The organism is Leisingera sp. ANG-DT (assembly GCF_000813785.1).
Lineage (GTDB): Bacteria > Pseudomonadota > Alphaproteobacteria > Rhodobacterales > Rhodobacteraceae > Leisingera.
Genome location: NZ_JWLE01000045.1, coordinates 1,034 through 57,057, shown reverse-complemented (window position 1 = coordinate 57,057; position 56,024 = coordinate 1,034). Strand labels below are relative to the sequence as shown.

Here is a 56,024-nt window from a genome sequence, read left to right as displayed (position 1 = left end):
ACTATGGCAACCTGTGCCTGCAATTCTTAGGGCACTGCAACTTGACTGGGGAACCCATTGTCTTCGCGAAACTTATTGATCATTACCACGGACCGGAACTTTGCACGCACGTTGCAGGGCTATATGGAGTCCGCCTATCCCGGCATGAAAGTGCTTTTGGCCAACAACCTGATGATGGCTTACAATCAGGCGGAGGCCGCACAGCCGGTGTTTGCCTTCGTTGAGGACGGGTTCACCAAGCTGCCTGAGTTTGAGATGATGATGGCGCTGTTTTCCGCCATGGACACCCGCTGGGTCTCCGTGATGGACACTCAGGGCGCCACGCCGGCCCGCAAGTCCTCACCGCTGCTTGATGTCGGCGCCGGTATCTTCGAGCTGACCAAATCAGACCACCCAAGCCAGTTTGCGCAGTATTTCGATATGATGCTCAACGCGCCGCGCCGCAGCCCCCGGGCTGCCGCAGGTGCCTCGGCCGCCCGGCCGGCCGCTGCTGCTGGCGGCAGCAAGAAACTTATTCTGATCGGATCCTCAACGGGTGGCGTGGAGGCGCTGCGCAGCGTGCTGGTCGGCTTCCCCTTCGACTGCCCTCCGACCCTGATTGTGCAGCACACCGGCAAGAACTTCGGCTCCGGGCTGGTGTCACTGCTGGACCGCATCTGCCCTGCCCGGGTGCGCCCGGCAGAAGACGGCACCACGCTGGAGCCGGGCCATGTTTACATCGCCGCAGGCCAGCGCCGCCACATGGGGATCACCAGCCGCAAACCGCTGCGCCTGCGGATGAAGGAAGGCCCCGATATTTCCGGCCACACACCCTCTGTTGACGCTCTGTTCACCTCTGCCGTGCCATATGGAAAGGACGTTGTAGCCACCATCCTGACCGGCATGGGCCAGGATGGGGCCAGGGGGCTCCTGGAACTGCGCAAGGCCGGCGCCAAGACCTTTGCCCAGGATGAGAAATCCTCAGTGGTCTACGGCATGCCACGGGTGGCCTGGGAAATGGGGGCTGCCCAGCAGCAGGTGCCTCTGGCCCGGATGGCCAATACACTACTACAGGCCAGCAAGGTCTGATCGAACCGCAGGAAGGACCTGACTTTGACTACTGTTTTCGCCAATTCGAAATCCGTTACGGTTCTGCAGGGGGAATACCGGGTGAGCACGGATCAGAAGATCATGTTCTCCACGGTCCTTGGCTCATGCATCGCGGCCTGCATTTACGATCCGGAAAATGGTGTGGGCGGGATGAATCATTTCCTGCTCGCCAACGCCCGCCAGGGCGGGGCGGCCAATGCCCGCTACGGCATCCACGCAATGGAGCTGCTGATCAACGGCATCCTCAAGAAAGGTGCCAGCCGCTCCAACCTGAAAGCCAAGGTGTTCGGCGGCGCCAAAATGTCGGCAAACCTGTCGGATATCGGGGCTGCAAATGCCGATTTCGTGCAGCGGTTCCTGCGCGACGAAGGCATTCCCGTGATTTCTTCCAGCGTCGGAGGCACTTCGGCACGCCGGGTACGGTTCCACGCCTGTTCCGGCGCAGCCCAGCAGACACATGTCAAGGACGACCGCAAACTCGGCGAACTGGAACAGCGCGCCGCCGCACGTCCGGCTCCGGTCCCTGCACCGGCAGCGGCAGGCGCTGGCGCTGGCGTGGTGGATCTGTTCTGACCGGCCGCCACCTTCGGCACGCCGCCTGGCCTGCAAGGCCGCTGAGCACAGTGCGTGAAATACCGTTTGCCCGCACCGGCCGGCACAGGTAGTCCCTTAGGGGTCATGAGCGCATACCTGGCTTCATTCTTGAATTCATTGGCTTCGCCGGTTTTCTGGCGGAGCCTTGCTGCAGCAGGGGCGCTGATCTCCGGCATGGCCGGGCAGCTGCAGGCCGAAGTCACCGTGTTTGCGGCCGCCAGCACCAAAACCGCGCTGGATGAGGCAGCGGCATCCTACCGGGACAGCACCGGTCAAAAACTAACACTCTCATATGCAGGCTCTCCAGCCCTGGCCCGGCAGATCCAGCTGGGCGCACCGGCAGACCTGTTCATCTCAGCCAACCCCAGTTGGATGGACGTGCTGCAGCAAGAAGGCCTGATCGACGAAACCTCACGTCTGGACTTGCTTGCGAACAATCTGGTTTTGATCGCGCATGGACCAGGTGCTCTGCCGCTGGACTTAGAGGCCTCGGATCTGGCAGGCCGGCTTGGAGAAAGCCGCCTGGCCATGGCGCTGGTGGATGCGGTGCCTGCAGGCATCTACGGCAAGGCAGCGCTGATGGCACTGGGGCAATGGAATGAGCTTGCCCCCAAGGTGGCTCAGACCGCCAATGTGCGCTCCGCGCTGGCGCTGGTTGCCTCCGGCGAGGCGTCAATGGGAGTTGTCTATGCCACCGATGCCAAGGCGGAAGATGGAGTCACGGTGATTGCAGCCTTTCCGGCAGACAGCCATCCTCCGGTCATCTACCCGGCTGCTGTCGTCACCGGCGGCAATATGGCTGAGGCAAAGGCGTTTCTGGATTTTCTTAACGGCCCCGCGGCCCGGAGCATCTTTCTGCATCACGGTTTTGGAGAACCCCAAGAGTGAGCGCTGAATCTGCATGGCTGGGTCCCGAGGAATGGCAAGCGGTGATGCTGTCGCTTCAGGTCTCGATCTGGGCAACGCTGGCGGCACTTCCGCCGGCGGTCTTCACCGCCTACGCGCTGGCACGCTGGCAGTTTCCAGGTAAGCAGATCGTCAACAGCCTGGTGCACCTGCCGCTGATCCTGCCTCCGGTGGTCACCGGCTACCTGCTGCTCATGCTGTTCGGCACAAAAGGACCGGTTGGCGGCGCATTGCAGCAGATCGGCATCGTCTTTGCCTTCCGCTGGACCGGGGCAGCGCTGGCCGCCGGTATCATGGCATTTCCGCTGATGGTGCGGGCCATCCGCCTGTCGGTGGAGGCGGTGGACCCCAAGCTGGAACAGGCCGCCGCCACCCTGGGCGCATCGCGCATCATGTGTTTTGCTACCATCACCCTGCCGATGATCCTGCCCGGGCTGATCGCCGGCGTGGTGCTGGGCTTTGCCAAGGCCATGGGCGAGTTCGGCGCCACCATCACCTTTGTCTCCAGCATTCCCGGACAGACCCAGACGCTGCCCTCGGCGATCTACACCTTTCTGCAGGTGCCCGGCGGCGAGACCGCGGCGCTGCGGCTGACCCTGGTGTCGATTGCAATCGCCTTGACCGCGCTGCTGCTGTCGGAACTGCTGGCGCGCCGGGCGGCTGACCGGGCCGGGGGGCGCTGATGCTGACCGTTTCGCTGCAACATGCGCTGCCAGGGTTCGGGTTGGACGTGCAGTTTGAGGCGCCGCCAGGGGTCACCGTGCTGTTTGGCCGCTCCGGCACCGGCAAAACGACGGTGATCCAGGCGGTGGCCGGGCTGCTGCGGCCGGATCAGGGCCGGGTGGCGCTGCAGGGCGAGGTGCTGTGCGACACCAGCCGGGGGCAATGGCTGCCGCCGCACAAGCGCCGGATGGGCTGTGTCTTTCAAGAGGGGCGGCTGTTCCCGCATCTGACGGTGCGCCAGAACCTGGCTTTCGGCCAATGGTTCGCGCCCCGGAATGCAAAGCGAGAAAACCTGGACCGGGTGGTGGAGCTCTTGGGCATCGGCCCGCTTCTGCAGCGCCGGCCCGGACATTTGTCAGGCGGCGAAAAGCAGCGCGTTGCCATTGGCCGGGCGCTGCTATCCGCGCCGCGGATGATCCTGGCGGATGAACCGCTGTCGGCTCTGGATGAGGCCCGCAAGGCAGAGATCCTGCCCTATTTCGAGCGGCTGAGGGACGAGATCGGCATTCCGATGCTCTACGTCAGCCATTCGGCGGCTGAAGTCGCCCGGCTGGCGACCACCGTGGTTGTGCTGCAGGACGGCCAGGTTCAGCGGCAAGGCTCCGCGGCAGAGGTTCTGGGTGATCCCGCGGTTATGCCCGCAGGCGTCCGCGCGGCAGGCGCATTGCTGCAGGCACGGGTGGCGCGGCATCACGGCGACGGGCTGACAGAGCTGGATGCAGGCGGCGTGCCGCTGTACCTGCCGCAGATCGCCAGGGCGCCCGGCAGCATGGTCCGGGTGCGGGTTTCGGCGCATGAGGTGATCCTGTCGCGCCAGCGCCCCGAAGGGCTGTCGGCGCTTAACATCCTGCCGGGCACTGTGGAACATGTCCGCACCGGCGGCGGGCCCGGCGCTATGGTCTCGCTGACCACGCCGGCGGGCCGGGTTCTGGCCCGTGTCACCCGACGCTCCGCCCAGGCCCTGGGATTGGAGCCTGGTGCAGAATGCCATGCAGTGGTCAAAACCGTCTCCATTGCGCCGGAAGATATCGGCGGCGGCGGTGGATAGGGCCGCCAGTCACGTCTTCAAAAATACCAAGACAATCCTTCAGGTATTCTTGATACGGAAATAAGTTCGGTTGCGCCGGACAGGCGGGTATCAATGGAGCAGCACTTCAGCAGGAAAGGCAGCCGATGACCAAACGATCCTATTACGCTCCGGAAGGCGGGCTGCCGCCGCAGACCCAGCTGCTGACCGACCGCGCCATGTTCACCGAGGCTTATGCGGTGATCCCCAAGGGCACCATGAGCGATATCGTGGCCAGCCTGCTGCCGTTCTGGGACAAGGCGCGCTTCTGGGTGCTGTCGCGGCCCCTGTCCGGATTTGCCGAGACCTTTTCGCAGTATATCGCCGAGGTGCAGCCCGGCGGCGGCAGCGACCGTCCGGAAACGGAAGCAGGCACCGAGGCGGTGCTGTTCGTGGTGCAAGGATCAATGACCCTGACCATCGACGGAACCGCGCATGAAATGGAGGAGGGCGGCTATGCCTTCCTGCCGCCGCAAGCGGTCTGGAGCCTGCGCAATAACGGTGACGCACCGGTCCGCTTCCACTGGATCCGCAAGGCCTATCAGCCGGTTGCAGGGCTGGACGCGCCGGAGGCCTTTGTCACCAGCGACAAACACGTCGACCCGACCCCGATGCCGGAAACCGAGGGCAAGTGGGCGACCACCCGTTTCGTGGACCCCAACGACCTGCGCCACGACATGCATGTGACCATCGTCACCTTCGAGCCCGGCGCGGTGATCCCCTTTGCCGAGACCCATGTGATGGAGCATGGCCTTTATGTGCTGGAGGGCAAGGCGGTCTACCGGCTGAACCAGGACTGGGTCGAGGTCGAGGCCGGCGATTACATGTGGCTGCGCGCCTTCTGCCCGCAAGCCTGTTATGCAGGCGGCCCGGGCAAGTTCCGCTACCTGCTCTACAAGGACGTGAACCGTCACATGCCGCTGGCGCCGCTGCGCTGACGGGCAGGTCAGGGGAACACAAGCCGTTTTCCGGCATCGGGCTGCTCATACTCAGGCTGGCTGACTCTCAGGTCAGCTGGCCTGTTCGCTGTTATGAAGCACCCACCATTTATGCATTGCATGGAACATATCCGTTAGCGCCATAGCCTTGGCGGTTGCCGTATACTCCACCCTCGGCGGAACCTCGGGAAAGATCTCCCGGCTGACAAGGCCGTCTTTCTCCAGCGCCCTCAGCTGGCTGGTGAGCATGGTCTGGGTGATGCCTTCAACGTCACGCCTCAGCTCGCCAAACCGTTTGGTTCCCTGAAAAATCAGCACTTGAAGGATGATCAGCTTCCACTTGCCGCCAATGAGCTGAGCGATGTCCGGCATCGGACAGCGCGTGCCAAATGCCGGGCCAGATTGCGGGGTCTGGAAATTTTCTGGCGGTTCGGCATTCATCGCAAATCTCTCTTGGTACAAAAATCATACTAACATGAATTCACGAAGTTTCGCGGAAATCCTGAGTTTAGGATGCCATTCAGCAGGAACTTGTTATTGGAAGCAGCTCGGCAACAGCCGGGCAATAGTATCATTTACCTGACTAAGTAAGAAAATTCTGCCTACTTTTCAATTAATTACCAACCTCTATCCTCCTCAGAGACACCTGAAGGAGGTTCAGCATGACACTCACTATTCACACAATCAGCGGCGCACCCCGCGCCTGGCGTGTTCTCGCGGGCCTGGCACTCAAGGGGCTGAGCTGGGAGCAGAAGGTGCTGTCAGCGTCAGACGGCGAGCACAAGAAGGAACCCTTCCTTTCGCTCAATCCGCGCGGCACGGTCCCGGTGCTGGAAGCAGGCGGCTGCGTCATACGGGATTCCATCGCGGCTCTTGCCTGGCTCGACAGGGCCTTTCCGAAGCATCCGCTGTTTGGCGCAACCCCGGAAGAAGCCGCAGAAATCTGGCAGATCACGATGGAGGCCAGCAGCTATCTGCGAGATGCCTGCTATGATGTGCTGGCGCCTGTGCTGGTTAAGCGTATCTCTCCGGCCCCCGGCAGTCCTGAAGAAACAGCGCTGAAGACCGCGTCAGAGGCCCTGCACAGAGAGTGCCGCTGGCTGGAAGGGCTTCTGGACAGCAGGCCGTATCTGGCCGGGTATACCCCCAGCGCCGCTGACGCAGTAGTATTTCCGGAAATCCGCCTGATCCAAAGGGCCGCCGAAACCCGCCACGAGGTGATGGAGAAGCTCGGGTTCGGCTTCCCTCCGGATCTCTACCCCCGTCTGGCAGACTGGAAGGACCGGATGAGCGTGCTGCCCGGCATGGCCGAAACCCTTCCGCTGCACTGGGACGAGCATACCAGACGCCCAGCTGCACGGAATTACAAGCGCAGCATCTCTACCGCAGCCACACCGGACCAGGCATTTCACGCTCTAACCCAAGGGTTCGGGGATTGGTGGACGGAGCCGGATAATCCCATTCTGCAGCCCGGCGACCGCGCCAAATTCACCTTCCCTCCGGGACGCTCCTTCTGGATCTTTGAGGCCAAGCGCCTTGTTCCCGGCGAACTTGTCGAGCTGGAATGCGTCGAGGCGCTGCATCTGCACGAAGGGCAGCCCAGCGAAATCGAAACCGAATGGCTCGGCACGCGCGCTATTTGGCGGATTTCTCCGGATCCGCAGGGCTGCCGCATCCGGTTTGAGCATGAAGGCCTCAGGCCCAGCCTGCTCTGCTATGATGTTTGCGAGGCTGGCTGGGACCATTTCTTCGCTTCCAGCCTGAAGGCCTATCTCGACACCGGTCAGGGCAGGCCGCACCGCACCGCGGAGGAATTGCAGCACTAGGCGCAGGGGGGCGTCAGGCGGCCGGCGCCCCCATTCCTTGCGACAGTTTCTGCGCGGCGTCCTTGACCAGGGTGCCGATGCCATAGATGCCGCCGTCCGGCATCCGTGCGGTGGGGCCGGAGATCGAAATCCCAGCCAGGACCTCGCCCTGCATGCCAAAAACGGGCGCCGCGACGCAACGCATGCCCGGCGCCTTTTCCTCATCGTCGAATGACCAGCCGCGGTTGCGGATTTGCGCCAAGTCTGCGCGCAAAGTCTCTGCCGAGGTCAGGGTTTTCTCCGTAAACCGCTCCAGCGTGCGCCCGCGCAGGAAACGGGCCAGCTGATCCTCACCGAAACAGCTGAGCAGCGCCTTGCCGATGCCGGAAGCATGCATGGGAGAAGTGGTTCCAGGCGGAAAGAAAGCCCGGATCGATTCATGGGTTTCCACCTGGCTCACGAACATCACATCGCCGCCGCGTTCGATGCCGAGGTTGGAGGTCTCGCCGGTAGCCTCCATCAGCTCCCGCATCACCGGCCGCGCCCGTTCGATCACACTGGAGCGGCGCAGGAAGGCGGAGCCGAGACGGAACGCCATCGCGCCGATGTGCCAGGTCTGCGACTGCGGCTCCATCTCGACAATCCGGCGCGCCTCCAGCGTTGCCAGCACCCGGTACATAGTGGCCGCCGACTGATCGAGCGCGGAGGAAAGCTCCGTCAGCGTCATGCCACTGGCGCCAGCTAGCGCGTCCAGCACATCCAGCGCCCGGTCAAGCGATTGGATCGTGGCCGGCTGACTGGCGGAATCAAAGCTTTTGGGGCGGCCCTTGCGGCGCGGCGGCTGGGACATTTTCAGGTCTTTCTTGGCAATTCAAGCAGCTGCTTATCGATAAAACTGAAAATACCTTCTGTACAGTGAAAAAACTAAACCCATTGAAAATATGGATAAATAACTCGTTTCTCCCATTTTTGAAATCTTTTTTCAAAAAAGTATCCCTGCGGGCAGCTGCCCCTTACATTGGAGGAAATCGCCACAGGAGGGCACGACATGAGCTTTCAAAATCCGGTTTTCATTCCCGGTCCGACCAATATGCCCGAAGCACTGCGCAAGGCAGTGGACATGCCGACGCTGGACCACCGCTCGCCGCTGTTCGGCCAGATCCTGCACCCGGCACTGGCCGGTGTGAAGAAGGTTCTGAAAAGCGAAACCGCCGAGATATTCGTCTTCCCGTCGACCGGCACCGGCGGCTGGGAAACCGCGATCACCAACACGTTGAATTCGGGCGACAAGATCCTGGCGGCGCGCAACGGCATGTTCAGCCACCGCTGGATCGACATGTGCCAGCGTCACGGTCTGGACGTCCAGGTTGTTGAAACCCCCTGGGGCGAGGGCCTGCCCGCGGACCGGTATGAGGAAATCCTGACCGCTGACACTTCCCACCAGATCAAGGCGGTTCTGGCGACCCATAACGAGACCGCAACTGGCGTCAAATCCGACATCGCCGCCGTCCGCCGCGCGCTGGACGCCGCAGGCCACCCGGCGCTGCTGTTTGTCGATGGCGTTTCCTCCATCGCCTCGATGGACTTCCGGATGGACGAATGGGGCGTCGATATTGCCGTCACCGGCTCGCAAAAGGGTTTCATGCTGCCGCCGGGCCTGGCCATCGTTGGCTTCTCGCCCAAGGCCATGAAAGCTGCCGAGACCGCGACCCTGCCGCGCACCTTCTTTGATATCAAGGACATGGCCAACGGCTATGCCAACAGCGCCTATCCCTACACGCCTTCTGTCGGCCTTCTGAACGGTCTGAACATGGCCTGTGGTATGCTGCTGGACGAAGGGCTGGAGAATGTCTTTGCCCGCCACCACCGGATTGCCGAGGGCGTCCGCGCCGCGGTCCGCGCCTGGGGGCTGGAGCTGTGCGCTGTGTCGCCGGACGTCTACTCTGACAGCGTCAGCGCCATCCGCACGCCGGACGGCTTTGACGCCAACAAGTTCGTGAGCCTGGCGGCCGAGAAATACGGCGTCGCCTTTGGCACCGGCCTGGGCGAAGTCGCGGGCAAGGTGTTCCGCATCGGCCACCTGGGCAGCCTGACCGATGTGATGGCTCTGTCCGGCATTGCCACCGCCGAAATGGTCATGGCCGACCTGGGCCTCAACATCCAGCTGGGCTCCGGCGTTGCTGCTGCGCAGGACTACTACCGCGGCAACACCGCCTCCAGCACCAAGGCTGCCGCCTGATGAAGGATACCGCTATGTATATCCCGACTTATGAGGACATGCTGGCTGCGCATGAGCGCATCCAGCCCCATATCCGCCGCACCCCGGTGCGCACCTCTGCTTATCTGAATGAACTGACCGGGGCAGAGCTGTTCTTCAAATGCGAGAACTTCCAGGAGCCGGGCGCCTTCAAGGTGCGCGGCGCCACCAACGCGGTGTTCGGGCTGGATGAGGCGCAGGCCGCCAAGGGCGTCGCCACGCACTCCTCAGGCAACCATGCCTCCTGCCTGTCTTATGCGGCAATGCTGCGCGGCATCCCGTGCAACGTGGTCATGCCGCGCACCGCGCCGCAGGCCAAGAAGGACACCGTGCGCCGCTACGGCGGCCGGATCACTGAATGCGAGCCCTCGACCTCCTCGCGCGAGGAGACCTTTGCCAAGGTGCAGGCCGAAACTGGCGGCGATTTCGTGCACCCTTACAACGACCCGCGCGTGATTGCGGGGCAGGGCACCTGTGCCAAGGAGTTTGTGGAGCAGACCGACGGTCTCGACATGGTTGTGGCCCCGATCGGCGGCGGCGGCATGATCTCGGGCACCTGCCTGACGCTGTCGACGCTGGCACCGGAAACCCAGGTGGTCGCGGCAGAGCCGGAGCAGGCCGATGACGCCTACCGCAGCTTCAAGGCGGGCTACATCATCGCCGACGATGCGCCCAAAACCATCGCCGACGGGTTGCTGGTACCGCTGAAGGATCTGACCTGGCACTTTGTCAGCAACCACGTCAGCGAGATCTACACCGCGTCGGATGCGGAAATCATCGATGCGATGAAGCTGATCTGGAAGCACCTGCGCATCGTGATGGAGCCGTCCTCCGCGGTGCCGCTCGCCACCATTCTGAAAAACAAAGACGCCTTCGCGGGCAAACGCGTGGGCCTGATCGTCACCGGCGGCAATGTCGACCTCGACAAGCTGCCCTGGATGAACAGCTAAACTGGGGAATTAAACCATGAACGCACAGACCAAATTTGAAGAGCTTGAAGTCGGCTATGACGTCCCGGCGATCCCGGGCATGGACGAAGCTGACATCCAGACCCCGGCGCTGGTCCTCGACCTGGACGCGCTGGAGCGCAACATCAAGAAGATGGGCGACTATGCCAAGGCACACGGCATGCGCCACCGGGTGCACGGCAAGATGCACAAGTCGGTGGATGTGGCCAAGCTGCAGGAACGCCTTGGCGGCGCCGTTGGCGTCTGCTGCCAGAAGGTGTCGGAGGCTGAGGTCTTTGCGCGCGGCGGCATCAAGGACGTGCTGGTCTCCAACCAGGTGCGCGACCCGCAGAAAATCGACCGCCTGGCCCGCCTGCCCAAACTGGGCGCCCGCACCATCGTCTGCGTCGATGATCTGGACAACGTGGCCGACCTGTCGGCAGCAGCACAAAAGCACGGCACCGAGCTGGAAGTCTTTGTCGAGATCGACTGCGGCGCAGGCCGCTGCGGCGTGACCACCACCGAAGCCGTGGTTGAGATTGCCAAAGCGGTGAACGCGGCAGAGAACCTCAAGTTCTCCGGCATCCAGGCCTATCAGGGCGCTATGCAGCACATGGACAGCTACGAGGACCGCAAAGCCAAGCTGGACATCGCCATCGCGCAGGTTGCCGATGCGGTCGAAGGCTTAAAGAAGGAAGGCATCGAGTGCGAGCTGGTCTCCGGCGGCGGCACCGGCTCCTACTACTTCGAATCGAACTCCGGCGTGTACAACGAACTGCAGTGCGGCTCCTACGCCTTCATGGACGCCGATTACGGCCGCATCCTGGACAAGGACGGCAACCGGATCGACCAGGGCGAGTGGGAAAACGCCTTCTTCCTGCTGACCCAGGTGATGAGCCACGCCAAGGCCGACAAGGCCATCGTGGATGCCGGCCTCAAGGCGCAATCGGTCGACAGCGGCCTGCCCTTCATCTTTGGCCGCGACGACGTGGAATACATCAAATGCTCGGACGAGCACGGTGTGGTCTCTGATCCCTCCGGCGCGCTGAAAGTGGGCGACAAGCTGCGGCTGGTGCCCGGCCACTGCGACCCGACCGCCAACGTGCATGACTGGTACGTCGGTGTCCGGAACGGCAAGGTCGAAACCGTCTGGCCCGTCTCAGCCCGCGGCAAAGCCTACTAAGCAAACGATCCCCGAACTGGCGGAGGTGCGCATGCCGCCCTCCGCCGGCTTTTTTGTTGAGGAGAAACAGACATGTATATCGTTCCGGAAAAGGCGATTGCGGATCTTGTGACCCGTGAAGCCTCGTTCGATGCGGTCGAGAAAGTCTTTGCCGCGATGGCCGCAGGCGATGCCTACAACTTCCCCGTCGTGCGCGAGGCAATCGGCCACGAGGACGCGCTTTACGGCTTCAAGGGCGGCTTTGACCGCGCAGGCCTGACGCTGGGCCTCAAGGCCGGCGGCTACTGGCCGAACAACCTGGAAAAGCGCGGGCTGATCAACCACCAGTCCACCGTCTTTCTGTTCGACCCGGACACCGGCAAGGTGAAGGCGATGGTCGGCGGCAACCTGCTGACCGCGTTGCGTACCGCCGCGGCATCCTCAGTGTCGATCAAGCATCTGGCCCGCCAGGACGCCAAGGTGATCGGCATGATCGGCGCCGGCCACCAGGCCACCTTCCAACTGCGCGCCGCCCTGGAGCAGCGCCAGTTCGAGAAGGTTATCGGCTGGAACTACCACCCGGAAATGCTGCCCAACATCGAAAAGGTCGCCGCGGAAGCAGGCCTACCGTTTGAAGCAGTGGACCTCCCCGGCATGACAGAGGCGGATGTGATCATCTCCATCACCTCGGCCTTTGCACCGTCCCTGATGGCAGATCACGTCAGCCCCGGCACCCATATCGCATGCATGGGCACCGACACCAAGGGCAAGCAGGAGGTCGAGGCCGAACTTCTGGTCAAGGCATCCGTGTTCACCGACGAAGTGGCGCAATCCATCTCCATCGGCGAGGCGCAGCACGCGGTGGCGCAGGGCCTGATCCAGGAGTCTGATGTTGCCCAGATCGGCGCGGTCATCAACGGCACCAATCCGGGCCGCACCTCGGACGATCAGATCACCCTGTTCGATGGCACCGGCGTCGGCCTGCAGGATCTGGCCGTCGCGGCCTCTGTTGTGGAAGTGGCGGTTGAAAAGGGCATCGCCATCGAGGTCGATTTCTAAGCCCCGGCCAGAAACACATTCTGCAAATATCCGCATAGCGGAACGGCAGGAGAGAGGTGTACCTCTCTCCTGCTTTCTTTTGGGGGACTGAAAAAATGTTTCTGGGATTGAGCCTGCTGGTGGTCGGCGTGGTGCTGTGCCTGAACGGCATCTGGCAGATGGGCCGGATACAGGACCGCGAGATTATCCTGATCAACGCAGTCGCCGCGCTGGTGTTCTTTGCCGTGGTGCTGCTGATCGCGCTGGCGGCGCGGCAACCTGCGGACCTGCTGGATGCGGGCATGACGCTGTTGTTCGGCTCCACCTATCTGTGGGTGGCCTACAACCGCACTTTCGCCTCCAGCGGCGAGGGGTTGGGATGGTTCAGCGGCTTTGTGGCCCTCACCGCCGCGCCGATGGTGCTGCGGGTACTGGCGCAGGCGGACGGTCTGTTCGATGTCTGGCTGGCAGGTTGCTGGGCGGCATGGTCCGGGCTGTGGTTCCTCTATTTCCTGAACCTTGCCCTCAAACGCGGCAGCCCCCGGCTAACTGCCATTGCAACGCTGTTGTGCGGCATCTTCACCGGCTGGCTGCCGGGTCTGGCAGTGCTGCACGGGCTGGCTGGCTGAAACGAAAAGAACCGGCCCATTGCGGGCCGGCTCGTATTGTCATTTCATTGCATCTGCCTGCGTCAGGCGTGGTCCTCATGCGGCAATGACCCGCGGCCGTGGCCGCTCATCCCGCCGGAGACTTCCTCGGTGGCCTCCCCCGCCAGTTCCTGCGGCAGCACCAGATTCAACACGATGGCAATCAGCGCTGCAGGCAGCAGACCGCTGGTCAGCAGGATGCGTGCGGTGTCCGGCATGTGCTGCAGCGCGCCTGGTTCCAGCTGCAGACCCAGGCCGATGGACAGGGAGATCGCAAAGATCACCATGTTGCGGCGGTTCCAGTCCACGTCCGACAGCATCGAAACGCCTGCCGCAACCACCATGCCGAACATCACGATCACACCGCCGCCCAGCACCTCGATCGGCACCGTGCGGATCACCGCGCCCACCTTGGGGATCAGCCCGCAGATGATCAGGAAGATGGCTCCGCAGGTCACCACGTGGCGGCTCATCACCCCGGTCATCGCGATCAGGCCCACGTTCTGGGAAAACGACGTGTTGGGGAAGGCGCCGAAGAATCCCGCCACAGCCGTACCCACACCATCGGCATAGGTCGCACCTGCGATCTCCTCCTCGGTGGCCTCGCGGCCCGCGCCGCCCTTGGTCACGCCGGAAACGTCACCGACGGTCTCAACCGCGGAAACAAAGCTCATCAGGCAGAAGCCGATGATCGCCGCAGCCGAGAACTCGAAGCCGTATTTGAACGGCTGCGGCAGGGCAAAGGCAGCGGCCCGCTCCCAAGAGCCGGAAACGGCTTCAAACGTCAGCATGCCCGTCATCAGCGCATAGATGTAGCCGACGATCAGGCCCAGCAGCACGGCGGAGACCGAAAGCATCCCCTTGGTGAAGAACTTGAGGCCGAGGGTGACGAAAATCACTACCAGCGCCGCCGACCAGTTCAGCAAGGAACCGTACTCCGGCGTGCCGATGGCCGGAACACCGCCCGCGGCGTACTGGATGCCGACCTTCACCAGCGCCAAACCGATCATGGTGACCACCAGTCCGGTAACCAGCGGCGGCAGCGCAAAGCGGATCTTGCCGATCACCGTACCGAGCAGCCCGTGGAAAATGCCTCCAACAATAACACCGGTGAACAGCGCGGCCAGCCCGTCGACACCCTTGCCCGCAACCAGCGGGATCATGATTGGCAGGAAGGCGAATGAGGTGCCCTGCACAATCGGCAGCGCCGAGCCGATGGGCCCCACGGTGATGGTCTGCAGCAGAGTGGCGATGCCGGCAAACAGCATCGACATCTGGATCAGATAGAGCAGTTCGGGGAAATCGGGCGAATTGGAGCCGAAGCCGAAACCGGCGGCGCCGGCCACGATGATGGCGGGTGTCACGTTTGAAACGAACATCGCCAGCACATGCTGGATGCCCAGCGGCACCGCCTTGTGCAAGGGCGGTGTGTAATTGGGGTCGCGCAGCTGTGCCGGCGTCCCAATGGAAGTGTCAGCCATGATTGGAATCTCCTGTCGGTCATGGGGATCTTGCCGCTTCTTGTTTTTGTTGGCGGCTTCGGGGTGTGCGGTCAGTCTGCGACCACGGTAAACGGCTCCTTGAACCAGTGTTCTTCGAGATTGGGGGAGGTACCGATCCGGTCGACAACGATATATTGGCCGGGTGCTCCCAGCGGGGCGAGCACCCCGTGCCAAGTGCCGCGGTGCAGATTGATGGATTGGCTCGGCTGGCTGATGAAGGCCTGCAGGTTGACCGGCACACCGCCATCGTCGTCCGCGACTACAACCAGCATAGGAACGCCGCTCACTGGCACAAAGGCCTGGCTGCCCTCCGGATGGCGCTCCACCATGTCGACCTTATGCGGCAGATGGCGGGCCTTGGCATCAAACAGGCTGATACCGGCCCGGCCGTCCGGCCCGAAGTCCAGGGCCGCGCGGTCGTGATGACGCCCGCACATGCCCTGATTGATGATCTTGTCCGGCGCGCCCGCAACCTCGATCACATCGCCATAGGGTGCAAAAGCCGCTGCGGTCAGCGGCTTCGCTATCAGCCGCCCGCTCACGGCAGCAGGTCCTGCAGCCGGAACTGGGCGATGCGCTCGACCTGGCGGCAAGCCTCATCGAACTCGGTGGCCCGGTCATTGTGGATACGCCGGTGGAAGGCCTCCATGATCGACGCCTTGTTGTGGTCACGCACCGCGATGATGAAGGGGAAGCCGTGCTTCTCCACATACTCGGTGTTGAGCCGGGTGAAGGTTTCCCGTTCTTCATCGGTGAGCATATCAAGGCCGGCACTGGACTGTTCCGAGGTGCTCTCCGCCGTCAGCCGGCCTGCCGCGGCCAGTTTGCCCGCCAGATCCGGGTGCGCAGTCAACACACCCAGGCGCTCGTCCTCGCTGGCAGTCCGGAAAATCCGGCACAGCGCGTTGTGGACGCCGGCGGCGCAGTCATGCGCGGGCCCCAGCTCCAGATCAAAGGCACGGTCGGCGATCCAGGGCGAATGCTCGAAGATCGAGCCGAACTTGGCGACAAACGCCTCGCGCTCCATTTGGCTGGGGCGCTCGCGCTTCACCGGCGGGTGGGTTTCTGCCCAATGCTCAGCAATGTCGATGCGGCGCGGGCACCAGACACCCTCGAAGCCCTGGATATAGTCGATGAACCGCTTGAGCCCCGCGATCTTGCCCGGACGGCCCACCAGACGGCAGTGCAGGCCGATGGTCATCATCTTCGCAGCACCTGCCTCGCCCTCGGCATAGATCACGTCAAAGGCATCCTTCAGATACTGGAAGAAATGCTCGCCCGTGATCCAGCCCGGCGAATTGGAAAACCGCATATCGTTGGCTTCCAGCGTGTAGGGAATGATCAGCTGATCACGGCCGCCGGACTCCAGCCAATAGGGCAGGTCGTCGTCATAGGTGTCGGAGATGTAGTCAAACCCGCCTTCCTCGGCCACCAGCCGCACCGTATTGGCGCTGCAGCGCCCGGTGTACCAGCCGCGCGGGCGGGTGCCGGTGACCTCAGTGTGCAGGCGCACCGCCTCGGCAATCGCCGCGCGTTCCTCCTCCTCGGCCATGTCCTTGTGCTCGACCCATTTCAGGCCGTGGCTGGCGATCTCCCAGTCCGCGTCCTTCATCGCCTGCACCTGTTCCGGGCTGCGGGCCAGGGCGGTGGCAACGCCATAGATGGTCAGCGGAATGCCCGCGCCGGTGAACAGCCGGTGCAGCCGCCAGAACCCGGCGCGCGACCCGTATTCATAGATCGACTCCATGTTCCAGTGGCGCTGGCCGGGCCATTGCGCGGCACCTGGAATGTCGGACAAGAAAGCTTCCGAGGCCGCATCCCCGTGCAGGATGCAGTTCTCGCCGCCTTCTTCATAGTTCAGAACAAATTGCACGGCGGCTTTGGCCCCATTGGGCCACTGCGGGTCAGGTGCGGCAGCACCGTATCCGCGCAAGTCACGGGGATAGCGCGTCACGTCAGGTCTCCTGTCTTTTTATTATGTATAGAACAGATAATCCGCTTCGGCTTTCAGTATATTTTTGAAAGAACTTTTTGACTCTTCCTTCTGTATGCATTGGCCTGATGCGCGCATACCTAGGGAAACGGAATTGAAAGGAGGCTGGCATGGCCGGATTTCTGACCACCCATGTGCTGGACACCGCCCGCGGCTGCCCGGCGGAAGGGCTGAAGATCGATCTCTACCGGATCGAAGGCAAAGAGCGCATCCATCTGCGCAGCCTGACCACCAATGATGACGGGCGCACAGATGAGCAGATCCTGCCTGCAGGCGAATTTGCCACCGGCACCTATGAACTGGTGTTCCACGCCGGCGGCTATCTGCGCGCCACCGGCCAGGCCGGCGCCGACCCGCTGTTCCTGGACGAGGTGCCGCTGCGCTTTGGCATGAGCGAGGCTGACAGCCACTACCACGTGCCGCTCTTGCTGTCGCCCTACGGCTACTCCACCTACCGCGGCAGCTGAGCCGCACGCCCCAAGATACCTCTCCTCCCGCTTGGCATCTGCCGGCGGTTCCCGTCCCGGGCAACCGGGGCGGGCTTTTTCATTCTGAGGGGAGCGAGGCCTGGATATGGTCCACCATGAAATCCATGAACAGCCGCACCTTGGGGTCCTGGTGGCGGCGGTGGACATAAAGGCAGGCCATCTGGATCGGAATCGGCGGCTCCTCTGCCAGCACCGGCACCAGCCTGCCGGAGGCCAGGTGTTCTGAAATCTCGAACACCGGTTTTAGGATGATCCCATGCCCGTCCAGCGCCCAGTTGGTCAGCACATCGCCGTGATCCGATTCAAACGGCCCGGTGACCGTCACCCGCTTGACCCCGTCCTGACTGCGCAGCGGCCATTGGAACTCCGGCGCACCGGGATAGCGCAGGTTCAGGCAGTCATGCGCCTCCGTCTTCAGCTCATCGCTGTTCTTCGGCTGGCCGCGCTGCCTGATGTACTCTGGCGCCGCACACAGCACCCGCGGGCAATCGGCGATCTTGCGGATGCGCAGGTTTGAATCCTCCGGCACGCCCAGGAAAAACGCCGCATCCAGCCCCTCTGCCGCCAAGTCCAGCTTGCGGTCCGACAGCCGCAGCCGGATCGAGATCAGCGGATAAGCTTCCTTGAACTTCGGCACCGCCGGCGCAATCAGCCGCTGCCCCAGCCCCAGCGGTGCGGCCACATACAAGGTACCGCGCGGGGTTTGGGTGACGCTGCTAATGTCAGCCTCAGCCTCGTCCACCGCTTCCAGAATCTTGACCGCGCCGTGATAGAACAAGTTGCCCTGTTCGGTCGGATTGAGCAGCCGGGTGGTGCGCTGGAACAACCGCACATTCAGGTGATCCTCCAGCTGCGAAATCCGCGACGACGCCACCGCCGCTGAGATCCGCATGTCACGTGCGGCGGCAGACATGTTGCCAAGTTCATAGACGCGGACAAAGGTGCGGATATTGTCGAGATAGGCCATTCACGTATTCTTTGTGTTATTTTGAAACAGCTTGGATTTTTTACCTAATACATGAAAATAACGCCATGCTCTAGTCTCGGGTCAAAGCTTATGAGGAGAGAACAATGGAAGAGCTCGTGATCATGTGGGACTGGCTGGGCTTTGCGGTCCGCTGGCTTCACGTCATCACCGCCATTGCCTGGATCGGATCGTCCTTCTACTTCGTCGCGCTGGACCTTGGCCTGCGGAAGGTTCCGCATCTGCCGGTCGGCGCGCACGGCGAGGAATGGCAGGTCCACGGCGGCGGTTTTTATCACATCCAGAAATACTTGGTGGCGCCGGAGAACATGCCGGACCATCTGATCTGGTTCAAATGGGAAAGCTACGCCACCTGGCTGTCAGGCGCGGGCCTGCTGATGATCGTATACTGGGCGGGCGGGGAGCTGTACCTGATCGACTCCGCCAAGGCCGACCTGGCCCTGTGGCAGGGCATCCTGATTTCCGGCGCATCGCTGACCATCGGCTGGATCGTCTATGACTTCCTGTGCAAATCGCCGCTGGGGGAAAAACCGACCTTCCTGATGGTGCTGCTGTTCGTGCTGCTGGTCGCCATGGGCTGGGGCTACAACCAGATCTTCACCGGCCGCGCGGTGATGCTGCACCTGGGCGCCTTTACGGCTACCATCATGACTGCAAACGTCTTTTTCATCATCATGCCGAACCAGCGCATCGTGGTGAAGGACCTGCAGGAAGGCCGCACGCCGGACGCCAAATACGGCAAGATCGCCAAGCTGCGTTCGACCCATAACAACTATCTGACGCTGCCGGTGGTGTTCCTGATGCTGTCGAACCACTACCCGCTGGCCTTTGCCACCGAGTACAACTGGCTGATCGCGGCGCTGGTGTTCCTGATGGGCGTGACCATCCGCCACTACTTCAACAGCAACCACGCGGGCACCAGCAACCCGACCTGGACCTGGCCGGTGACCGCCATCCTGTTCATCGGCATCATGATCCTGAGCCAGGCGCCGCTGCAGCAGGACACCTACGAGGAATCCGAGGCGCGGGAGCTGACCAAATCCGAGCAAGTGTTTGCCAGCAATCAGCATTTCGAGGACGTGATGAATGTGGTGCCGGGCCGCTGCGCCATGTGCCACGCGCGGGAGCCCTACTATGACGGCATCCGCCGCGCGCCCAAGAACGTGCTGCTGGAGACCCCGGCCGATGTGGCGAAATACGCCAAGGATATCTACCTCCAGGCAGGTGCTACCCATGCGATGCCGCCCGCCAACGTCACCTTCATGGAGGACGAGGAGCGCGCCCTGATCCGCCGCTGGTACGGCAGCGCCTCCAAGGATCTGCCGCTGACACTGGCCGCGAACTGACGCTGTCAGACACTTTCAAACCGGATGGCTCCGCCCCTGTGGCGGGGCCATTTTTTGTCCGGCACCCTGCATGCACCCCCTGTACACCCCCTGTGCACCGCCAATGCAGCAAAAACCCGGGAACCAATTGCCCAAGCTGCGCGTTAACTCTGCATAGGGTTTGCCCAACTGCGCCGGATCTCCGGGGCTTCCGGCCTGTTCAGCCACAGCGCCACTCCGTTGCGGGCACCCTTCGCTTGGGCGGCACCAGCCGGGGGTGGCCGCCCGGAAATGCGGCAACACTGCCGGGGGGAGTGGACGTTGAAGGAGGAAACACGATGCTTAGGAAACCCATCGCAATCGGATTTGCACTCTGCACCGTTTTGGCCGCCTGTGGCGACACCACCGGCGAGCGGCTGGTCTACGGCGCCGGTGCCGGCGCGGCCGGCGCCGCCGTTCTGGACGGCAATCCGGTGACAGGGGCGGCTGTCGGGGCCGCGGCAAACCTGCTCTACTGCCAGGAAAATCCGCACCGCTGCTAAGGCGAGAACCCTGGTCATTCAAAAGGCGGGCAAGCGGTGCCCGCCTTTTCCTTTGCCTCTAGCCGCCCGCTTCGCTGCGCCGGAAAGCGGCGAGGCCCTGTTTTACCGCATAGTCCACAAACAGGCGGATCTTGGGGTCCTGCAGTTTCCGGTGCGGATAGAGACAGCCGAAAATGGTCGCCTCAGGCGGGGTGTCCGGCAGCACCTCGACCAGCGCGCCGCTCTTCAAATGCGCGGCGACGTCAAAGCGCGGCTTGTTGACGATGCCGCGCCCGTCCAGCGCCCAATTGGTCAGCACGTCGCTGTCATCGGCGTCGTATTTTCCCGAAACCTCCAGCTTGCGCGGCCCCTCAGGCGTGGTCAGCGTCCAGTAATATTCAGGTGAGCGCGGATAACGCAGCAGCAGGCAATTGTGACCGCTCAGCAGATCCTCCGGCACCTGCGGGGTGCCGTGGCGCTCCAGATACTCCGGCGCCGCACATAGCACCCGGGCGCAATCGGCGATCTTGCGCATCTTCAGGGTGGAATCATGCGGGGTGCCGATAAAGAAAGCCACATCCAGCCCGTCGGCCAGAATATCGACCTTGCGGTCCGACATCCGCATGCGGATTTCGGTGGCCGGATACTCCTCGACAAACCCCGGCACCAGCGGCGCGATGATGCGGCGGCCAACGCCCAATGGCGCGGTCACCCGGATCACCCCGCGCGGCGCGGCGGAGAACTGCGAGACCACCGCCTCGGCGTCCTCAATCGATTCGAGAACCTTCTTGGCCTCGGTGTAAAACAGCTGTCCGGCCTCGGTCGGGGTCAGCGATCTCGTGGTACGGTTGAACAGGCGGACGCCAAGGTGCTTTTCAAGCTCCTTGATCCGCTTGCTGGCAACCGCCGGAGTCAGCCGCAGATCCCGCCCGCCAGAGGTGATGCTGCCCAGTTCGACGACTCGGGTAAAGACCCGCAGGGATTCCAGATAAGACATGGTTCACAGACCTTTACGGGGCGCGTTTCCCGCTTGCCCTGATGAGCAGAGGTCGGCAAACGCACCGGTTCCGGCACCTATTAGCCTAACCATTTTCAACAGGGTGTTGAAAGCCTTTCGCGATTGCAGCCGTTAACCGAGGCAGTCAGACAAGGTAAAAATGACATAAGCGGGCCAGCTCGGCCCAAGAGACATTCGGGAGGCCCCATGGCACATCAAACCGGCATACGCTTTCTTCTGAACGGCAAGGACATTGTGCTGGAGGACGTGAAGGCGACCACCACTCTGCTGGATTTCCTGCGGCTGGAGCAGCGCCTGACCGGCACCAAGGAAGGCTGCGCCGAGGGTGACTGCGGCGCCTGCACAGTGCTGGTGGGCCGCCTGCATAATGGCGCCCTGCGTTATGAGGCGGTGAACGCCTGCATCCGTTTCCTGGCGTCGCTCAATGGTTGCCACGTTGTGACGGTTGAGCATTTGTCCGGCCCAAACGGCCGTCTGCACCCGGTGCAGCAGGCGATGGTCGAATACCACGGCAGCCAGTGCGGCTTCTGCACCCCCGGCTTCGTGATGTCGCTTTATGCGCTGTGGATGGAAAACCCGCAGCCGAACGAGGCTGAGGTGGAAACCGCCGTTCAGGGCAACCTGTGCCGCTGCACCGGCTATGAGCCGATCGTGAAGGCCGCACTTGCGGTGAACCAGTACGGCACCCCGGCCAATGATTACCTGACCACCGAACGCGACAGTCTGACCGCCAAGCTGAAGGCGATCCAGCCGGAGGCCCGCGTCGTGACCGGCCCCGAGGATGACCGTGCCATCCTGCCGCTGAATGCGGCGGATCTGGCAGAGGTGCTGGCCGAGAACCCCAAGGCAACTATCGTCGCGGGCTCCACCGATGTCGGCCTGTGGGTCACCAAATTCATGAAGCCAATCTCTCCGGTGGTGTTTGTTGCCCACCTGGAAGAGCTGAAGGCGGTTGAGCTGACGGATGAAGCGCTGACCATCGGTGCCGGCGTCACCTATACCGAGAGCGAGGCGGCGATCCGCGATGCCTTCCCGCATCTGAGCGCCTACTGGGACCGCATTGCCGGCTGGCAGGTGCGCAACATGGGCACCATCGGCGGCAATATCGCCAACGGCTCTCCCATCGGGGACACCCCGCCGGTGCTGATCTCGCTGGGTGCCGAGGTGACGCTGCAGAAGAAGGGCGGCAGCCGCACGCTGCCGCTGGAAGAGTTCTTTATCGACTACGGCAAGCAGGCCCGCGAGCCGGGCGATTTCGTGGCCTCGATCCGCATTCCGCGCCCGGCGGCAGGGCAGATTGATGCCGCCTACAAGATCTCCAAGCGCCGGGACGAGGATATCTCCTCGGTTGCCGCCGGGGTCAGCGTCACCGTGAAGGACGGCACGATCACCTCTGCGCGGATCGCATTCGGCGGTATGGCGGCAACGCCCAAGCGCGCCGCCGGTGCCGAGGCCGCACTGGTTGGCCAGCCCTGGGGCGAGGCCGCGTTTGACGCGGCAGCGGAAGCGGTGAAGCAGGACTTCACCCCGCTCAGCGACTGGCGCGCCTCTGCCGAGTACCGCGCGCTTACGGCCAGCAACCTGCTGCGCCGCTTCTACCTGGAACATGATGCGGGAACCGCCGGTGCTGTCCGGCTGGCCGTCGCCTGAGGAGATTTTGAGATGAAAGACCATCAGACCATCAGCGGCGCCGTGCACCATGACCGCCAGCACGATAGCGCGATCAAGCATGTGACCGGCCGCGCCGAATACACCGACGATATCGCCGAGCCCTATGGCACGCTGCACGCCTACCTGGGTGTGTCCACCGTGGCGCACGCCAATATCAGGAGCATCGACCTGTCAGCGGTGCGCGCCGCGCCCGGCGTGGTGGACGTGCTGACCGCCGATGACATCCCCGGCGTCAACGACATCAGCCCCACCGGCAAGCATGACGAGCCGGTGTTCCCGACCGAGAAGGTCGAATTCCACGGCCAGCCGATGTTTGCGGTAATCGCCGAAACCCGCGATGCCGCCCGCCGTGCGGCGGAGCTGGCAGAGGTGGACTACGAGGTGCTGCCCCACGCCCTGGACCCGGTTCAGGCGCAGGAGGCGGGCTATCCGATGATCACCGATCCGCTGAAGCTGGAGCGCGGCGACGTTGAGGCCGGGCGCAAGGGTGCTCCGCACCGCATCCAGGCGCAGATGACCGTTGGCGGACAGGACCACATGTATCTGGAGGGGCACATCGCTTTTGCCGTCCCCGGCGAAGATGAGGATGTGACCGTGCATTGCTCCACCCAGCACCCCAGCGAAGCGCAGCATATGGTGGCGCATGTTCTGGGCGTCGCGAACAACGCGGTCACCGTCAACGTGCGCCGCATGGGCGGCGGCTTTGGCGGCAAGGAAAGCCAGATGAACCTGTTCTGCGCGGTGGCTGCAATCGCCGCGAAGAAGCATAACCGCCCCGTGAAGATCCGCCCGGACCGCGATCAGGACATGACCGCCACCGGCAAGCGCCATGACTTCGTGATCGACTATGACGTGGCCTTTGACGATGCGGGCCGCATCCAGGCGGTCGAGGGCGGCTTTGCCGCGCGCTGCGGCTATTCCTCGGACCTGTCCGGTCCGGTCACCGACCGCGCGCTGTTCCATGCGGATAACGCCTATTTCTACCCGAACGTGCTGCTGAAAAGCCGCCCGATGAAGACCAACACAGTTTCCAACACCGCCTTCCGCGGCTTTGGCGGCCCGCAGGGTGTGGTCGCGGCGGAGCGGATGATCGAGGAAATCGCCTATGCCCTTGGCAAGGACCCGCTGGATGTGCGCAAGGTCAACTTTTATGGCGAAGAAGGCCGGGATCTGACGCCCTACCATCAGAAGGTGGAGGACAATATCCTCGACCGGCTGATCGGGGAGCTGGAGGAAAACGCCGAATACCGCAAGCGCCGCGAGGAGATCATCGCCTTCAACAAGGAGTCGAAGATCATCAAGAAGGGCATTGCTCTGACGCCGGTGAAATTCGGCATCTCCTTCACCGCGACCTGGTACAACCAGGCGGGCTCGCTGATCCACGTCTATAACGACGGCTCGATCCACCTGAACCATGGCGGCACCGAGATGGGGCAGGGCCTCAACACCAAGGTGGCGCAGGTTGTGGCCGACGCCTTCCAGGTGGATTTCGAGCGCATCAAGATCACCAAAACCACCACCGAGAAGGTGCCGAACACCTCCGCCACCGCGGCCTCTTCGGGCTCGGACCTCAATGGCATGGCGGCGCTGGATGCGGTGGAGCAGATCATTGCCCGGCTGACCAAGTTCGCGGCGGAGAAGTATGAAGTGGCCGAGGCGGAGGTCGAATTCCTGCCCAACCGCGTGCGCGTCGGCAGCGAGGAAATCCCCTTTGATACGCTGGTGAAAGAGGCCTATATGGCCCGCGTCCACCTGTCGGCGGCGGGGTTCTACAAGACGCCGGAAATCCACTGGGACCGCGCGGCGGGCAAGGGGCAGCCGTTCTTCTACTACGCCTATGGCGCATCCTGCTCCGAGGTGTCGGTCGACACGCTGACCGGTGAATACCGGGTGGAGCGCACAGATATCCTGCATGACGTGGGCCGCTCGCTGAACCCGATCCTGGACAAGGGCCAGGTGGAGGGCGCATTCATCCAGGGCATGGGCTGGCTCACTACCGAGGAGCTGTGGTGGGACGGCGAAGGCCGCCTGCGCACCCATGCGCCCTCGACCTACAAGATCCCGCTGGCATCCGACCGGCCGCGCATCTTCAACACGCAGCTGGCCCAGTGGTCGGTGAACAAGAAGCGCACCATCAAGCGGTCCAAGGCCGTGGGCGAGCCGCCGTTCATGCTGGGCATCTCGGTGTTCGAGGCGCTGTCGATGGCGGTTGCCAGCACCGCGGACTACAAGGTCTGCCCCCGTCTGGATGCGCCAGCCACGCCGGAGCGCGTGCTGATGGCGATCGAAACCCTCAAAGCGCAGGGCTGAGCCATGACCCGCCGCCCTTCCCTCCAGGACTTTCTGGCCAGCCACAAACATGTGGTGCAGGTCGCGCTGACCCGCGTTCGCGGTTCCTCCCCGCGCGAAACCGGCACCTGCATGTTTGTGGCGCCAGGCGGCCTTTGGGGGACCATTGGCGGCGGTCAGCTGGAATATATCGCCATCGACCACGCCCGGCGGATGCTGAAGCAGGATGTGATCAGCGACACGCTGGATGTGCCGCTGGGGCCGGAAATCGGCCAGTGCTGCGGCGGCCGGGTTGAAATGTCACTGGCGCAGATGCGCCAGGCCGACCGCGACGATGCCATTGCCCGCCAGCAGGCCGAGGAGCAGGCCTTGCCGCATGTCTATGTGATGGGGGCAGGCCATGTTGGCCGGGCCCTGGCGGATCTGTTCCAGCACATGCCGTTGCGCTGCATCCTGATCGACCAGCGCGCCGAAGAACTTGCCTTGTGCAACGCGGACGTGGAAATCCGCCAAAGCGCAATTCCTGAGATCGACATCGCCACCGCGCCCGCGGGCAGCGCCTTTGTTGTTCTCACCCATGATCACGCGCTCGACTTCCTGCTTGCCTCCGCTGCCCTGCAGCGCGGCGATGCGGGCTATGTCGGCCTGATCGGATCGGCCACCAAGCGGGAGAAGTTCCGCCGCTGGTGCCGGGACCATTGCGACGGTCTGGGAACCGACCGTCTCATCTGCCCCATCGGGGCAAGCGGTAGCCGCGACAAGCGGCCCAGCGTCATCGCGGCCTTCGTGGCAGCGGAAGTGATTGCTGATTTGACCTCTGAAACTGCCGCGTCCGCTCCATCACGGAGCACTGACCTGCCCCAAGCGGGTAAGCAACCGGACGCAGAGGGAGACACGGCTGGAGCAATCAGCCGGTAAGGACTGCGTCCTCTGATAGGAGGAGGCCGCCATGACCACAGGGCGGAGCTATACGTACAAACTGTTCGCGCGGAATGACTTCAGTGCATTCTGGGCGCTGTTCACAGACAACCTGATCAACCTGATCGTGCTTTCGGGCATCTGTCAGTTTGTCTTCAACATGCCTGCCGACATCGTGTTCGGCCGCATCGTGCCCGGCGCCGCAGTGGCGATCCTGGCCGGTATCGCGGTCTACACCTGGCTGGCCAAGCACACCGCCGAGAAAGAGGGCCGCGACGTGACCGCGCTGCCCTATGGCATCTCGACCCCGGTGATGTTCGTCTATCTGTTCGGTGTGATCGGGCCGATCTACTGGTCCACCAATGACGCCATGCTGGCGTGGCAGGTGGGCATCGGCGCGGGCTTCATGGGCGGCATCGTGGCCGGTCTTGGCGCCATCGTCGGCCCCTGGCTCAAGCGGGTGACCCCGCGCGCCGGTATGCTGGGCACGCTCTGCGGTATTGCGCTGGTGTTCATCGGCACTGTGCCACTGGCGACAATTTTCGAGAATCCTTTCATCGGCTTTGCCTCGATGATCATCATCCTGTGGGGCCTGGTGGGCCGCCACCGGCTGCCGTTCAACATCCCGGCAGGCCTGCTGGCGCTGATCGTCGGTACCGTTGTGGCGCTTGGCATGGGCGAGGCTTCGGTGTCTCTCGATGGCGTTGGCGTTTACTTGCCGGTTCCTTACATCGGCGACCTGATTGCCGGTATCCAGCATCTGTTTGCCAACCCGGAGCTGTTCCTGGTCCTGGTGCCGGTGCAGATCTACAACTTCATCGAAACCATGAACAACGTCGAAAGCGCCGAAGCGGCGGGCGACCACTATCCGGTCGGCCTGTGCCAGGTGACCGACGGCGTTGGCACCATGATCGGTGCGGTCTTCGGCTCGCCGTTCCCGACGACCGCCTATATCGGCCACCCGGCGTACAAGCGGATGGGCGCGCGCTCCGGCTATATCATCGGCGTCGGCATTGTGATCCCCTTTGCCGCCTTCTTTGGCCTCCTGGCGTTCCTCAACAACCTGATCCCCGTCGCCGCTGCCGCGCCGGTTCTGGTGTTCGTGGCGCTCAGCCTGGTGACCAATACCGCGCATTCGGTGAAAACCGACCACATCGCCGCGGTGACCATTGCAATGATGCCGCATGTCTCGGCCTTCCTGGTGATCAAATGGGGCGCACTGGCCGGCGCATTGGGCGCACTGGGTGCCACTGGCATGGCGCAGTTGGGCGATCCGGAACTGACCGCAGCGCTGCTGCAGCAGGGTGCCCATTACGAAGGCCATCTGGCCCTCAGCCAGGGCGCGATCCTAACCGGCCTGATCTGGGGCGCCATCGTGGCCAGCGTGATCGATGGCGACTTCCGCAATGCGGGCGGCTTTGCCCTGGCGGCGGCGGTGATGTCGCTGGTCGGCGTGATCCACTCTGCCAGCCTGCATTGGCCGGAGTTCAGCGGTGTTGCCATGGGCTACCTGATCGCTGCGGCCTTCCTGTTCATCTACCCGATCTTCCACAAGGCGGATGAGCACGAGGAAGAGGACGACAGCGTGAAACCGCATGTGCCGCACCTGCCGGCAGGCGAATAATCCCAAATGACAATGGGCAGGGGGCTGCGCGCTCCCTGCCTGCAAACCAAGGACAACACAGATATGACATCGAAACAGACGCTGCTGCGCGGCCGGGTGCTTTCCTTCACCGCCGAGCCGCAAGACCCCCAGGACACCAGCGCCTATGAGTTCATCGAGGACGGCGCACTGCTGGTCGCGGACGGCATGATCCTGGCCAAGGGCAGCTATGACGCGCTTGCTCCGCAGGCCGCGGGCGCCGAGGTGATCGACCACCGCCCGCACATCCTGATGGCTGGCTTCATCGACACCCATTTGCATTTCCCGCAGGTGCAGGTGATCGCCTCCTGGGGCTCGCAGCTGCTGGAATGGCTGAACAACTATACCTTCCCGGAGGAGGTCCGTTTTGCCGATGCCGGCCACAGCAACGAAATGGCGGGGCATTTCTTTGACCTCCTGACCAGCTACGGCACCACCACCGCCGTTGCCTACTGCTCGGTCCACAAAACCTCTGCCGAGGCCTATTTCACCGAGGCCGCCCGCCGCAACATGCGGATGATCGGCGGCAAGGTGCTGATGGACCGGAACGCGCCGGAGGGCCTGCTGGACACGCCGGTCAGTGGCTATGACGACACCAAGGAACTGATCGCGAAATACCACGGCAAGGGCCGCGGCCTCTATGCAATCACCCCGCGCTTTGCCATCACCTCCACCCCTGATCAGATGGAAATGGCGGGTGCCTTGGTGCAGGAGCACCCGGACTGCTACGTGCAGACCCACCTGTCGGAAAACCACGACGAGATCGCCTTCACCGCGGAGCTTTATCCGCAGGCGCGGGATTATCTGGACGTCTACCAGTCCTACGGGCTGCTGACCGAAAAGATGCTGCTGGGCCATTCGATCCACCTGCAGCCGCGCGAGATCGACGCGCTGGCGGAAACCCAGGCCAAGCCGGTGTTCTGCCCGACCTCCAACCTGTTCCTGGGCAGCGGGCTGTTTGACGACGCTGGCCTGCGCGAGCGCGGCATCACCAATGCGATTGCCACCGACATCGGCGCCGGCACCAGCTATTCGATGCTGCAGACCCTGAACGAGGGCTACAAGGTCCTGCAGCTGCAGAACCAGAGCCTGCACCCCCTGCGCGCTTTCCACTGGATCACCCGCGGCAACGCCGTGGCGCTGGGGCTGGAGGACAAGATCGGCACGCTGGAGGCCGGCACCGAGGCCGACATCGTGGTGCTCGATTCCCGCGCTACCCATGCGATGGACCTGCGGATGCAGCGGGCGGAAACGCTGTCCGAAGAGCTGTTCATCCTGCAGACCCTGGGCGACGACCGGTCGATTGCGCAGACCTATGTGGCCGGTCAGCCGATGAAGGCCTGACACGGAAGCCGCGGGCAGTTGCCCGCGGCACTTCTGCTTCAATCTTTACCATAATCCCTATTACAATCATTTTTCATACCGCTCTGACGCACATGCAAAAAAGGCGGCGACAAGCCGCCCAGGAATAATTGACAAAATTAGTAAATTAAATTACCCGCCGCGCTCGAAGGAGTTGCGGATGTTTTATGACCTGGCCCAATTGCGCGCGTTCCGCGCCCGTCCCTGCCTGGTTTCGGCGGATGGAACTGAGCTGACCTATGCCGCGCTGGCGGATGCTGCAGAACAGTTTGCCCGCCAGCTGCCGCAGGGCCGGCGGCTGATTGGGGTTGAGGCCGCCAGCGCTCCGCAAGCCATCACCGCCTATCTCGGCGCGCTGGCCGCAGGCCATGCCGTCATGCCGCTGCCCGCCGGGGATCAGGCCACCGCCGAAAGCCTGACAGACCGGTTCCGCCCCGCCGCCAGCTTCCGCTGCACCGGCGGCACCTGGCAGCTGCTGACCCATGCGCATGAACCGGCGGAGATCCACCCGGACCTTGCCCTGCTGCTGCAAACCTCCGGCAGCACCGGCCATGGCCGCGGCGTGCGCCTGTCCTCGACCGCCGTGGACAGCAACGCCCGCGCCATTGCGCAATATCTGGAGATCCAGCCCCAAGACCGCGCCGCGCTGATCCTGCCGCTGCATTATTCCTATGGCCTGTCGGTGCTGCATTCGCATCTGGCGGCCGGGGCCAGCCTCTGGCTCGCACCCGGTTCGGTTCTGGATGCCGGTTTTGCAGATGCGTTGGCGGCCTCCGGTGCCACCAGCCTGGCCGGCGTGCCGCATCACTTCCGGCTGCTGGAGAGCGCAGGCCTGTCCCAGGCGCTGCCGGAAACCATCAAAACCCTGACCGTTGCAGGCGGCGCGATGGAGGCGGATCAAGTCCAAACCTGGGCCGCCCGGATGCAGGCCCGCGCCGGCCGGTTCATTGTGATGTACGGCCAGACCGAAGCGACCGCGCGGATCAGCTACTTGCCGCCGGAGCAGGCATTGGACCATCCCGGCGCCGCAGGCCGCGCCATCCCCGGCGGCCAGCTGCTGCTGCGCGATGCGGGCGGCAATGAAATCACCGCGCCGGAGGGCGAGGGCGAACTGGTCTACAAAGGCCCGAACGTGATGATGGGCTACGCCGAGGGCCATACCGATCTGGCCAAAGGCGCGGAGCTGTCTGAGCTTGCCACCGGCGACCTTGCCCGGCGCGATGCCGATGGGCTGTACCATATCACCGGGCGGCTGTCGCGGATGTCCAAGATCGCGGGCCTGCGCATCGGCCATGACGCCATCGAACGCGCACTGGCTGCCCAGGGGCATGAGGCCGCGGTCTGGGGCGACGATACCCGAATCTCCATCGCCACCTGCGGGCAGGCGGACGGCATTGCCGCGCTGGCTGCCAAGCTGACCGGCGTGGGCCAGCAGCATTTCACCGTGATCGCGCGCAAATCCCTGCCGCGCCGCGCCAATGGCAAGATCGACTATCCAACGCTGAAAGCGCAATCCGTTGCCCCCCAGCGCGCCAAAGGCGTGCTGGCCGCCTATCAGGCTGCCTTTGCGCCGCAGACCGTGGGCCGCAACGACAGTTTTGCCTCGCTCGGCGGCGATTCCCTGCGTCATGTGGAGCTGTCGCTGGCGCTGGACGACGCCCTGGGCGGCGCCCCGGCCGGCTGGGAAACCATGCCCATCAAGGAGCTGGAGACCACCGCCCCCGCCCGCGGCAGCAGCCTGCCGTTTGAGCTGGTCGCGCGGGTGATTGCGATCCTCGCAGTGGTCATAGCGCATCAGACCCATTGGCCCACCTACGGCGGCGCCGCCGCGATGGTGATCCTGATGGGGATGAGCCTCGCAGGCTACCGCTGGGAGGCGCTGAGTACTGGCGACATGCGCAGCTTCTTCAAGCCCGTCGCCGCGGTGCTGATCCCCTATTACCTGGTGCTGGCCGGCTATGCCGTGGCCTGGGAGCAGGTGCCCTGGGTCTCTGTCTTCCTGGCCGGGAATTTTGCCCTGACCACGCCGGAAACCCATCTGATGCTGCCCTATCTTTATTGGTTCGTGGAGGCCTACTGGCAGATCACCCTGCTGATTGCGCTGCCCTTTTCCCTTCCGCCGGTGCGGCGTTGGCTGGCGCACCAGGGCGCCTACCGAGCGGGCCTGTGCCTGCTGGGGTTTGCCGTGGCCATCCGCCTGGTCGCGCCGGAGGTCTGGCACATCGGCGGACGGGCGCAGTTCACCGTGCCTTGGGTCCTGTACCTGTTTGCCATTGGCTGGTGCATCACCGCCGCCCGCGGGCTGCGCCAGCAGCTGGTGCTGCTGGGCGCCGCCTGCGTAATCATGCCCGCGGCGGCCTATCTCGGCGGCAACTGGTACGGCGGCTGGATCAAATACATGTGGCTCTTGGCCCTGATTGCCGGGCTGATCTTTATCCAGCGGGTGCCACTGCCGCGCCCCGTTTCCCGCGCCGTCATGCGGCTGGCGCAGGCGGCCTTCCCGATCTACCTGCTGCATCGGCTGGTGCCGGAGGTCCTGATGCCGATGATCGGGCTGGAGGGGCGCAGCGCGCTGGTCAACACCCTCGGCATCCTCGGCGGCATCATCCTGGGGCTGGTTGTGGCCTCAGGGCAGCGGCAGCTGGTGCGCGCTTGGGCCAACGCCCGCGCCCGCCAGCCTGCACTGGCCGAAGCTTAAGCCAGCGCCGCCACGGCTTTGCCAATCCGGCTCAGCGCCTCGCGCAGCTCCGTCTCGGATGTGGCATAGGAAATCCGGAAATAAGGAGAGATGCCAAAGGCGCGGCCCGGCACCACCGCCACATGGTGCTGGTCCAATAGGTGGGCGCAGAAATCCGCGTCCGTTTCCAGCACCTGGCCCTCCGGCGTGCGCTTGCCTAGCACGCCCGCGCAATTGGCAAATGTGTAAAACGCCCCCTCTGGCACCGGGCAGGTGATCCCCTCCATGCCGTTCAAGGCTGCGACCACCAGATCACGCCGCGCCTGGAAACTGGCCCGCCGCTCTGCCAGCACCTCCTGCGGGCCGTTCAGCGCCGCCGCCGCCGCCGCCTGCGAAATGGACGAGGGATGCGAGGTCGATTGCGACTGCACCACTTTCATCGCGTCGATCAGCGCCTTCGGCCCACCGGCATAGCCCAGCCGCCAGCCGGTCATCGCATAGGCCTTGGAGACGCCGTTGACCGTCAGCACCCGGTCCTTCAGCAGCGGCTCCACCTGCACAGGCGTTGCAAATTCAAAGCCGCCATAGGTGATGTGCTCATACATGTCATCAGCCATCAGCCAGACGTCCGGATGCCGCAGCAGCACCTCCAACAGCGGTTTGTAGTCATCCGCGCTGTAGCCCGCGCCCGCCGGGTTCGACGGCGAGTTCAGCAGCAGCCAGCGTGCGCGCGGAGTAATCGCTTCCTCCAGCTTCTCCGCGGTCAGCCGGAAGCCAGTGTCATCCCCGCAGGGCACCAGCACCGGCTCGCCGCCGGCAATGCGAATGATATCGGAATAGGAGGTCCAAAAAGGTGTCGGCACGATCACTTCATCGCCGGGGTTGAGGCTGGCCATGAAGGCATCGAACAGGATCTCCTTGGCGCCGGTGCCAGCGATGATCTCGTCCAGCGCATAGTCCAGCCCATTGTCTCGCTTGAACTTGGCCTGGATTGCCTGCCGCAGCGCCAGCGTGCCGCCGAGCGGGGTGTATTTCGTCTCCCCTGCCCGCATTGCGGCGGCAGCGGCCTCCTTGATGTGGTCCGGCGTGTCGAAATCCGGCTCCCCAGCGCCCAGGATGATCACCGGCGCACCCTGCCGTTTCATCTCTGCCGCTTTGGCACCGATGGAGAGGATTTCCGAGACCTCAAGCGGATCAAGACGGGCGGCGCGGCGGAACTGGGCCATGGCAAAGACTCCCTGCTAGTTGTTTCCGCTAGGTTGAAGCGAAAAACGCACTTCAAAAAACCGACCCTTTAGGACAGAAACCATTCCAGATTGGCATTTGTCGCGAAGGGCAGCGCCCGCCCCGGTGGGGAGCGGACCACCTTAATCCCGCCTGCCCTTCAACTGCTTGCGCAGCCAGGCTTCCAGTTTCTGCACAGCCTCCGGCACCACCCCGTGCGGGCGCACCAGGTAATAGCGCTTGCGCGACTCCAGCGCCGGCCCCGGTATCCGCATCAGATCGCCGCCTGCGATTTCCCGCGCCACCATGTCATAGGGCACAATCGCCGCGCCCAGCCCCGCTGTGGCGGCTGCAATCACCATCGAGTGCTGGTCGAAGTAACGCCCGTCCTGACGCGGCGCGCCCGCCAGCCCTGCGCGCTCGAACCACTCCGCCCAGCTGCCCGCGCGGCTTTCCAGATGCAACAGCGGCGCCTGTGCCAGATTATGCGACTGCTCCAGCTGATGCGCGGCATGGAACCCAGGCGCGCAGACCGGCACCATTTCCTCTCCGAACAGCGGCGCCATATGGGTGCCGGGCCAGTTATCCAGCCCGTAATGCACCGCCAGGTCAAAGTTCTCGCGGGCAAAATCAAACGGCTCCAGCCGGGTGGAAAAGCTCAGCTCCACCTCCGGGTGGCGGGCAAAGAAATCCGGCAGCCGCGGGATCAGCCAGAGGTTGGCGAATGCCGGCAGCACCGCAATTCGCAGGGCCGATCGCCCCGCCCCGGCGGCGGCGGCCTTTTGCAGGGTGGCGCGCAGCCCGGCCAGATCCAGCTCCAGATCGGCGGCCAGCCCCTGCCCCGCCGGCGTCAGCACCACACCGCGGCCTGCCCGCTGGAACAGGTCGAAGCCCAAGTCGCCTTCCAGCTCCTTCACCTTCTTGCTGACCGCGCTCTGGGTCAGCCCCAGCTCCTCGCCGGCAGCAGTGAAACTTTGATGCCGCGCCGCACTTTCAAAACAGCGCAGATGGGTCAGGCTTGGCAAGCGCATCTCAAATCTCCTCCAGCTGCATCAGCAGCCACTCGCGGAACTTGATCAGCGGATAGTCCTCTGCCTGATCCGCAGGCCAGACCAGGAAATACTCGCCCAGGCTCACCGCAGCCCCCTCCATCGCCAGCGCCAGCCGCCCCTGCGCTATCTCGTTCTCCGCCAGGAAATCCGGCAGCAGTGCCACCCCCAGCCCATGCACCGCCCCCTGCGTCATGGCGGAGGACTGGTCAAACAGCATCCCCCGCAGCTTTGTCGCGGGCACATCATGCAGGTGAAACCATTGCTCCCAGCAATCAGGGTGGGTTTCCAGATGCAGCAGCGGATAGTTCAGCAGCTCCGCCGGGCTGGCCACCGGCCCCGCCAACAGACCCGGCGCGCAGACCGGCAGCACGTGTTTCGGCATCAGGGGCAGATACTCCACCCCCGGCCAGTCGCGCGTGCCGTAGTGGATCGCCGCCTGCGCGGTGCCCGCGTCAAAGCTGAACGGCAGATTGTGGGTGTGCAGGTTCACCGTGATGCCGGGATGCGAGGCGGCAAATTCCTTGAGCCGCGGCGCCAGCCAATGGAGGCCAAAGGACGGCAGGATTGACAGGGTGAAGCTGCCGCCGTCCGGATTGGCCCTGAGCTTGACCGAAGCCTGCGCCAGCCGGGTCAGGATCATCCTCGCCTCCTTGGCAAAACCGGTGCCCGCCGGCGTCAGCTGCATCCGCATCTGGTCGCGGGCAATCAGGTCCACCCCCATCTGCTCCTCCAGCTGCTTCAGCTGGCGGCTGATGGCGCTTTGCGTCAGCGACAGATCTTCTGCCGCGGCCGAGGCACTGCCCAGCCGGTCCACGGCCTCCAGCGCCAGCAGCGACGGGATCGAGGGCAGAAAGCGGCGCGGGGCAATCATATGATCTTTGCTCATAGCTTCAGGATTTAGTTTCAATAGCAATCCGCGCCGGAGGGTGCAATTTCTATATCCAACCGACGCCCGGCGGGACATCGGCGCAAATCAGGCTAAAGTTTTGCTCATGCCCCGCCCTCGCATCATAAGGACACCGACATGCCCCATTCCGATATCCTCACCGCTGCAGGCCTGACCGAGGCCGAACTGACCGGCGGCAGCCTGACTGTCACCACGCCTGTCGACGGCAGTGAAATTGCCCGCCTGAAAACCCATTCCATAGCGGAGGCCGAAGCGCAGATCGCTGCTGCCAAGGCTGCCTTCAAATCCTGGCGCCTGGTTCCAGCCCCGCGCCGCGGCGAGCTGGTCCGCCTGCTGGGTGACGAACTGCGCAAGGAAAAAGAAAACCTGGGCCGCCTCGTCACCCTGGAATGCGGCAAGATTTATCAGGAGGGGCTGGGCGAAGTGCAGGAGATGATCGACATCTGCGACTTTGCGGTGGGTCTTTCACGCCAGCTCTACGGCCTCACCATCGCGTCTGAGCGCCCCGGCCACGCCATGCGCGAGAGCTGGCACCCGATGGGCACCTGCGGCATCATCACCGCCTTCAACTTCCCCGTCGCGCCTTGGTGCTGGAACGCGGCGCTGGCGCTGGTCTGCGGCGATCCGGTGATCTGGAAACCGTCGGAGAAAACCCCGCTCACCGCCCTTGCCGTGCAGAAAATCTGCGACCGCGCCATGGCGGGTTTTGGCGGGGACGCGCCCGAGGGCCTGATCCAGGTGCTGATCGGCGAGCGGGATCTGGGCGAAGCGCTGACCGCCTCCAAGGACGTCGCCATCATCTCCGCCACCGGCTCTGTCCCGATGGGCAAGGCGGTGTCCGCCGATATGTCGAAACGCCTCGGCCGCACCATTCTGGAACTGGGCGGCAACAACGCGATGATCGTGGCGCCGTCGGCCGATCTGGAAATGGCCCTGCGCGCCATCGTCTTCTCTGCCGTCGGCACCGCCGGCCAGCGCTGCACGTCGCTCCGCCGCCTGATCGTTCATGAAGACATCTATGACGCGCTGATCCCGCGCCTGATCAAGGCCTACGAGGGCCTGCCCATCGGCGACCCGCTGGCCGACGGCACCCTGGTCGGCCCGCTGATCGACGGCGGCGCAATGGACGCCATGGCCAGCGCGCTGGAACGGGCGCAGGCGGAAGGTGGAACTGTGCACGGCGGCGGCCAGGCCCTGACGGGAACCCACGGCGATGCGGCCTATGTGCATCCGGCCATTGCCGAAATGCCAGCCCAGACCGGCATCATGCACACCGAAACCTTTGCCCCGATCCTTTATGTGGTGAAATACTCAGATCTCGACCAAGCCGTTGAAATGCAGAACGAAGTGCCCCAGGGCCTCAGCTCCTGCATCTTCTCCACCGACGTGCGCGAAACCGAATATTTCCTCTCGGCAGCAGGCTCCGACTGCGGTATTGCCAATGTGAACATCGGCCCCTCCGGCGCGGAAATCGGCGGCGCGTTCGGGGGCGAGAAGGAGACGGGCGGCGGCCGCGAAAGCGGCTCCGACGCCTGGAAAGGGTACATGCGCCGGCAGACCAACACCGTGAACTATTCGCGCGAGCTGCCGCTTGCTCAGGGGATCAAATTTGACATCTGATCTGGCGTCCTGCCTCTGGCACCAAACCTGCCAGGAAAACCCCGCCTTCCTGGAGCTTTCCGGGGAGGCTGAAGCGGATCTGGTGGTGATCGGAGGCGGCTATACCGGCTGCTCCGCCGCGCTTAAAGCCGCGGAACTGGGCGCCTCGGTCCACCTGATCGAGGCGGACGTGATCGGCTGCGGCGGCTCCGGCCGCAATGTGGGGCTGGCCAATGCGGGCCTCTGGCTGCCGCCCGAGGACATCAACGCCGCACTGGGCGCAGGGACCGGCAGCCGCCTTTCCCAGCTTCTGGCCGGCGCACCGGCAATGGTGTTTTCGCTGATCGCCAAACACGCCATTCAATGCGAGCCGGAAAACAACGGCACCCTGCACTGCGCCCATGCGCCTTCAGGCCTGAAGGACTTGCAGCGCCGCCACGCCCAGCTCACCGCCATCGGCGCACCGGTGGAGCTGCTGTCGCGCGAAGACGCCATTCAGCGCACCGGATCCGACGCTGTGCACGGCGCGCTGTTCGACCCGCGCGCGGGCACCATCCAGCCGCTGGCCTATGTCCGCGGCCTCGCCCGCGCTGCCGCCGCAGCTGGCGCGCAGCTGCACTGCCATTCCCCTGCCACGGCCATCAGCCGCGACGGCTCTGCCTGGCATGTGGCAACGCCCAAGGGCAGCCTCCGCGCCAAGCATCTGATCATGGCCACAAACGCCTATGCCCGCGAAATCTCCGGCTACGCCGCACCGCAGGTGATCCCGGTGCATTACTTCCAGGCTGCCACCGATCCGCTGCCCGCATCCCTGCTGAAAAAAATCCTGCCGGGCAAAGAAGGCTGCTGGGACACCGCGCTGGTGATGTCGTCGTGGCGGCTGGATCAAGCCGGGCGGCTGGCGATCGGCGGCATGGGAGCGCTCAACCATTTCGGCAGCGCCCTGCACCGCAGCTGGCTGCCCCGCAAGCTGGCAGCGCTCTATCCTGAGCTGAAGGATGTGAAACTGCACAGCCACTGGCACGGCCGCATCGCCATGACCACCGAACACCTGCCCAAGATCCTGGACCTGCAAGGCGGCTATGCCTGTTTCGGCTACTCCGGCCGCGGCATCGGCCCCGGCACCCTGTTCGGGGCTGCCATGGCCGAGGCGCTGCTGACCGGAGACTCAGCCTGCTTGCCGGTGCCGCCCGCCAAGGGTCACAGCCTGCCGTTCGCAGGTCTGCGCAGCGCCTATTACGAGACCGGCGCCACGCTCACCCATCTGGTCAGCGACAGATAAGGGGCAACTCCTTGCGCGGAACAAGGCCGAAGGCCGCCGCGCATCGCCGGCGCGCGCCCACGCGGCGGCGATTTGGCTGAGCCAGGCGTTTCGCCGGCAGGTTCTACGGATTTGGCCGGCATAAACTGCCAGACACAACCGCCGGGATCGCCCCCGCGCGCGCCGTCAATACGCGGCTTGCTTCACTTGCAGCCGGCAATCGCCGCGCCAATCTCTTGCAACAGCGCCGGATAGAACTGCGGCCCCGGCACCAGCCCCGCCCCCAGCGGATCCAGCACAGCGGTGCCAGCCGCGGTGCCGTCCAGCACGGTGGCAACCAGCCCTGGGTTGAACTGCGGTTCCGAGAACACGCAAGCCACTTTCAGATCCGCCACCACATCCCGGATTTCAGCAACCCGTGCCGGGCTGGGCTTCACTGCGTCGCTCAGCGAGATCGCCCCGGCCGCGCTCAGGCCAAAGCCTTGCTCGAAATACTGATAGGCGTCATGGAACACGATGAACGGCTTGGCCCGGAAAGGTTCCAGCGTGGCCGAAACGCTTGCCACGGTTTCCGCGATTTCCTGCTTGCCGGCCTCAGCATTCGCCCGGTAGGCGGCAGCGTTGTCCGGGTCGTGCTCTGCCAGCTCCTCTGCGATCACATCCAGCCAGGCCTGCGCATTGGCCGGCAGCAGCCAGGCATGCGGGTCGGCACCCTCATGGTGATGTCCGTGGGCATCGGCGTGATCTTCATGGCCGTGCTCTCCGGCATGTTCCTCGTGATCATGCCCTTCGTGGCCATCATGACCCGCATGGTCGTCATGGCCTTCAGCGTGGTCTTCATGCCCGTGGTCTTCGTGATCATCATGGCCCGCATGCGCAGCTGCTTCAGCATGCTCCGCATGACCATGATCGCCGTGGCCGTCATGATCTGCATGATCCTCATGCCCGCTGTGGTCATCGTGATCGCCATGCTCCTCCTGATCATCATGCGCATGTGCCTCAAACCGGGCTCCTTCACGGAACGGCAGCACCGTGGTGCCTTCACTTTCCAGCAGCTCGATCCGGTGCGCATCACCGGCCAGTTCCTCCAGCGGGCCTTCCAGCCAAGGGGTCAGAGCTTCCCCCAGCCAAAACACCACATCCGCTTGGTCCAACGCCCGCGCCTCGGAGGGGCGCATCGCATAGCCATGCGGCGAAGCGCCCGGCGGCACCACAAGGGCCGGCTCGCCCAGACCCTGCATCACCCGCGCCACCAGCCCGTGCACCGGCGCGATATCCGCCGCCACTTGCGGCACCTCTGCCACCGCGGCCCCTGCCCCCGCCAGCAAAGCCACCACCGCCGCACCGCATTTCAAAACGCCAGATTTCCGCATGTCGCGCCCCATGTAATCTTATAACATCACGCCGCTTGATAAACGTCATAACATAACATATCAAGAGGCAAATCCGCCGCCGCGCAGAAGGACCCCCGCATATGGATTCCATCGGCTTTGCCCCGCACGACCACACGAGCTGCATCCAGGACGGGATTGCCGCTGTGGACGCCCAATGCCGGGCAGAAGGCCTGCAGTTCACCCCGGTCCGGCGCCGGGTACTGGAAATCCTGCTGCAGGAGCACCGCGCGCTGGGGGCTTATGAAATCCTCGACCGGCTGCGCGAGGAGGGGCTTGGCTCGCAGCCGCCCGTCGCCTACCGCGCGCTGGATTTCCTGGTGAAAAACGGCTTTGCCCATAAGATCGAGCGGCTGAATGCCTTCATCGCCTGCACCCATCCGGGCGAGAGCCACGCGCCTGTGTTCCTGATCTGCCGCGCCTGCGACGCGGTGGCGGAGGCACAGCGCGAGCCGACTCAGGGCCAGCTTGGCCAGGCCGCCCGCGACGCCGGTTTCGTGATCGAACGCGCGGTGATCGAGGCGGAGGGCCTGTGCCCGAAATGCCAAGAGAAGCCCGCCGCATGAGCAGCCTGATTTCCCTGGACGGCCTGACCGTCGCGCATGGCGGCAACACGGTTCTGTCCGGTGTCAACCTGTCGATCGCTGCTGGCGAGATCGTCACCGTGGTCGGCCCCAACGGCTCAGGTAAATCCACCCTGTTGCGCAGCGTGATCGGTGCGCAAAAGCCTGCACGCGGCACCGTCACCCGGACGCCGGGGCTGCGGATCGGCTATGTGCCGCAGAAACTGCATATCGACCCCACCCTGCCGCTGACCGTGCGCCGGTTCCTGAGCCTGCCGGATCGGGTATCCGACGCCCGCGCCGCTGAGGCGCTGGAGCAGGCCGGCGCTGGCGGTCTGGCGGCCCGGCAAATGTCGGGCCTGTCGGGCGGCCAGTTCCAGCGGGTGCTGCTGGCCCGCGCGCTGCTGTGCAATCCGCAGCTGCTGATCCTGGACGAGGCCACCCAAGGGCTGGACCAGCCCGGCTCCGCCGCCTTTTACCAGCGCATCGAAAAGGTCCGGCAGGAGCTGGGCTGCGCGGTGCTGATGGTCAGCCACGAGCTGCATGTGGTGATGGCGGCCTCCGACCGGGTGATCTGCCTCAACGGCCACGTCTGCTGCGAGGGCGCGCCAGAGCATGTCGCCTCCGCCCCGGAATACCGGGCGCTGTTCGGCACCGGCACCCAAGGCGCGCTGGCGCTTTACCGGCATGAGCACAATCACAGCCATGATCACGGCTGCGAACATGATCACGGGCATCATCACGAGGCTGCCGAATGACCTTGCTGGACGATTTCCTGATCCGTGCCGCGCTGGCGGGCATCGGCGTGGCGCTGGCCGCGGCGCCTCTGGGCTGTTTTGTGGTCTGGCGCCGGATGGCCTATTTCGGCGATGCCACCGCGCATGCCTCGATCCTCGGCGTTGCGCTGGCGCTCAGCTTTGATGTGTCAGTGTTTGCCGGGGTGCTGGCGACCGCCCTGGCAATGGCCACGACAGTGTCGGCGCTCGCAGGGCGCGGCTATGCGATGGACACCCTGCTGGGTGTGCTGGCGCACTCCTCGCTCGCCTTCGGCCTGGTTGCCGTCTCCTTCCTGCAGGGGGTGCGGATCGACCTGATGGCCTACCTCTTCGGGGACATCCTCGCGGTGGGCCGGGCCGACCTCGCGGTGATCTGGGGCGGCGCGATTCTGGTGCTGGCGCTGTTGTGGTGGCGCTGGTCAGCGCTGCTGACCGCCACCCTGAACCCAGACCTGGCCCATGCCGCCGGTATTGATCCCCGTCGCGAGCAGATGGTGCTGACCATTGCGCTGGCGCTGGTGGTGGCAGTGGCGATCAAAGTGGTCGGCGTGCTGCTGATTGCCGCGATGCTGCTGATACCGGCCGCTGCAGCGCGGCCCTTTGCCGCCACGCCGGAACGCATGGCAATGATCGCGGCGCTGCTGGGCATGCTGTCGGCTGCCGGCGGCTTGCAGCTGGCCTTTGCGCTGGACACTCCCGCTGGACCCAGCATCGTCTGTCTGGCTGCCGGCCTGTTTGCCGCTTCCAGCCTCGCTGGTCTGCTGCTGCGGCGCAGCAGCGGCTGATGTTTCTAGCTGCTGGCACGGCTTGACCGGGCTCCAGGCCAGCCGCACGGCAATCCGCCTGCCTGCAAGCCGCAGCCTCAGCTGCCGGTGCGCTGCAGGTCCGGAGCGCCGGTCCATTTGCTGATTGCCTCGGTCAGCGCTTTCTTGTTGATCGGCTTGCTCAGGAAATCATCCATCCCGGCCTGCAGGCACTTTTCCCGGTGCGACTGCAGCGCATTGGCCGTAAGCGCCACAATCGGGCATTTGCTGCCGCCGTTCTCGGCCTCGATCCGGCGCATCTCTGCAGTAGCCTCAAGCCCGTCCATCTCCGGCATCATCATGTCCATCAGAACGATGTCGGGCCGCGCAGCCTCAAACTGGGCAACGGCCTCAAGACCGTTCCTGGCGATGCTGATGTCCAGCGGCGCGTTTTTCAGCATCTTGGTCACAACCAGCTGGTTGGTGCGGTTGTCCTCTGCCAGGAGCAGTTTCAGCCGCTGCTCCGGCGGCTCGCTGCCGCGTTCCTGGCTTGCGTCAGGTTCCGCCGTCTGGAGAGGCAGGCTCAGCACCCGGTCCAGCACCTGCCGCAGCTGCACAGACCGCACCGGTTTCAAAGCAAACTCACAGGCGCCGATGGCCTCGCAATCCGACCGGCTCAGCGCATGCTCAACCGACGACAGGATAATCAGCGGCACAGTTTCAAATCCCGGCATCGCCCGGATCCGCGCCGCCAGCGCGCGCCCGTCCATGGCCGGCATCTGGAAATCCAGAATCACAAAATCAAAACGTCGGCCGTCCAGCTGCGCATCGGCCAGGATCTCCAGTCCCTCATGCGCCGAGGCCGCCAGCGTGCAGGACACACCCCAGGCGCTCAGCCGTTCGCACAGGATCACCCGGTTCAGCTCCAGATCGTCGACCAGCAGCCCGTGCAGCCCGGCAAAGTTCTGCGGGCTGCCCTGCGGAACCGCAGCCGCCTGGCTGCCGGGCCGCAAGGGGAGCTCGATGGTAAAGACCGATCCTTCGCCCGGAACTGACTCCACCTGCACCGATCCGCCCATCAGCGAAAGCAGCTGCGACGAAATCGCCAGCCCCAGTCCGGTGCCCTCAAAGTTGCGGGTGGCGGCGTTGTCGGCCTGCTCGAACGCCCGGAAAATCTTGCCGATGCGGTCCGCCTCAATGCCGACCCCGGTGTCACGCACCCGCAGCTGCAGCAGATGGCAGCCGGACTCCTGCGCCTTCCCGGTCACCTCGATATAGACATAGCCTTCGCGGGTGAACTTGACCGCATTGCCCGCCACATTGGTAATCACCTGCCGGATCCGGCCCGCGTCGCCCTCAAAGACCTCGGGCAGCGCCGGGTCATAACGCATGGTGATCTCGACGCCCTTTTCCGCCGCCTTTGGCGACAGCAGGGTCACCACATCCTCCACCGCGGTCTGCAGATTGAAGGGCTCGATGGCGAACTCGACCTTGCCGGCCTCGATCTTGGAGAAATTCAGAATGTCATTGATGATCGTCAGCAGCGCCGAGCCGGACTTGGCAATGGTCTCTGCATACATCTGCTGATCATCATCCAGCTCGGTTTCCTGCAGCAGTTCCGCCATGCCGATCACCCCGTTCATCGGGGTGCGGATCTCATGGCTCATATTGGCAAGAAACTCTGACTTCGCCCGGTTGGCGATATCCGCCGATTCCCGCGCCTGCTCCATCGCAAACTCACGCTCGTCGCGCTCGGCAAAGGTTTCTTCCAGTACGCCGACCGAGAAATCCAGCGCCCGGAACTCGCGCGAGGCGTACCAGGGCAGCCTTTGCGCCGGGCTGCGCAAGCCGGAGATCGCGTCCGACATCCGCTTGTGGATCATCTGCAGCGGACGCAGTGCCAGCCCGTGCACCAGCAGCAGAACCAGCAGCGACAACACCAGCACCGGCACCACCGTCCAGATGATGATCTGACGCACCGAAGCCGCCACCAGCGCCTCGCCTTCCTGGGTCGACCATTCGACCACCATGGTGCCAAAAACCGCGCCTTCCAGCTCGATCGGGCGTTCATACATCACCCGGCCGCCTTCGGGCGGAGCACCGGCGGCTTCCGCTGACGCCAGCATCTTGCCCGCCGGGCTGCGGATCTGGATGGAGACGATCTGCGGCTTGCGGGTGACGGCCTCAATGAGGCCGGTTTCCAGCACCGGCACATCCTCGACAATGATCGATTCCAGCATCAGCCCGCTCAGCAGCGACACCGTCAGGTCCGCCTGCTCCGCCAGCTGTTCTTCCAGCCGCTGCGCCTCCTGGCGCTGCGCCAGATCGCCGACCACAAAGCCGACCGCCGAGGCCGCCAGCAAGAGCGACAGCACGATCTGGAAAAGGATGCTTGTACGTTTCATAATCTCAACGCGGCGCCCTAAAAGGCCAGGCTGCGCTCCATCGCCCGGCGGATAATGTCATAATCCTGATCGTCCCCCAGCAGGAAGCCGTTCTTCGAAATCCGGCGCACGATCTCCTCGTTTTCCGAGGACAGCATCACCTTGCGCATCGCTTCCAGCACGTTCTCCGGCATCTCCGGCGACGCCAGCCAGGGCTTGGTCACATTGTCAAAGGAGGCCAGAACCCGGATCGGAACACCCTTGGCAATCAGCTTTTTGTAGGTGCTTTCCTTCAAAGCGCCCGCAGTGTAGCGGCCCGCGCCCACGGCCTCGCCCACCAGGTCATGGCGGCCAAGATAGGCAAATTCCAGCAGATCGCCGCTGTTGATGCCGGCTTCCAGCAGATGTTCCTGCGCCAGATAGCGGCCGATGGTCGACAGCTCGTCGCCGAAGGCAAAGCTGAGCCCGGCCAGGTCCGCAACCGACTGCACCGTGCTGTCTGCATGCACCACGATCACACCCTTGAACCGCTTCTGGCCGTTCTGGGATTCCATCGCAATGATCCGGATCTCAGGGTTTTCCTTCATCACATGCACATAGGACGCCGGGCCGAACCTGGAGAAATCCACTTCGCCGTTGGCCAGCTGGCGGATGCCTTCCTCGTATTCCTTGGCGATCTTCAGCCGGATCGTCACCGGCTCTCCCAGCTCCTCGCTCATCCGTTTGGAGAGGAAGGAGAGAAAGGGCTGGTATTTTTTGACCGTTGCGGTTGGTTTATCCGCCGCATAAGTGCCGAAAACCAGATCTGTTCCGGCCAGACCGGCCGTGGGCAATATGGCCGCCATACAGGCAGCCAGAACCGCGGCGGCGGCGGCATGCCTCAGCCGTTTCCGGAAAAGCGCAATGATACCAAAGGTCCACTCAAACAGAATCACGGTTCTCGCCTCCTGAGTCGCATCGGCTCGCACGGCAGGAAGGCCGCGCTTCTTCGTTACATGGCACATGGTTAAGAATACAATGTTAACGCACCTGCAATTCTCGGAAAAATTTTGCGGTTCTTTTATTCTTCGGCCTCTATATTAACCCTTCAGTAAGGTTTTCGTAATCTTTTAGGCAAATTCGCCTTAATTTCGGAACGACACACTCAGCTGGCCCGACAGGAACCACCGTGACGCAGACCCCTATGCTCTCCAGGACCACCCGGTCCTTCCGCCGCACAGCACAAACCATTGTGCTCACGTCTCTTTTATCCGCGCTCCCGGTTGCGGCCTTTGCCATTCCCTCGCCGGAACTGGTAATCGGCTCGGTCTCTTCGCTGTCCCAGGTCCTGGCCGTAGGAATTGCCATGATTTCCGGTTTGGGCGCTGTCATTGCGGCGAAACTGGGTTTTACCCCCAAACCGGGCGCCTCACCGCGGCGCTACCCGGTCAAGCTGATCTCCGTCCTCGTTCTGGCAGCCATGGCTCTGGCTGCAGGCAACTATTGGCAGTATTCCTCGCATGAGCAGGCTGAGCTGGCAAGACTGCAGGCCACTTTGACACGGCCAGCGCAGTTTGACGGCACCACTATCAAGGACGCCTCGCTCAAGGAGACCAGCTTCTCCAAGCAGGAGGACCACCCGCTGGCGATGAGCACCGCAGACGCGGCAGCAGCGCTGGAGGATGGCGCCACCCTGTTCTATGACATCCGCGAAACCGGTGAGAACGCCATGGGCACCCTGCCCGGCGCCACCCATATCCGCTTCCCGGACTTCCTGCAGTCCCGGCCAGTGCAGCCCGGCCAGAAGGTCGTTCTGTTCTGCCACAACGGCAACCGCTCCTCGGAAACCTGTGCCAAGCTGGCGGCGATGGGCATTGACTGCAGCTTCATCGCAGGCGGCATCGAGAAGTGGATCGTCGAGGGGCGCGAGTTCTCCGACAAGGACGTGCAATCCCTCTCAGACCTGCGCGCGATCCCGGAATACCCGGGCAAAGACGTGCTGCTCAGCACCGCCGATTTCGAGGCGCTGCTGACCACCGAGGACCTGCAGATCGTCGACACCCGCTATCCCGGCGACTTTGAAACCGGCCACTTGCCCGGTGCCATCAACATCCCGATCCGCAAGATGACCACCGCGGACCTGATGGAGCGCATTGCACAGCTGGACCCGGCCAAACCCACCATCGCCGCCTGTTATGACCGCCGCAGCTGCTTCATGAGCCAGGTGCTGGGGCTGGAGCTGTCGCAGCAAGGCATCGACTTCCGCGGCCGCTATACCCTGCCGTGGGAATACTTCGTCGCGCCGAAGCCGAAACCGCATGTGCAGGAATGGCTGGCAAGTCAGCAATCCACCCTCTGGGACAAGGCGATCTCGGCGCTGGCAGCCGCCCTGCTGTGGGTGCATGAGCGCAGCCACATCCTGCTGGGCCTGCTGGCGCTGTCGATCGTGACCCGCATCCTGGTGCTGCCGGTGGCGCTGAAATCCGAACGCGACCAGATCATCACCGCCGAGACCGCCGATGAAATGAAGGCGCTGAAGGCGAAACTGGCCCATGACCCGGTGCGCAAGGCGCGCGCGGTGCAGGCGTTCTATGCCGACAAGGGCCTGACGCCGATGAAGAACCTCACCGCGCTGTTGTTCCTGCCGGTGATGATGCTGGGCGTCTCCGCGGCGCAAGAAGCCAGCGCCTCGCTGCAAACCCCGTTCCTGTGGATGGCTGACCTCGGCCTGCCCGACCCGCTGTTCATCATGCCGGTGCTGTTCTGCGCGCTCGCTGCCGTCTACCTGCTGTGGGCCGTGGCCAAGACCCCGCGCCAGAAAACTCTGTGGATGGTGCTCGGCATGCCGGCGCTCTTTGCGATGGTGTTCACCCTGACAGCCGCCGCAAACGCCTATCTCTGCTTCAGCCTGACGCTGCTGCTGGTGCAGCGCGCCTATGTGACCGGCATGCACCGCAAACTGGGCGAAGCCATCGCCCTGCGCGCCCACAAGCGCCGCCTCGCCAAACTGCCGCGCGGCGTGATCCCGATGGGCTACACCGAGGAACTGGAGCACGCCGGAAACAAGGCCCTGCGCCTGTCGATCCTGCGCAATGCCGGCCTGCCAGTGCCGGGCGGCGTGATCGTGCGCTCCGACGCAATCCACGACTACCGCGAAATGTCCGGCGCCAAGAAAGACGCCTTTGCCGCCAAGGTCTTTGCCCTTGCAGGCGGCAAACCGGTTGCCGTGCGCTCCTCCGCCAGCAATGAGGACGGCCACGACCAGAGCTTTGCCGGCGTTTTTGAATCTGTGCTCGACGTGACCGCGGACACCATGCGCGCCGCCCTGGACGAAGTTGTGACCAGCTTCTCCTCGGACCGCGCCGCCAGCTACTCCGGCGAGGGCGACAGCACCGATCAGGGCAACATCGTGGTGCAGGAAATGGTGCAGGCGGAATACGCCGGCGTCCTCTTCACCCAGGACCCGATGGCCCCCGGCATGGCAATGATCGAATGGGTCGAGGGCTGCGGCGAAGACCTGGTGTCCGGCCGCGTCACCCCGACCTCCTTGCGCTTTGGCCGCTACACCGGCCTGCCCGCATCCGAAGATCAGGACCAGACGCTGGACATGGCGCCGCTGCTGGCCCTTGGCAAGCAGATCGAGGACACCTTCGGCTGCCCGCAGGACGTCGAATGGGCCTATGCCAACGGCCAGTTCCAGATCGTGCAAAGCCGCGACATCACCACGCTGTCCCTGGGCACCGAGCAGGAACAGACCCGTCTGGCCGAATGGCGCGACCTTCTGGACCATTACGCGGACATGGACCCGGATCAAACCATCCTGGAACAGGACGAGATGTCAGAGGTCCTGCCCCGCCCCACCCCGCTCTCCTTCTCGCTGATGAGCGAGCTGTGGGCGCCGGGCGGCAGCGTAGACCTGGCCTGCCGCGCCCTCGGCGTGCCCTATGGCCTGCCCGAGGGTCGCGACGGCCATCTGGTCAACCTGTTCGGCAAAACCTACGTCGATGTGGCGCTGAAACAGGGCATGACCCTGAAACTCACCGCCGCCAAGGCCAAGCAGCTGCGGAAGCAGGCGCATCCGATGATCACCCGCTTCCGCAGCGAAGTGATGCCGGAACTGCGCAACAAGCTGGCGATCTGGCAGGCCGTGGACTACACCGTCCTGCCCCAGGACAAGCTGCTGGAGGCAATCTCCACCCTCAAGGGCATGTTCATCCAAGAGGTCTACCTGGAAGCCGAGAAGATCAACATCCTGGCAGGCTTCACCATGGGCGAAGCAGGCACGGCGGCGGCCGGCGACCCGGCCTTGCGCGCGCATCTGATGCATGCAGAGCTGCCCAACGCGCCCTCCAGCCTGCTCGCCTCCTGCACCGGCAAGGATGCCCAGGCCCGCGCCATGCAGCTGATGGGCCACCGCTCAATCTTCGATTACGAGCTGTCCTCGCCCCGCTACACCGAGGCGCCGGCGCTGCTGCACTCCCTGCTCGACAGCACGGTGGAGCCGATCGGCGCCGTTCCGGTCCCGGCCAACCTGCCGGATGAACTGGACGATACCATCGGCATCGCCATCGCCTATCAGGACCTCAAGGAACAGGCCAAGCACGAGGCCCTGCGCGTCGTCGCCGAACTGCGCCGTGCCCTCTTGGCACTGGGCCGGACCAGCGGGCTGGAGGATCTGGTGTTCAGCCTGACCTTCGCGGAGGTTCTGGACAGCAACTGGTCCAACCCGGCCCCCCTGCGCGATCTGGCAGAGGCACGGGCAGAGAAGGAAGCCCTGCGCAAGAAATCCGCGCCCACCGACGTCACCCTGACCCTGCGCGACTGCGAGCTGCTGTCGCTCGGCGCCCAGGCCCAGGCGGGCGACGGCACCATGGGCGGCACCTGCGTTGCCGGCAGCGGCAGCGCCACCGCCCGGGTGTTCTGGATGGAGGACGACAGCTGCATCGACCCGGCGGCCTTCGCAGACTTCCGCGACGGCGACATCCTGGTCTGCCGGATGGTCAACCCGGCCTGGCTGCCTTGGGTCCAGCGCTCCGGCGCGGTGCTCAGCGAGGTCGGCGGCTGGCTCAGCCACATGGCTATCGTTGCCCGCGAAAAGGACGTGCTGATGCTGGTCGCCTGCAAGGGTCTCGACAGCCTCGCACATGGCGAGCGGATCACGGTCAGCGAAGACGGCACCATCCAGCCGCTGGAGGAAAAGGGCCTGAAAGCAGTTTCAGCCTGATCCAGCTGGACAGGAAGAACAGAAAAGCCCGCAGCATTTGGCTGCGGGCTTTTTGCATCCGGCGGTCAATCTGCCCGCCATATCCCTTCCCCCTTGCACTTTTGGCAAAGATTGCCATATCCTGTTTCAGCGAAAGGAGCCCGCCCATGGCCACCATGAACGTCTCCCTGCCGGAGCAGATGAAAACTTGGGTCGAGGAACAGGCCCGCACCGGCACCTATGCCAATTCCAGCGACTATGTCCGTGACCTGATCCGCCGCGACCAGGCCCGCACAGCCGCCATTGCCGAACTGCAATCCGCCATCGGCGCGGGCCTTGCCAGCGGCCCGGCGGAACAGCTGACAGCCGAAGATTTCAAGGCCGCCATGCGCCGCAATGGCTGAGCTGCGTTGGCGGATCCGCCCCGCCGCCCGCAACGACCTTGCTGCGATCTGGCGCTATGGCCTGGAAACCTGGGGTGAAGCGCAGGCAGACGCCTATGCCGACAGCCTGTTTGCCCTCTTCGACCTTCTGGCGGAATTCCCCGAAATGGCCCGCGAACGGGATGAGTTCACGCCCCCTGTCCGCATCCACCCGACCGGCGCGCATCTGGTGATCTACCGCCTGGAACAGGGCCGCCCGGAAATCATCCGCATCCTGCACGCCCGCCAGGACCTGATGGCGTTCCTTTCAGAATAACACCCGTTCCAGCCTTGCCATTTTCCGCACATCTGCTCTGATACGGCACATGGACCCGCATCTCGACCCCCGGAAAACCGCCCGGCTGATCCAGCATCTGAAGGACCAGATGGACGCCCTGCCGCCCAAGCTCAAGGCGGCAGCAAAATACGTGATCGACAACCCCGGCGACTTCGGCCTCGACACCGTGCGCACCTCCGCCGTAAGGACCGGCATCAGCGCCAACGGCTTTGTCCGCCTTGCTCAGCACCTGGGCTATGACACATTCGAAGCCTTCCGCGCCCCCTTCCGCGCTGCCCTCACCACCACGCATGAGGCCGACCTCGGCCAGGACTGGCTGGACCGGATGCAGGACGAAGGACCGGCAGCCAAGCTGCAGGCCGCCGCCGCGCGCAACCAATTGAACATCACCTCCCGCTCCCTGCGGCTGATGACAGCAGAACGGACACAGGCCATCGTCGACACCCTCACCGCCGCCCGCCGCAGCTATGTCACTGCCACCCGCTCATCCTACGCGCTGGCCTATTACTTCCACTATGTGGGCCGCATGGCCCTGCCCTCGCTGGACCTCGTCCCCCGCCACATGGGCGCCGCGCTCGACGATCTGCTGGACATAGGCCCCGAAGACTGCCTGATCGCCCTCACCTTCGCCCCCTACTCCGCCGGCACCATCCAGGCGCTGCGGCTGGCGGGCGAACGCGGCGCATCGGTGATCCTGATTTCCGACAGCGAGGTGATTGCCCCCGGCATCCGCACTAACCATGTTCTGGCGGTGGCCGCCAACGCGCTGCACCCGTTCGGCGCCGTCGGCGGCGCCATGGCCGTGCTGGAATGCCTGCTCACCCATCTGATCGAGGCCGGCGGCGAAGACGCCCGGCGAAGGATCGAAGCCTATGACGCCCTGCGCCAGGACAGCGGCGCCTATTGGAGCGGCCCGAAACTGCCGCGGGTTGGGCGCTGATCAAAGAACCTGTCCACTGTCCGGCAACCAGCTCAAACTGGCCTTTGCCTCACGCTCGCATTCTTCCAAGCTGCCGAAATAGCCAGATATCCCGGAGCAAGCCCAATACCCGTCCCCCAGGACACCCTCGTCCTCATCGCAAGCGGGCCACCAATTACCTACCCAATACCGATAGAGCCTGCTGCCAGCATTGAACTGAAATTCAACCCGGCAGGTTCCGTCTACATTCTCATATGTCCGGCTCACGTCCCAATTATGCAAAACCTGTTCCCTATGCTTGCGGTTCCTGTTTAAAGACCTCAGACATCGCCATCAATAAACGGATTCTGCGCCTCCCACTGGTCCCGGGTGGCCCGTTTGTGATCCCCCTGCAGCCGTACCGCGGCCATCGCCCGGTCGGCATAGATCTCTGACCTCAGCGGCCAGGCCAGCGCGTCATCAAACAGCCCCGGCATCAGGTCATAGGGGCCACCCTCCTTGTCCACGTCCCGCATCCACAGATGCGAACCGCAGGTGCTGCAAAAGGCCCGCTCCGCAAAGGCAGAGGATTGGTACCGCGCCACCGGACCCTCCACGGTCACTGCCTCGGCATCAGCCTCGAAACACAAGAACAGCCCGCCGCTCCAGCGCTGGCACATGCGGCAATGGCAGGCCCCGGGATGCGGATCATGCGCCCCTTCAACACGGATTTTTACAGCACCGCACAGGCAGCGGCCTTCCAGAACATCACTCATAGCCGGACTCCTTGCTGACACCGCCAGGATACAGCAAATCAAGCGTCGGCGGGAGTTTCCCGAGTTAGAGCCGCAAATCCGCCTCGTCCGGCGCCAGAACATATTTCAGGTCATAGAGCAGCGCACCTTCGGACCCCAAGGCCCGGATTGCCTGTGCGCCCATCGCGCGGAACTCGGAATGCGCCACCGCCAGAACCACCCCGGCATAGGCCCCCTGCCCCGGCTCGGCGACCAGCGGAATGCCGTATTCCTCCTGCGCCTCTGCTGGGTCTGCGTGGGGATCATACACATCCACCACCGCGCCGTATTCCTCCAGGCTGCGCACCACATCGATCACCCGCGTGTTGCGCAGGTCCGGGCAGTTTTCCTTGAACGTCAGCCCCATCACCAGCACCCGCGCACCCGCCACCGGCAGGCCGCGCTTCAGCATCGCCTTGACCATTTCACCCGCCACATAGGCGCCCATGCCGTCATTCAGGCGGCGGCCCGCCAACAGGATCTCCGGGTGGTAGCCCAGCTGCTCCGCCTTATGCGTCAGGTAATAGGGGTCCACCCCGATGCAGTGCCCGCCCACCAATCCCGGGCGGAACGGCAGGAAATTCCACTTGGTGCCAGCCGCTTCCAGCACCGCCTGGGTGTCGATCCCCATCTTGTTGAAGATCTTGGCCAGCTCATTCACCAGCGCGATGTTGATATCCCGCTGGCTGTTCTCGATCACCTTGGCGGCTTCTGCCACCCGGATGCTTGCGGCCTTGTGGGTGCCCGCCGTCACCACCTCGCGGTAGAGCGCATCCACCCGTTCCGCCACCTCAGACGTGGAGCCGGAGGTCACCTTCACCACATCCTTCAGCCGCCGCTTCTTGTCGCCGGGGTTGATCCGCTCCGGGCTGTAGCCGGCAAAGAAATCCGCGTTGAATGTCAGACCCGACCGCGCCTCCAGCACCGGCACGCAATCTTCCTCAGTCGCGCCGGGATAAACGGTGGATTCATAGATCACCAGATCACCGGGTTTCAGCACGCTGCCCACAATGGCCGAGGCCGCGAGCAGCGGCCCCAGGTCCGGGCGGTGGCTGGCATCCACCGGCGTCGGAACGGTGACGATGTAGATGGAGCAGTCCGCAATCTCCGCCGGGTCCGAGGTAAAGCGCAGGAATTCCGCTGCCGCCAGTTCCTCTGACTCCAGCTCCCGGGTACGGTCCTCACCCTTGCGCAACTCAGCAATGCGGGAGGGGTCGATGTCAAACCCCGTGACCGCCCGCTGCTGCCCGAAGGCCGCCGCCAGCGGCAGCCCGACATAGCCGAGGCCAATGACACAGATCTTGTCTTGCGCGCCGCTCATGTCCGGCTGCTCCTTGTTCCGCGGGGCTGGTTACGCCAAGCCCCCTGCCCGCCCACATAATGCCTTGGCCCCAAGGGGTTCAACCGCAGGCGTGCGGTTTCGGCCTCACGCCTCCACAACAATCGCGGAGACGCCGCCGTCCACATCCCGGCAGGCCGCCAGCAGCCGCGGCATCAGATGGGACATCACGTAGTTTGCATGGAACCGGCTCGGCGCCTTCAGCACCAGCCGCCCCCCTGCCCGGCCCGCGCGCTCCAGCCCCTGCACCCAGGAGGCATAATTCGCCGGGTCTTCCGCATGCAGCACCGCCTTGGCAAGGCTCCACTCATGGCCGTCCGACACATCCGGCGCAGGCGGCACCGCACCGGGGCGCAAGGGCACCACGTTCGGCGCAGGCTCATCCGCGCCCTGCATCCGGTGCGCAAAATCCGGCCCCACCGCATCCCAGCGTTCCTGCGTGTCGGCCAGCAGCCGCTCCAGATCAATCCCGTATTCGGTGACCCGCCCGCGCGCACCCTGGCGTTTCACCACCAGCCAGCCCCAGCCGCGCAGCTTCGCCATCTCGCGCTTCACCGTGCGCTCATCCACGTCCCACAGCCGGGCAATCTCCCGCTGTCCGACGGCCAGCTCATCGCGCTGCCAGTTGTAGCGGGCGGTCATCAATGTCATGAAACGCAGAACCAGCTTCTGCGCCCCCTTGCCCTGGCCAAGCGCATAAGCCCCCATCGCCGTGAGGATGTCATACTTCAATGCTGAGGCGTTGCGCCCCGCAGGCCGTTTGGCAAGCATTGCTGCCCCCGTTTCTCCCTCCCTGCCCTCCTGGGCCGGGATATGCTGCCTCAAGTGCTCCCGGGGTTTTTGCCGGGAATTGCGCTGGCCGGTTTGCCCTGAACTCAACGCTATTTGTTTGTTGTACCTGATTTGCGTCCGGAATTCCGATTCTGTCAAGCGCTGGCGGGAATTGAATTCAGACCCAATCCCTTTTTCGAAAGAAAAATTGGTATCTATGGTATTGGGTGACAGCTTGGATGTCCCCTATTCGCGCCAAAATGTCCCCCAATCTGCTGTATCCCGATCCGGGGTGTCCCCCTAAATCTGGCGTCTGAACCCCAGAAAAATCCAGTAAAACGAATCGCTTGGCGCCTGCCTCACGAATCGCCCCTGCCCTTATTTCACTGGGCCTTTTGCAGATGTGTCCCCGCGGGGACAGGACGCTCTTCCCAACCATATTTGCTTTTGCGTTTTTTGCAAATTCGGCGTAAATGGATATTGAGGCTGAATTAGCGTCCTGCAGAAATGGACGCTTTCAAAAAACAACACCGTGTGAGGCTAAGGAGCAGCGATGTTTACGCACGAAGACCTGTCCAAGATGCAGGCCCAATCCCTCAAGATGCAAAGCTGGATCCGCCAGCAGACCTTCTCCCCCGAAATGGAAAAGACCCTGCGCCGGTTCTCCTCATGGGAAGTGGCGGAGCTGATCTTCCGCGTCAACCAGTCGACCCTGCGGGGACGGCTTGCCACCGACCCCTCCCTGCCCCAGGGCCATGTGGAGGAGGACGGCCGCCAGCGCTGGTATTCGCTGGAGGAGATCAACGAGCTGCGCCGCCGCATCAAGATCAACCGGCAGTCCCTGCTGCCCAAGCGCCCCGCGGGGAAACGGGCGCTGCGGGTGGCAATCTCCAACTTCAAGGGCGGTGCGGGCAAATCCACCGTGGCCCTGCATTTCGCCCATGCCGCGGCGCTGGACGGCTACCGGGTGCTCTGCGTCGACTTCGACCCGCAGGCCACCCTGTCCCACTCCATGGGTCTCAGCGACGTCACCGAGGATTACACCGTCTGGGGCATCATGGCCCGCGACCTGGTGCGCGAGACCGAGCGGATGAACGCCTCGCTGCAGGGCGCCGAGTCCGGCACCGCCCTGCCCCAGCGCCAGCTGCCCGAGGCGATCACCGGCATGGGGCTGCAGGACCTGCGGGTCAGCGATTTCGTCAAGCCCACCAGCTGGCCGACCATCGACATCATCCCCTCTTGCGCCAATGCGGCGTTTGTGGAATTCGCCTCCGCCCAGTACCGGCACCTGAACCCGGAGTGGTCGTTCTTCGCCGCTGTCTCCCGTTACCTCGACCAGCTGCCGGCCGAGGATTACGACCTGATGATCTTCGACTGCCCGCCCGCCATCGGCTACCAGTCGATGAACGCGGTCTTTGCCGCCGACATGCTCTATATCCCCTCCGGCCCCGGTTACTGGGAATATGACTCCACCACCTCCTTCATCGGCCAGCTGTCCGAGGCGCTGGAGGATTTGTCGGCCTTTAACGGCGTTGTCCCCGCGGGGACATTTGCTTTGCCCAAGGTTTTCCAGGACGTCCGCTTCCTTCTGACCCGTTACGAAAGCGGTAACGATTTGCACCGTGCGATGCGTTCGGCATTTATGAAGGTTTTTGAGGGTAGGATGACGGAGCACCCGATCGAGATGACCCGCGCAGTCGAACAATCGGGCCGCTTTCTAAGTTCCATCTACGAAATCGATTACCGGGACATGACACGCGAAACCTGGCGCCGTGCGCGGGCGTCGTTTGATCAGGCCTATGACGAGTTCAAGGCCTACGCGCTGGAAGCCTGGGAAAAACTGGAGGATGAGGCATGAGCAAACGCAGAGTCTTCGACATCGACTTCCCGACTGAACCGAACCAACCCTCTGAAACAAAAACTGCCCCCGCGCAGACCGCCGTCCAGAAGCCGGACCAGCGGATGCGCAAACCGTCTGAACCGCGCCGCGGGCCGATGGCCACCGCGATCTCCGAGAACGCAGATGCGTTGCGCAGCCGGGCAGAGGCGGAGCAGAAAATCCGCGATGAAAACGACCGGCTGGCGCATGAGTTTGTGCGGCTGAAGAAGCTGGGGCTGGTGGTCGACCGGATCCCGATCGGCATGATTTGCACCAAGAAACTGATCCGCGACCGTAAGGAGGAGCGCGATCCGGACCTGGAGGAGCTGAAAGCGTCGATCAAGGCGGTGGGGCTCTCGAACCCGATCCGGGTCGAGCCATTGGAGAACGGCCAGTATGAGCTGATCCAGGGCTACCGCCGGATGAAGGCCTATTGGGAGCTGCTGAACGAAACCGATGATCACTCTTACGCGCATATCCCCGCGGGTTTGGTGGCCAATGGCGACACGCTGCAGACCCTCTACCGCCGGATGGTCGATGAAAACCTGGTGCGCCGCGACATCTCCTTTGCCGAGATGGCCCAGCTTGCACTGCGCTATGCCGAGGACACCCAGACCGGCGCAGAGACCATCGAGGATGCGGTCAATGACCTCTACGCCTCTGCCGGCCGCCAGAAGCGAATCTATATCCGCCATTTCGCCCAGGTGCTGAAAGCGGTGGGCGACCATCTGAAGTTCGCCGAAGCGATTCCCCGGGCGCTGGGTCTGGAGCTGAAAAAGCGGCTGGAAGCGGACGCGATGAACGCTCAGGTGTTGCGTGACACGCTGGCGCGGGTGCAGCCCGCAACGGAGGAAGCGGAGCTGGAAGTGTTGCGCAGCTTTGCCGAAGGCAAGCGCAAGAACGCGCCGCGCGCGGCTTCTGCACCGCGCCCCGGTGTGGCCAAGACCACCCTGCGCTGCACTGTCCCCGCGGGGACAG

48 protein-coding genes are annotated in these 56,024 nt (G+C 63.9%); 32 read left to right on the top strand and 16 right to left on the bottom strand.

Annotation, left to right across the window (positions count from 1 at the left end; all coding sequences use genetic code 11):
- Positions 1 to 123 precede the first annotated feature (123 nt).
- The 6 genes from RA21_RS20920 (at position 124) to RA21_RS20895 (ending at position 5,316) form a co-directional block, all read left to right on the top strand.
- Positions 124 to 1,068, top strand: a complete 945-nt coding sequence (locus RA21_RS20920; protein ID WP_052254223.1) for a CheB methylesterase domain-containing protein — start codon at positions 124 to 126, stop codon at positions 1,066 to 1,068.
- Positions 1,069 to 1,092: 24 nt separating this feature from the next.
- Positions 1,093 to 1,662: a chemotaxis protein CheD gene (locus RA21_RS20915; protein ID WP_019294499.1), complete on the top strand. Its 570-nt coding sequence runs from the start codon at positions 1,093 to 1,095 to the stop codon at positions 1,660 to 1,662.
- A gap of 105 nt (positions 1,663 to 1,767) precedes the next feature.
- Positions 1,768 to 2,571 carry a molybdate ABC transporter substrate-binding protein gene (modA, locus tag RA21_RS20910; protein ID WP_039152386.1) on the top strand — a complete coding sequence of 268 codons (804 nt, stop codon included), beginning with the start codon at positions 1,768 to 1,770 and terminating at the stop codon, positions 2,569 to 2,571.
- On the top strand, positions 2,568 to 3,272 hold the full coding sequence (gene modB / locus RA21_RS20905; RefSeq protein ID WP_039152384.1) for a molybdate ABC transporter permease subunit: 705 nt from the start codon (positions 2,568 to 2,570) through the stop codon (positions 3,270 to 3,272). Before modA ends, modB begins: the two co-directional genes overlap by 4 nt.
- A complete protein-coding gene (gene modC, locus RA21_RS20900) occupies positions 3,272 to 4,360 on the top strand; it encodes a molybdenum ABC transporter ATP-binding protein (protein WP_019294502.1) in 1,089 nt (362 codons plus the stop codon). Before modB ends, modC begins: the two co-directional genes overlap by 1 nt.
- A 125-nt stretch (positions 4,361 to 4,485) precedes the next feature.
- Positions 4,486 to 5,316 (top strand): bifunctional allantoicase/(S)-ureidoglycine aminohydrolase, encoded by an 831-nt coding sequence (locus tag RA21_RS20895; protein WP_039152381.1) that lies wholly within the window; start codon positions 4,486 to 4,488, stop codon positions 5,314 to 5,316.
- 72 nt (positions 5,317 to 5,388) lie between these two features.
- Here the strand turns inward: RA21_RS20895 and RA21_RS20890 are convergent, their stop codons facing one another.
- Positions 5,389 to 5,757 (bottom strand): winged helix-turn-helix transcriptional regulator, encoded by a 369-nt coding sequence (locus tag RA21_RS20890; RefSeq protein WP_039152379.1) that lies wholly within the window; start codon positions 5,755 to 5,757, stop codon positions 5,389 to 5,391.
- Positions 5,758 to 5,978: 221 nt separating this feature from the next.
- Between RA21_RS20890 and RA21_RS22455 the strand changes: the two genes are divergently transcribed.
- Positions 5,979 to 7,142: a glutathione S-transferase N-terminal domain-containing protein gene (locus tag RA21_RS22455; protein ID WP_241483542.1), complete on the top strand. Its 1,164-nt coding sequence runs from the start codon at positions 5,979 to 5,981 to the stop codon at positions 7,140 to 7,142.
- A 13-nt stretch (positions 7,143 to 7,155) separates the two neighbouring features.
- On the opposite strand, the gene bhcR is transcribed toward RA21_RS22455, so the two are convergent.
- Positions 7,156 to 7,971, bottom strand: a complete 816-nt coding sequence (bhcR, locus tag RA21_RS20880; protein WP_019294506.1) for an HTH-type transcriptional regulator BhcR — start codon at positions 7,969 to 7,971, stop codon at positions 7,156 to 7,158.
- A 198-nt stretch (positions 7,972 to 8,169) separates the two neighbouring features.
- Between bhcR and bhcA the strand changes: the two genes are divergently transcribed.
- From bhcA to RA21_RS20855, 5 genes are all read left to right on the top strand, one after another.
- Positions 8,170 to 9,360: an L-aspartate--glyoxylate aminotransferase BhcA gene (gene bhcA, locus RA21_RS20875; RefSeq protein WP_039152395.1), complete on the top strand. Its 1,191-nt coding sequence runs from the start codon at positions 8,170 to 8,172 to the stop codon at positions 9,358 to 9,360.
- Positions 9,360 to 10,328 (top strand): beta-hydroxyaspartate dehydratase BhcB, encoded by a 969-nt coding sequence (gene bhcB, locus RA21_RS20870; protein WP_039152377.1) that lies wholly within the window; start codon positions 9,360 to 9,362, stop codon positions 10,326 to 10,328. Before bhcA ends, bhcB begins: the two co-directional genes overlap by 1 nt.
- Before the next feature lie 16 nt (positions 10,329 to 10,344).
- Positions 10,345 to 11,508, top strand: coding sequence for a 3-hydroxy-D-aspartate aldolase BhcC (gene bhcC, locus RA21_RS20865; protein ID WP_039152374.1), 1,164 nt, complete (start codon positions 10,345 to 10,347; stop codon positions 11,506 to 11,508).
- A 72-nt stretch (positions 11,509 to 11,580) separates the two neighbouring features.
- Complete coding sequence (gene bhcD, locus RA21_RS20860) at positions 11,581 to 12,546, top strand: iminosuccinate reductase BhcD (protein WP_039152371.1); 966 nt, start codon at positions 11,581 to 11,583, stop codon at positions 12,544 to 12,546.
- Between the two features lie 95 nt (positions 12,547 to 12,641).
- On the top strand, positions 12,642 to 13,154 hold the full coding sequence (locus RA21_RS20855) for an AmiS/UreI family transporter (protein ID WP_039152369.1): 513 nt from the start codon (positions 12,642 to 12,644) through the stop codon (positions 13,152 to 13,154).
- 62 nt (positions 13,155 to 13,216) lie between these two features.
- Here the strand turns inward: RA21_RS20855 and RA21_RS20850 are convergent, their stop codons facing one another.
- The 3 genes from RA21_RS20850 to puuE all read right to left on the bottom strand — a co-directional run bounded on the left by RA21_RS20850 (position 13,217) and on the right by puuE (position 16,628).
- Positions 13,217 to 14,653: a nucleobase:cation symporter-2 family protein gene (locus tag RA21_RS20850; protein ID WP_039152367.1), complete on the bottom strand. Its 1,437-nt coding sequence runs from the start codon at positions 14,651 to 14,653 to the stop codon at positions 13,217 to 13,219.
- A 71-nt stretch (positions 14,654 to 14,724) separates the two neighbouring features.
- Positions 14,725 to 15,216, bottom strand: a complete 492-nt coding sequence (locus tag RA21_RS20845; protein WP_039152365.1) for an ureidoglycolate lyase — start codon at positions 15,214 to 15,216, stop codon at positions 14,725 to 14,727.
- Positions 15,213 to 16,628, bottom strand: a complete 1,416-nt coding sequence (puuE, locus tag RA21_RS20840; RefSeq protein ID WP_039152363.1) for an allantoinase PuuE — start codon at positions 16,626 to 16,628, stop codon at positions 15,213 to 15,215. Before puuE ends, RA21_RS20845 begins: the two co-directional genes overlap by 4 nt.
- Positions 16,629 to 16,777: 149 nt before the next feature.
- Between puuE and uraH the strand changes: the two genes are divergently transcribed.
- Positions 16,778 to 17,134, top strand: a complete 357-nt coding sequence (gene uraH, locus RA21_RS20835; protein ID WP_027233834.1) for a hydroxyisourate hydrolase — start codon at positions 16,778 to 16,780, stop codon at positions 17,132 to 17,134.
- Between the two features lie 79 nt (positions 17,135 to 17,213).
- Here uraH and RA21_RS20830 read toward each other — a convergent pair whose 3' ends face one another.
- A complete protein-coding gene (locus RA21_RS20830; RefSeq protein ID WP_039152356.1) occupies positions 17,214 to 18,122 on the bottom strand; it encodes a LysR family transcriptional regulator in 909 nt (302 codons plus the stop codon).
- Positions 18,123 to 18,226: 104 nt separating this feature from the next.
- Here RA21_RS20830 and RA21_RS20825 point away from each other — a divergent pair, with 104 nt between their 5' ends.
- Positions 18,227 to 19,486: a urate hydroxylase PuuD gene (locus RA21_RS20825; protein WP_039152354.1), complete on the top strand. Its 1,260-nt coding sequence runs from the start codon at positions 18,227 to 18,229 to the stop codon at positions 19,484 to 19,486.
- 317 nt (positions 19,487 to 19,803) lie between these two features.
- A complete protein-coding gene (locus RA21_RS20820) occupies positions 19,804 to 20,007 on the top strand; it encodes a hypothetical protein (RefSeq protein WP_019294497.1) in 204 nt (67 codons plus the stop codon).
- Between the two features lie 58 nt (positions 20,008 to 20,065).
- Here RA21_RS20820 and RA21_RS20815 read toward each other — a convergent pair whose 3' ends face one another.
- Complete coding sequence (locus RA21_RS20815; protein WP_039152352.1) at positions 20,066 to 20,983, bottom strand: LysR family transcriptional regulator; 918 nt, start codon at positions 20,981 to 20,983, stop codon at positions 20,066 to 20,068.
- Between the two features lie 207 nt (positions 20,984 to 21,190).
- Here RA21_RS20815 and xdhA point away from each other — a divergent pair, with 207 nt between their 5' ends.
- The 6 genes from xdhA (at position 21,191) to RA21_RS20785 (ending at position 31,584) form a co-directional block, all read left to right on the top strand.
- On the top strand, positions 21,191 to 22,654 hold the full coding sequence (gene xdhA / locus RA21_RS20810) for a xanthine dehydrogenase small subunit (protein WP_039152350.1): 1,464 nt from the start codon (positions 21,191 to 21,193) through the stop codon (positions 22,652 to 22,654).
- A 12-nt stretch (positions 22,655 to 22,666) separates the two neighbouring features.
- A complete protein-coding gene (xdhB, locus tag RA21_RS20805) occupies positions 22,667 to 24,985 on the top strand; it encodes a xanthine dehydrogenase molybdopterin binding subunit (RefSeq protein WP_039152349.1) in 2,319 nt (772 codons plus the stop codon).
- Between the two features lie 3 nt (positions 24,986 to 24,988).
- The gene (xdhC, locus tag RA21_RS20800) at positions 24,989 to 25,882 is read left to right on the top strand and encodes a xanthine dehydrogenase accessory protein XdhC (protein WP_039152347.1); all 894 of its coding nucleotides are present in this window, start codon (positions 24,989 to 24,991) and stop codon (positions 25,880 to 25,882) included.
- A gap of 31 nt (positions 25,883 to 25,913) precedes the next feature.
- On the top strand, positions 25,914 to 27,506 hold the full coding sequence (locus tag RA21_RS20795) for a xanthine/uracil/vitamin C permease (RefSeq protein WP_039152346.1): 1,593 nt from the start codon (positions 25,914 to 25,916) through the stop codon (positions 27,504 to 27,506).
- Between the two features lie 63 nt (positions 27,507 to 27,569).
- A complete protein-coding gene (gene guaD, locus RA21_RS20790) occupies positions 27,570 to 28,868 on the top strand; it encodes a guanine deaminase (RefSeq protein ID WP_039152393.1) in 1,299 nt (432 codons plus the stop codon).
- A gap of 178 nt (positions 28,869 to 29,046) precedes the next feature.
- Positions 29,047 to 31,584 (top strand): AMP-binding protein, encoded by a 2,538-nt coding sequence (locus tag RA21_RS20785; protein WP_039152344.1) that lies wholly within the window; start codon positions 29,047 to 29,049, stop codon positions 31,582 to 31,584.
- Here the strand turns inward: RA21_RS20785 and RA21_RS20780 are convergent.
- The 3 genes from RA21_RS20780 to RA21_RS20770 form a co-directional block, all read right to left on the bottom strand.
- Positions 31,581 to 32,789, bottom strand: a complete 1,209-nt coding sequence (locus RA21_RS20780; protein ID WP_039152343.1) for a pyridoxal phosphate-dependent aminotransferase — start codon at positions 32,787 to 32,789, stop codon at positions 31,581 to 31,583. The two genes, RA21_RS20785 and RA21_RS20780, sit on opposite strands and share 4 nt — an antisense overlap.
- A gap of 141 nt (positions 32,790 to 32,930) precedes the next feature.
- A complete protein-coding gene (locus tag RA21_RS20775; protein ID WP_039152341.1) occupies positions 32,931 to 33,818 on the bottom strand; it encodes a LysR substrate-binding domain-containing protein in 888 nt (295 codons plus the stop codon).
- A 1-nt stretch (position 33,819) separates the two neighbouring features.
- Positions 33,820 to 34,725 carry a LysR substrate-binding domain-containing protein gene (locus RA21_RS20770; RefSeq protein ID WP_082009019.1) on the bottom strand — a complete coding sequence of 302 codons (906 nt, stop codon included), beginning with the start codon at positions 34,723 to 34,725 and terminating at the stop codon, positions 33,820 to 33,822.
- Between the two features lie 138 nt (positions 34,726 to 34,863).
- On the opposite strand from RA21_RS20770, the gene amaB reads away from it, so the two are divergent.
- A complete protein-coding gene (gene amaB, locus RA21_RS20765) occupies positions 34,864 to 36,366 on the top strand; it encodes an L-piperidine-6-carboxylate dehydrogenase (protein ID WP_039152339.1) in 1,503 nt (500 codons plus the stop codon).
- Positions 36,356 to 37,627, top strand: a complete 1,272-nt coding sequence (locus RA21_RS20760; RefSeq protein ID WP_039152337.1) for an NAD(P)/FAD-dependent oxidoreductase — start codon at positions 36,356 to 36,358, stop codon at positions 37,625 to 37,627. Before amaB ends, RA21_RS20760 begins: the two co-directional genes overlap by 11 nt.
- 182 nt (positions 37,628 to 37,809) lie before the next feature.
- Here the strand turns inward: RA21_RS20760 and RA21_RS20755 are convergent, their stop codons facing one another.
- Entirely contained in the window at positions 37,810 to 38,979 is a 1,170-nt protein-coding gene (locus RA21_RS20755) for a zinc ABC transporter substrate-binding protein (protein WP_241483541.1), read from the bottom strand.
- Positions 38,980 to 39,080: 101 nt separating this feature from the next.
- Between RA21_RS20755 and RA21_RS20750 the strand changes: the two genes are divergently transcribed.
- From RA21_RS20750 to RA21_RS20740, 3 genes are read left to right on the top strand one after another with little or no spacing between them, the layout of a single operon-like run.
- Positions 39,081 to 39,563, top strand: coding sequence for a Fur family transcriptional regulator (locus RA21_RS20750; protein WP_039152333.1), 483 nt, complete (start codon positions 39,081 to 39,083; stop codon positions 39,561 to 39,563).
- On the top strand, positions 39,560 to 40,318 hold the full coding sequence (locus tag RA21_RS20745; RefSeq protein ID WP_039152331.1) for an ATP-binding cassette domain-containing protein: 759 nt from the start codon (positions 39,560 to 39,562) through the stop codon (positions 40,316 to 40,318). The genes RA21_RS20750 and RA21_RS20745 overlap by 4 nt, the downstream gene beginning before the upstream one ends.
- Entirely contained in the window at positions 40,315 to 41,121 is an 807-nt protein-coding gene (locus RA21_RS20740; protein WP_039152329.1) for a metal ABC transporter permease, read from the top strand. Before RA21_RS20745 ends, RA21_RS20740 begins: the two co-directional genes overlap by 4 nt.
- A gap of 77 nt (positions 41,122 to 41,198) precedes the next feature.
- Here RA21_RS20740 and RA21_RS20735 read toward each other — a convergent pair whose 3' ends face one another.
- Both RA21_RS20735 and RA21_RS20730 read right to left on the bottom strand, forming a co-directional pair.
- Entirely contained in the window at positions 41,199 to 43,484 is a 2,286-nt protein-coding gene (locus RA21_RS20735) for a response regulator (RefSeq protein WP_039152327.1), read from the bottom strand.
- A gap of 17 nt (positions 43,485 to 43,501) precedes the next feature.
- Positions 43,502 to 44,398 (bottom strand): PhnD/SsuA/transferrin family substrate-binding protein, encoded by an 897-nt coding sequence (locus tag RA21_RS20730; protein ID WP_039152388.1) that lies wholly within the window; start codon positions 44,396 to 44,398, stop codon positions 43,502 to 43,504.
- 248 nt (positions 44,399 to 44,646) lie between these two features.
- On the opposite strand from RA21_RS20730, the gene RA21_RS20725 reads away from it, so the two are divergent.
- The 4 genes from RA21_RS20725 to RA21_RS20710 all read left to right on the top strand — a co-directional run bounded on the left by RA21_RS20725 (position 44,647) and on the right by RA21_RS20710 (position 50,305).
- Positions 44,647 to 48,666: a PEP/pyruvate-binding domain-containing protein gene (locus tag RA21_RS20725; protein ID WP_039152326.1), complete on the top strand. Its 4,020-nt coding sequence runs from the start codon at positions 44,647 to 44,649 to the stop codon at positions 48,664 to 48,666.
- Between the two features lie 146 nt (positions 48,667 to 48,812).
- Positions 48,813 to 49,049: a type II toxin-antitoxin system ParD family antitoxin gene (locus RA21_RS20720; protein WP_039152324.1), complete on the top strand. Its 237-nt coding sequence runs from the start codon at positions 48,813 to 48,815 to the stop codon at positions 49,047 to 49,049.
- Positions 49,042 to 49,344 carry a type II toxin-antitoxin system RelE/ParE family toxin gene (locus RA21_RS20715; protein ID WP_039152323.1) on the top strand — a complete coding sequence of 101 codons (303 nt, stop codon included), beginning with the start codon at positions 49,042 to 49,044 and terminating at the stop codon, positions 49,342 to 49,344. The genes RA21_RS20720 and RA21_RS20715 overlap by 8 nt, the downstream gene beginning before the upstream one ends.
- A gap of 49 nt (positions 49,345 to 49,393) precedes the next feature.
- Positions 49,394 to 50,305 (top strand): MurR/RpiR family transcriptional regulator, encoded by a 912-nt coding sequence (locus RA21_RS20710; protein ID WP_039152321.1) that lies wholly within the window; start codon positions 49,394 to 49,396, stop codon positions 50,303 to 50,305.
- A gap of 299 nt (positions 50,306 to 50,604) precedes the next feature.
- Here RA21_RS20710 and RA21_RS20705 read toward each other — a convergent pair whose 3' ends face one another.
- From RA21_RS20705 to RA21_RS20695, 3 genes are all read right to left on the bottom strand, one after another.
- A complete protein-coding gene (locus RA21_RS20705) occupies positions 50,605 to 51,039 on the bottom strand; it encodes a GFA family protein (RefSeq protein ID WP_039152318.1) in 435 nt (144 codons plus the stop codon).
- A 64-nt stretch (positions 51,040 to 51,103) separates the two neighbouring features.
- Entirely contained in the window at positions 51,104 to 52,378 is a 1,275-nt protein-coding gene (tviB, locus tag RA21_RS20700; protein ID WP_039152316.1) for a Vi polysaccharide biosynthesis UDP-N-acetylglucosamine C-6 dehydrogenase TviB, read from the bottom strand.
- Between the two features lie 105 nt (positions 52,379 to 52,483).
- Entirely contained in the window at positions 52,484 to 53,167 is a 684-nt protein-coding gene (locus RA21_RS20695; protein WP_039152314.1) for a DnaA N-terminal domain-containing protein, read from the bottom strand.
- Between the two features lie 553 nt (positions 53,168 to 53,720).
- On the opposite strand from RA21_RS20695, the gene RA21_RS20690 reads away from it, so the two are divergent.
- Entirely contained in the window at positions 53,721 to 55,025 is a 1,305-nt protein-coding gene (locus RA21_RS20690; protein ID WP_039152312.1) for an AAA family ATPase, read from the top strand.
- A partial coding sequence (locus RA21_RS20685) for a ParB/RepB/Spo0J family partition protein (protein ID WP_039152310.1) occupies positions 55,022 to 56,024 on the top strand: 1,003 nt, incomplete at its 3' end. The genes RA21_RS20690 and RA21_RS20685, both read left to right, overlap by 4 nt.

What these genes read in the sequence shown, in the direction of transcription:
- RA21_RS20705 (WP_039152318.1), bottom strand. Translation starts at nt 51,039, where the DNA reads ATGAGTGATGTTCTGGAAGGCCGCTGCCTGTGCGGTGCTGTAAAAATC.
- RA21_RS20710 (WP_039152321.1), top strand. Translation starts at nt 49,394, where the DNA reads ATGGACCCGCATCTCGACCCCCGGAAAACCGCCCGGCTGATCCAGCAT.
- xdhB (WP_039152349.1), top strand. Translation starts at nt 22,667, where the DNA reads ATGAAAGACCATCAGACCATCAGCGGCGCCGTGCACCATGACCGCCAG.
- RA21_RS20750 (WP_039152333.1), top strand. Translation starts at nt 39,081, where the DNA reads ATGGATTCCATCGGCTTTGCCCCGCACGACCACACGAGCTGCATCCAG.
- modA (WP_039152386.1), top strand. Translation starts at nt 1,768, where the DNA reads ATGAGCGCATACCTGGCTTCATTCTTGAATTCATTGGCTTCGCCGGTT.
- uraH (WP_027233834.1), top strand. Translation starts at nt 16,778, where the DNA reads ATGGCCGGATTTCTGACCACCCATGTGCTGGACACCGCCCGCGGCTGC.
- bhcA (WP_039152395.1), top strand. Translation starts at nt 8,170, where the DNA reads ATGAGCTTTCAAAATCCGGTTTTCATTCCCGGTCCGACCAATATGCCC.
- bhcR (WP_019294506.1), bottom strand. Translation starts at nt 7,971, where the DNA reads ATGTCCCAGCCGCCGCGCCGCAAGGGCCGCCCCAAAAGCTTTGATTCC.
- RA21_RS20715 (WP_039152323.1), top strand. Translation starts at nt 49,042, where the DNA reads ATGGCTGAGCTGCGTTGGCGGATCCGCCCCGCCGCCCGCAACGACCTT.
- bhcC (WP_039152374.1), top strand. Translation starts at nt 10,345, where the DNA reads ATGAACGCACAGACCAAATTTGAAGAGCTTGAAGTCGGCTATGACGTC.
- RA21_RS20780 (WP_039152343.1), bottom strand. Translation starts at nt 32,789, where the DNA reads ATGGCCCAGTTCCGCCGCGCCGCCCGTCTTGATCCGCTTGAGGTCTCG.
- RA21_RS20830 (WP_039152356.1), bottom strand. Translation starts at nt 18,122, where the DNA reads ATGGCCTATCTCGACAATATCCGCACCTTTGTCCGCGTCTATGAACTT.
- RA21_RS20775 (WP_039152341.1), bottom strand. Translation starts at nt 33,818, where the DNA reads ATGCGCTTGCCAAGCCTGACCCATCTGCGCTGTTTTGAAAGTGCGGCG.
- RA21_RS20890 (WP_039152379.1), bottom strand. Translation starts at nt 5,757, where the DNA reads ATGAATGCCGAACCGCCAGAAAATTTCCAGACCCCGCAATCTGGCCCG.
- RA21_RS20740 (WP_039152329.1), top strand. Translation starts at nt 40,315, where the DNA reads ATGACCTTGCTGGACGATTTCCTGATCCGTGCCGCGCTGGCGGGCATC.
- RA21_RS20745 (WP_039152331.1), top strand. Translation starts at nt 39,560, where the DNA reads ATGAGCAGCCTGATTTCCCTGGACGGCCTGACCGTCGCGCATGGCGGC.
- xdhC (WP_039152347.1), top strand. Translation starts at nt 24,989, where the DNA reads ATGACCCGCCGCCCTTCCCTCCAGGACTTTCTGGCCAGCCACAAACAT.
- RA21_RS20735 (WP_039152327.1), bottom strand. Translation starts at nt 43,484, where the DNA reads ATGAAACGTACAAGCATCCTTTTCCAGATCGTGCTGTCGCTCTTGCTG.
- RA21_RS20785 (WP_039152344.1), top strand. Translation starts at nt 29,047, where the DNA reads ATGTTTTATGACCTGGCCCAATTGCGCGCGTTCCGCGCCCGTCCCTGC.
- RA21_RS20770 (WP_082009019.1), bottom strand. Translation starts at nt 34,725, where the DNA reads ATGAGCAAAGATCATATGATTGCCCCGCGCCGCTTTCTGCCCTCGATC.
- RA21_RS20855 (WP_039152369.1), top strand. Translation starts at nt 12,642, where the DNA reads ATGTTTCTGGGATTGAGCCTGCTGGTGGTCGGCGTGGTGCTGTGCCTG.
- bhcB (WP_039152377.1), top strand. Translation starts at nt 9,360, where the DNA reads ATGAAGGATACCGCTATGTATATCCCGACTTATGAGGACATGCTGGCT.
- RA21_RS20720 (WP_039152324.1), top strand. Translation starts at nt 48,813, where the DNA reads ATGGCCACCATGAACGTCTCCCTGCCGGAGCAGATGAAAACTTGGGTC.
- RA21_RS20695 (WP_039152314.1), bottom strand. Translation starts at nt 53,167, where the DNA reads ATGCTTGCCAAACGGCCTGCGGGGCGCAACGCCTCAGCATTGAAGTAT.
- guaD (WP_039152393.1), top strand. Translation starts at nt 27,570, where the DNA reads ATGACATCGAAACAGACGCTGCTGCGCGGCCGGGTGCTTTCCTTCACC.
- RA21_RS20795 (WP_039152346.1), top strand. Translation starts at nt 25,914, where the DNA reads ATGACCACAGGGCGGAGCTATACGTACAAACTGTTCGCGCGGAATGAC.
- RA21_RS20920 (WP_052254223.1), top strand. Translation starts at nt 124, where the DNA reads ATGGAGTCCGCCTATCCCGGCATGAAAGTGCTTTTGGCCAACAACCTG.
- RA21_RS20755 (WP_241483541.1), bottom strand. Translation starts at nt 38,979, where the DNA reads ATGCGGAAATCTGGCGTTTTGAAATGCGGTGCGGCGGTGGTGGCTTTG.
- bhcD (WP_039152371.1), top strand. Translation starts at nt 11,581, where the DNA reads ATGTATATCGTTCCGGAAAAGGCGATTGCGGATCTTGTGACCCGTGAA.
- RA21_RS20895 (WP_039152381.1), top strand. Translation starts at nt 4,486, where the DNA reads ATGACCAAACGATCCTATTACGCTCCGGAAGGCGGGCTGCCGCCGCAG.
- tviB (WP_039152316.1), bottom strand. Translation starts at nt 52,378, where the DNA reads ATGAGCGGCGCGCAAGACAAGATCTGTGTCATTGGCCTCGGCTATGTC.
- amaB (WP_039152339.1), top strand. Translation starts at nt 34,864, where the DNA reads ATGCCCCATTCCGATATCCTCACCGCTGCAGGCCTGACCGAGGCCGAA.
- RA21_RS20690 (WP_039152312.1), top strand. Translation starts at nt 53,721, where the DNA reads ATGTTTACGCACGAAGACCTGTCCAAGATGCAGGCCCAATCCCTCAAG.
- RA21_RS20725 (WP_039152326.1), top strand. Translation starts at nt 44,647, where the DNA reads ATGCTCTCCAGGACCACCCGGTCCTTCCGCCGCACAGCACAAACCATT.
- RA21_RS20850 (WP_039152367.1), bottom strand. Translation starts at nt 14,653, where the DNA reads ATGGCTGACACTTCCATTGGGACGCCGGCACAGCTGCGCGACCCCAAT.
- RA21_RS20825 (WP_039152354.1), top strand. Translation starts at nt 18,227, where the DNA reads ATGGAAGAGCTCGTGATCATGTGGGACTGGCTGGGCTTTGCGGTCCGC.
- xdhA (WP_039152350.1), top strand. Translation starts at nt 21,191, where the DNA reads ATGGCACATCAAACCGGCATACGCTTTCTTCTGAACGGCAAGGACATT.
- RA21_RS22455 (WP_241483542.1), top strand. Translation starts at nt 5,979, where the DNA reads ATGACACTCACTATTCACACAATCAGCGGCGCACCCCGCGCCTGGCGT.
- modC (WP_019294502.1), top strand. Translation starts at nt 3,272, where the DNA reads ATGCTGACCGTTTCGCTGCAACATGCGCTGCCAGGGTTCGGGTTGGAC.
- RA21_RS20820 (WP_019294497.1), top strand. Translation starts at nt 19,804, where the DNA reads ATGCTTAGGAAACCCATCGCAATCGGATTTGCACTCTGCACCGTTTTG.
- RA21_RS20815 (WP_039152352.1), bottom strand. Translation starts at nt 20,983, where the DNA reads ATGTCTTATCTGGAATCCCTGCGGGTCTTTACCCGAGTCGTCGAACTG.